Here is a 57,671-nt window from a genome sequence, read left to right on the forward strand (position 1 = left end):
CCGCGGCCGTTGATGATGTTGGCGCCGGCATTGCCCTGGATGGTCTGGGCGAACTCGTTGCCGGTGAGGTTGATTGCCGTGGTGCCGGACGCGTTGATGGTGGCGAGAAGCTCGATCTGCGAGCCGGCCGCAAGGGCATGGCTTACCGAGGCCAGTACTTTGTCGGTGCCGCCGCCCACTGCCTCGTTGACCTTGTCGCCGGCATTATCGACATAGTAGGTGTCGTTGCCGCCATAGCCGGTCATCGTGTCGGCGCCGCCGCGGCCGTTGATGATGTTGGCGCCGGCATTGCCCTGGATGGTCTGGGCGAACTCGTTGCCGGTGAGGTTGATTGCCGTGGTGCCGGACGCGTTGATGGTGGCGAGAAGCTCGATCTGCGAGCCGGCCGCAAGGGCATGGCTTACCGAGGCCAGTACTTTGTCGGTGCCACCGCCCACCGCCTCAATGACGACGTCGAATGCGTTATCGACGCGGTAGGTATCGTTGCCCAGACCGCCGGACATTCTGTCAGCACCACCTCTGCCGTCCAGAACGTCGTCAAAATTGCCGCCCTTCAGGATATCCGCCGCATCCGTCCCGGTCAGGTGCTGCTCCATCACGTTCGGCGCGGCATAGGCGCGGACGTAGTCGACGACCATCTTGTACGTGCCGGAAGCCTGCTCGACCCCGGAGGAATACATGCTTAGCGTGACCAGCATATAGAGCGGCGTGCGGAAAAAGTCGCTCATTGGAAAGCGGCTCAGCTCCTTGCCGTCATAGTACATGGTGATCCAGTCCGTCGTGATCCTCGCGCCGTAGGTGTGAAACGCCCCGTCGAACATCGAATCGGCCAGGCGCGTATAGTCGCTTTCCCAAGCGTGGCTTTCCTTATTGCTCAAGTGCACCGCCCGGTGATGACCATCGGGATCGCCCCCATACGCTTCAACGATGTCGACTTCCGGACGCGTTACAGAAGTATCCTGCGGCAGCATCCAGAAGGCCGGCCAGGCTCCCGCCCCGCCGTGAAAGGCGGCGCGCATCTCGAAGTACCCGTACTCTTGCGCGAAACCCTCGCCGGCGCTGTTAACCGTTTGCATCGTTCCCGACTGCCAGGCGCCGTCCACCTGCTTCATGGTTATCGTCAGAAGCCCGTCAGAGACGGAGAACGGGTTGGTTTCTCCGACCGGCGGCATGTACTTTGCGGCCCCAGCGGGGGCGTGAACAGGCGCGAACCACTTGCCGATGCCGTTGTTCGGCACGACATCAAGCGTGTTGAACTCGTCAGAAAAGGAAAGCTTGAACCCCGAGAGGTTCAGTTTCGATCCCTTGTACTGTCCGGTCCAATCGCCAGGAAGATCCGTCGCAGCCATTGATGGGCACCTCGTTCTCTCAACATTCTTGTGGTTACCCCACCAAGGCCTAATCGTGTAGTGGACACCCATTCGCAATGCGGCCAGTACGGTTATCCCCAACATTTCACGAGAAATTTGGGAGATGTCGCAAATCGGTTGACGTAGCCGGCACACGATACTGCGTATCCTCCGATACCGTAACGCCGGGCTCGAACGCGCCGCAACCAGCCGCTCCTTCACCGCCCGCGACCAGCGCCGCCGGCGCTGCACCGAGGTGATCACTTCCACGCGCGGAATCGTCATAGGATTATTCCCCGGACTTGCAATGTTCGTCCTAAGGCGACAAGGCGGCCTTCACCGTAGGCTTGTAGGCCGGCGGAGGCGGCCTTCAGTCGGGGTTTCAAGAGGCTCACGGGCGTCTCGCCAGCGGGGTGGCGCGACGGTCGGCGCAGATAGGATGGCCGAACGTCCGTTTTCTCAATCCGATTCGGACCTGCAATCTCGCCTCCGGAATGACCATTAGGGGTCAGTGAACGACCCGCTCGCGGGATGGCGCGGGCTTCGAGGCTTGCGCTTTATCGGCAGCATCGGTGAGGCTTTAATCGATCAGGGGTGACGGACGGCCATCGGCCTCCGAGCATGAAGTGTCAACCTTCAGCTTGAGAGGAGCATCCGATGACCGTCCCTACGCATCCATCCGGCAGCCCGCTTCGCGAGCGCATGATCGAAGACATGTCCATGCGCGGCTTCACCGAGGATACGCGCCGTGACTATATCCATTGCGTGAAGGCGTTTGCAGCCTTCATCGGGCGCTCGCCTGATACCGCGACGCTGAGGACCTGCGCCGTTTCCAACTGCACCAGACCGAGAGCGGCATGCGGCCGCCGGGGATCAACAGCGCGGTCTCGGCGCTGCGCTTCTTCTTCACCGTGACGCTCGACCGGCCCGATCTCGCGCGCCGTCTCACCGTCATCCGCCAGCCGCGCAAGCTGCCGCTGGTGCTGAGCGTCGAGGAGGTGGCGCGGCTGCTCGAAGCCGCACCAGGTCCGAAGTACAAGGCCGCCCTCGGCACGGCCTACGGGGCGGGGTTGCGGGTGTCGGAGATCGTGGCGCTCAAGGTGAGTGACATCGACTCGACGCGCATGCTGATCCGTGTCGAGCAGGGCAAGGGGCGCAAGGATCGTCACGCCATGCTGTCGCCGCAACTGCTCCATCTGTTGCGCGCCTGGTGGCGAGTGGGCAAGCGCCGCGGCGTGATGCTGCCGAGCTATTCCCGAGCCGCAACCCAAGGCCTGACCGAGCGCGCCATCGCGCGCACGCTCGGGGTGAGCAATGGGGTCGTGCATGGTTACCTGCGGCGTGCCCGTCTTGCCGGGCTGAGCTGGCCGCTGCCCGAGGGGATGGATGACGAAGGGCTTGAGCTGCTGCTCTTCCCGGCGCCGAAGGCGGCTTCGCAAAGCCCTCGGCGGCCGGTGCCCGATTGGAGCTATGTGGAGAAGGAGTTGCGCTGCCAACCCTGATGGCTTTGGCTATACGTGGTTTTGCACGACCTTCGAGGCCTGGAAAGGGCACGCGCGCCTGACGATGCGCCAGACGCATCTGGGCGGCGAGAAGGTGTTTGTCGATTTCGCTGGCGACACTATCGACATCTTCGACCCCGTCACCGGCGAAGCGCATTCCATGAAGCTGTTCGTCGCGGCGATGGGCGCCTCGAACTACACCTACGCCGAGGCGTGCCCGAGCGAGAGCCTGTCCGACTGGATCGGCGTGCACACGAACCTTTTTGCCTTTCTGGGCGGCGTGCCGAAGTTCGTGATCTGCGACAAATCTCAAGGCTGCCGTCACCAACCCCGATCGCTACGACCCCGGCCTCAACCGAACCTATGCCGAGATGGCAAGCCATTACGGCACCGCAGTGCTCGCGGCGAGGCCGAGACGCCCGAAGGATAAGGCAATTGTTTCAAAATGAGTCCTGTTCGGTTGACGGCACGGTAATTGAGGTACGGCGGGCGGGAACGGCGTTTCGGCCCGGGCGGCCTTTGACGATCTCGAGGTCATGAGGAATGTCCCACAGACCACGGTTGAGATTGTCGCTGTAGACTTTGGTGATGAGGCCCTGGCGCCCCCATTGATGCACGGTGGTCTCGGCGATAGCGAAGCGCTCGGCCACTTCCTGGGTGGTGAGCATACCACAATCCCGCAGGCGCTGGCGGCGGCTGGACAGGTTATAGGCTCCGCGGATGAAGCCGATCTTCTTGAGATTGAACGGCTTGCCTTCCCAGGTCCGCAGACCGCGTTCATTGAAGATATCGGCGATCTCGCGATCGCAATGACGGTCGAGCAAGCGGTCGACCTCGGCGACGAGCTCGGGCTTGAGCTTGCGGATCTGGGCGATCGGCAAAGGCCGGTCGAGCGTCAAGGTGCGGGTCGCCCCGCCGGAGAGTCGCACGTTTGCGGTAATCGTCTCGGCCTTGACCAAGGTGACGTCGGCGACCAGCAGACGGAAGATGCGCTTGCGCTCGCGCATGTCGACTCGAGGATCGCTCCAGATCCGGGGGAACTGCTCGGCAAGATCGCGGACGCGTTGCTGCGTCTCGGCATCGAGGGCGGCGGCTTCCTCGGGCGCGCGTCGTTCATAGTCCTCGAGGACGTCGGTGTGGAGCCGCAGCTTCTCGTTCCACTCGGCCTCGAGGGTGTCGGCAACGAGGCGATTGTCGGGATCGACCTTCATGTAGCGGCGCCGGGCGAGCTCGGCGTCATGACGCGTTCGCTCGATATGTTGTCGGCGCAAAGTGTCCGGCTCGGCGGCGCGTGCCTCAAGCTCGCGCTGCACCGCCAAGGTGACCTCAAGCGTCATCGGCGTCATCAGCTCGACAAGCAATGCACCCACTGCCGGGTCGACGACTTTGCCGGGCACGGACTGGCAGACCTTGCCGCCTCGGCGGGTGGCGGTCTCCTGGCAGATATAGGTCGGGACAGGCTGACCATGCTCTTGGCTGTAATGGACGCCCATGCGCCCGCCACACAGGCCGCAGAGAACTCTGCCCTGGAGCAAGGCAGATCCTTCGCGAACCGGTCCGGCGTGGCGCTGCATTCGGTAGGCTTGCGCATTGTCGGCGAGACGCTGCTGCTTGGCCTTGAAGCGCTCCCAGTCAATATAGCCCGGATGCATGTCGGGGATCACGAACCGCCACTCGGCCATACCAACCTTGATCTGCGAGACGCCGCCCGGCCGCGGCCGACCACGCGTTCGACCGTAGACGAAGGCGCCGGCATATCTCGGATTATGCAAGACCTGGAGGATGCGGGCATGCCGCGGCGGCGCCCACATCAGCTCGCCTTTGTGCGGTCCCTTGCGCCAATCGCCGCGGGAACAAAATACCTTCGTCGAGGAAAAACTTGACGGTTCTGGTTGCGCTGCCCAGGCGCTCGAAGGTCGTGAACACCATGCAGAGCGCGGCCTGCACCTCGGCGTCCGGGTCGAGCGCGATGATGCCGTCGGACAAGTAGACCAGGCCGACGGGCGGCCCTATCTTCAGATCGCCGCGGCTTGCCTTGTTGAGTTGGCCGCCGCGCATGCGCGCCTTGAGGAAGTGCAACTCTGCCTCAGACATCGTTCCTTTTAAGCCCAACAGCAGCCTGTCGTTGAAGCTGGCCGGATCGTAGATGCCGTCCTCGTCGAGGATGAGGGTGCTGGTCAGGGCGCACAGCTCAAGCAGCCGGTGCCAGTCGGCGGAGTTGCGGGCCAGGCGCGAGACCTCCAGCCCCATGACGACGCCGGCCTTGGCGAGGGCTACTTCGCTGACCAGTTCCTGGAAGCCGTCGCGGGCAACGGCGCTGGATCCCGATTTGCCCAGGTCGCAGTCGATAACGTGGATGCGTTCGGCCGGCCAACCGGCGGCAATGGCGCGGTCACGCAGCCCATACTGTCGCTGCGTGCTCTCGCCGTTCTCGGCGACCTGTCGAAGCGTAGACTGACGGATGTAGAGGTAAGCGTCGCGCCGCAGGTGATCGGCGGTGACTTTGAGGTCAGGCATGTGCTGGCTCCGCGGTTAGCGTGACAACAAGGCTGGCAAGGATGAGGGTGAGCTCGCTGGTGGCGATCGCGCCTGCCGACGGGGGGCGATGTACCGGGCAAGGCGGCGTAAAGTTGGGTGCTGTCGATGCGGCCTTGATCCAGGCGACCATGCCCTGACGGCGCAGCGTGAGCAGCCCTGATCCAGTAATCAGCTGGGCGCTGAGCACCGCGGTGCGCAGTTGTTCGTATGTGCCGACGAGGCTGGTCGCGCGGACGGTTAGGGCAGATCGAGTCGTTTTTTTTTGGGCGCCATGGCCCGCTCCAGACTTCGCCGGTGCACCCTGACGCCAAAGCGTGTGGCGATCGCGTCGATACATTGCGGCACGGTGAGGTCGGGCCGCGTCGCCCTGAGTTGGTCGATGTAGGTGAGGACCTCGGCAGAGATCTTGTGGCCGCCCTTTGGCCCCCGCTGCTGGGGCACCAGCCCGGCGAGGCCGTGCTCGGCCAGGGCGCTCTGCGCTTTGTAGAAGGTCGGCCGCGACACCCCGAAGGCGCTGGCGACGTCGCTGATCGGCACGCGATCGGCGTGATGGCGGCGCACCATCTCGTAGCGGACCTGCACAAGATCCTTGGCATCGAAGAAGGGATTGCCGGCGAACAGCGTGTCGCGCACGGCCTCGGGGTGGGGGTTGAGCGCGCCGTCGCGGGCCAAGGCCTCGGCCTTTGGGTCGCGTCGTCTTAGCTTTGGATTCGCCATGCCCATCGTCCAAACTGATTCGTAAATATAAATACGCCTTACTTGATGAGACGTCAAACAAGGAAGATCCGCTATGCCCGGGATAAGTCCTGCAATTGCGGGCATAGCTCCGGTGCGCAAGCAAGCGGTGCGGCGTAATTTGCCTTACACAAGCGGCGTATTTAACCTTACGCATCCTCCGCCTCCGCCGGCGCAGAGATCCGATCCAGAAGCGTCAGCAGATCCAATAGGTCGGATGTCCGGAAGGCCGCGCGCCCGGCGGCGACGCGCCGGAATGCGTCAGGCTGCTCCATGTCCGTCATTGCGGCGGCAATCGTGGGTAAGGTCCCGTCCGCCGCCCGGTAAATCACCCGGTCCTCGCCCCAATGCGGGCTGCGGCTGATCATCTCGAAGCTCTGGCCTTTAAGCGGGTGGAATGGGTGAGTAATGCGGACCGTGAGGCCGGTCGTCCCCACACGGGCTGCAGTTGACGGCTTTATCCAAGGCAAAGGTCGAGGTTGCCGTGCAAATTGCCCAGCGCTGGGTCCTGGCGCGGCTACGCAATCAGCGCTTCTTTTGTCTGGCGGAGCTGAACGCCGCCATCCGCCTGCTCGTCGCCGAACTCAACGCCCGCCAGATGCGCGGCTTCGGCTCCAGCCCGCCGAACTCTTCGCCGAGATCGACAGGCCGAAGCTGGGAGAACTGCCGGACCAGCCATACGTCTTTGCGCGCTGGAAGCGTTGCCGCGTCGCGCCCGACTATCACGTCGAGGTTGACGGGCATTGGTATTCCACGCCCTACCGCCTGATCCGCGAGCTCGTCGATGTGCGGGTCGCCGACAAGACCGTCGAAGTCTTCCACAAGGGGCAGCGGATCGCCAGCCACGCCCGTGCGCCCAACCGGCGCGGCCATACGACCGTTGCCGATCACATGCCGAGCGCGCATCGCCGCTACGGCAAGTGGACGCCGGGGGAACTGATCGCGGCCGGCGAGAGGATCGGGCTTTCCACCGCCGCCTTCTTCCAGACTGTCATCGCTGACCGGCCGCATCCCGAACAGGGCTTTCGCACCTGTCTCGGCATTCTTTCTCTGACCAAGAGCTACGGCAACGCGCGCGTCGACGCAGCCTGCCAACGCGGCATCCTCATCCAGGCACGCTCCGTCGCCTCGATCCGTTCGATCCTTAAGAACGGCCTTGATCGCGCTTTCCTCGACGAGACGCCCGACCATCAACCCCTACGCCACGGCAACATCCGCGGTCAGGGCTATTTCCACTGAACCATGGAGATCTCAATGCTCACCCATCCCACCCATGAACGGCTGATCGCACTCGGCTTGACCGGAATGGCCAAGCCTTCGAGGAGCAGCGACGATCACCGGATCTCGAGGCCCTGTCGTTCGAGGAGCGCATCGGACTTCTTGTCGATCGCGAAGCCGCCGAGCGCGACACCAAACGGCTCACGACGCGGCTCAAATTCGCCGCGCTGCGCCAGAGCGCCTGCCGGAAGATGTCGATTTGCGCACGCCGAGCGGCATCGACCGCGCCGTCTTCGCCAGGCTCGTCGGCGGCGACTGGATCGACCGCCATGAAAACCTGCTGGTCACAGGCGCAACCGGCCTGGGCAAGAGTTGGCTTGCCTGCGCGCTCGGCCACAAGGCTTGCCGCGACAATCGATCGGTGCTCTATCATCGCGTCCCGCGCCTGTTCGAGGCGCTCGCCCTGGCGCGCGGCGACGGGCGCTATGGACGGCTGCTCAAGACGCTGGGCGCGTTCAACTCGTCATCCTCGACGACTGGGGCCTGTCGGTTCTCAGTGCCGCCGAGCGCCGCGACCTGCTGGAGATCCCTCGACGATCGCCATGGCCGTGCATCCACAATCGTCACCAGCCAAATCCCCGTGCAGCACTGGCACGACGTCATCGGCGATCCCACCCTCGGCGACGCGATTCTGGATCGCCTCGTCCACAACGCTCACCGCCTTCAACTCACCGGAGAAAGCATGCGAAAACACAACGCCCGCGCCCACGCTCTTGACGCAGCCGCAAACACCTGAATCAATGAACAGGTCGGTCGAAGCGGCTGCTCATGATCGCGTGAAATACCTGCTCACGATCAAATGAAATGAGCGCTCACCATCGCGTGAAATGGCCGCTCACAATCAGCGAAATGCGCAAACAGGGGATGGCACCGCCGAAGATGGTACGCCAGCGACACCGAATAAGGCTCGCGTCACAGGAAGGCAGTCAGCATGGCAGAGAGCATCCTACCGCAGCACAAGTCACCGCGTCCGACCGTGACGAGACCGGCGACCTTCAGCCTGTCTATGGGCCAGCCGAGCAAAAGACCGAAGACCGGGCAATAAGGACTGCCAAAGCTCTGGCGACGAAACACGCGGGTGTCATTGCGTGGTCGCGTGATGCTCACCCAGCGCTGGGCGAATACGGCGAGCCGACGACACTCTTTGTTGGTGGCGACGTGCCGGACATAGAGTGACGGTCGGCCGGTCAGGAGACTTGGTCATGAGGAAAGGAACAACCCCTCCTCCTCGGCAGCGGCCAGGAATGCCTTCCGTGCCTCCTCAGGTTCCATCTCGTCGGCAATGCAGGCGATGCTTCGTGTAGTGCCGCTTTGATCGAGACGGTGTCGCGACGGTCCGCCCTGTTTAGGAGTGTGGAGATTGCTTGCATAAGAACCGGACTGACCCTTTGCGCGACGCTCATCCAACCCTCCCCAGGGACACGCCGAAGGGGACTCTACTCCCTCCCTGACCGACATCAATGCCATGTACGAATCGTACATTGGTACGGTGCTGGGCCGCAACAGTCGGGAATTTTGGATAGAATTTCTGTGGCGGGGATCGGATAACTGGCTCGCGCGAAGACCTCCCATGCCCCTCTCGACCCTATAGAGCGCGCCTCGATCCGCATTTCGTCCCACAACCTGGTTCGGTCGTCCGACGTACACCGGAGGGGAGAACCAATGGGTTGCCACGAGGCTATTCGCGAAGGTCGAACGCGACGAACAGGCCAAAGGCTGGGGCAGCATCGACAATAAGCTTCACCAGCTCACAGTCACTTACCACCAGATGTGGCCCGTCTCGGCGCACCGCTGCGATAGTCTCTTTGACGGAGATGATTTGGCCGCGACGGGATTGTAAGATCAGCTCTTCAACAAGCTCATGGGCAGTCATTTTGCTGGGTCGACAGTTCGTCCGAACGTTCATCCGAGGCCTCCACCTCAGCGATAACCCAAGGGAACATTGATGATCCTGTGTCGGGAAAAATCAAGGGGAAGGTTTGTAGGAAATTTTCTAAGAGGGGATCAGAGAAACCAGCACGGAGCGAGCCTCTGTTTAACGCTTAGCTAGCCCGCTAGGTACCTTCTTCGGTCGGCCCCTGTTTGGCCCGATCAATAGCCGCGAGTAATGACGCTAGGGTCGGCGGCAGTTCTGGTTCGACTTCTAGCCTTAACAGCTTGTGTATGTGACGACGATTGTCTTCCGAATGGATCAATTTCCGAACTGCTTTGGAGACAGACGCATGACCTTCATTGTTTCTCTTTGTCATGTTCGGGGCGTCCCTTCCCAGTCAGCCGCAACTCGCGTAGGCGCGGATGAGGGAACGATGTAGGCCCTCGCGGGTTTAGAGCTCGCAGCGGTCGATTCTTCGTGGATGTGCAGCCACTGTGGGGGGGCCATCGCCTCTCCCTCACCGGGCTCCTTTCGCGAGGCGGTGTTGGTCAGAGACACATAGAACCTCATACCGCAATCCAATTTAGCTAGTTGTCCTTGGGGGGAGTAACGTCCCTTCCTCTTTTGCAGCAGCCAGGAATGCCTTGCGGGCCTCCTCAGGTTCCATCTCGTCGAAAATTACTGCGATGCAAACGCGCACCGCGAGGTCCCAGCAAGTGCCACGCTTGGTCCACTTCATCAGCTCCTCGCCGGCTGCCTCGGCGTTGTTGACGTTGCGGATGATCCCGAGACGCTCGGTCTTGACGGGGACCGGAGGGTTGAACCAGTGGGGGGCCATGAAGGGACCTCAGGGCGGCTAGCGGGTTTCGTCTTTACTAACCGGCTCAGCGATGAGGACGGTTAACCGTTTGTTAGGCATGTCTGAGTCCGTGACGGGCTGTTTCCAAACGTTTATCGACGGTTGTCCGAGCGGTCGGTACGAAGCCGGTATACGCTTGCCGCGGCATGCCGAATCGACGGCTAACAGTGCTTGGGCCGAAGTCGGGCGCGGTTTTCCCTGACCCCAGTCGCGCCGCCATGCGCGGTATCTCTTTTCGCACATGGCGGACAGTTGGGTCAGCCGTAAACCTGCTTCGGAACGGCCTTGCTCATATCCAAAGCTGGTAGCGGGAATGGTTCGACTTGTCCTCCGGTGTTGTCCAGATACTGCATCAAGGCCGTCACGAGATGGTAGAAAATGCTCGCGGGGACCTCAGTCGCCAGTGACCTTCCGCGCTCGTCAATCCTGTCGACCCACAAGCCAAGCGGTGCGGGATCGATATGCCATTTGAAGAGGCGGGCGACACGAGCTTCGATCTCTGGTTTCAGATCGGGCCCGCCAATTCCGTCCAGGGCGATGGACGCCTTGATGGCTTCGCATTGCGGCCAGCTGCGGGAGAGCCGGTCAAAGGGCATTCCCTGCCGCGACACGGCTGCATAAGCCAGCCCCGTGGCCCGGTTCAATCCGCTGGCGATCGCCGACGAATAGAGCTTCCTTGCGTACGCTGCCAAGTCTCTCTGCCCGCTCGCCCGCGCGAAATCGACGAGGAGCGAGGCCCATTCGAAATGGTGCCCTGGTTCGGTCCACTGTCCCTCGTCTCCCGGCAACGGTAGCCACTCGACATCGAAATGTTCCCCAAGCGTCCAGCTCTCCTGGTCGAAGAAATGGCACCGAAAGAGATCGACGATGCGTGCCGCCCGACGGAGATATGCACGGTCGCCGGTGACCCCATGCCAAGCAAGGAAGGATTCCAGCATGTGCATATGCGGGTTCGAGAACCGCACCCCGTCCCGGCCGGAGGGTCCGAGAAAGCCGTTGAGGCTATCGTCCTCGAGATGGGTGTCGATGAAATGGAACGTCTCTTGTGCCAGCCGTAGGGCGTCCTGATGGCCGCATCGATGAGCATGGGCAAGCGCCAGGAGAACGCAGGAATGATCGTAGGCGTCCTCCGCCGGGTCAGCCACGCTACCGTCGGAATTAAGGGTGCGCACCCAGCCACCGCGATCGGTGCGGCCGTGTCTCGCGATGAAGTCGATGCCGTGGTCGATGAGCTTGTCGGCCGGACCGACCCAGCCGCGTTCTTTGGCCACCGCGAACGCGTAAATCTGGCGAGCCATCGTGCGCATGCGCTTGCGTTTCCCCAGCGGCCTTGCATCGAAACCGAGAGCCTCGTGGAAGCCGCCATACACATCGTCGACACCTGCAGTGGACCACAGCGGCAGGGTTTCGTTGAAGAGCCAGTGCTCGACGCGCTTGCGCCATGACCCGCTGATGATGACCCGGTCTTCCGACGCCGTGAACTTCGTCTCGAGTCGTCCGCTCTTCTCGAGTTGTTCGACGACTTTCTTGACATTCTGGCTGTGGCTGACAGGAGCGACGAAAACCGCGTCCGGTGTTGTCACCACCGCCACATTTTTCATTCCGATGACTGTCAGCAGTCTGCCCTGGCTCCGGAGATAGGAGTTGCCGCAATCCAGGGCGACAACGTCGCCGATTACGACATTGCCGTCGCGGTCCGTCGGGCTGGCTTCCAGCAGCGATTGCCACGATCCAAGGTCGTTCCAGCGGAAGGAAGCCGTGACCATCGCAATACCGCGTGCATGCTCCATGACTGCGTAGTCGATCGACGTCGATGGGACAGCCGAATAGAAGCCCTGGGGCAGGTAGATGCCCGAGACGTCGGTCCGTGCAGTTTTATAGGCCCGTTCCGCGGTGTCCCAGATGTCCGGCCGGAAGTCGAGAAATGCCTTCCGCATCGTGTCGGCACGAAACAGGAAGATGCCGGCGTTCCAGTAGAATCTTCCCGAAGACACATATTTGCGGGCCGTCTCGGCATTGGGCTTTTCGACAAAGTGCAAAACGGAAACGGCGGCCCCGCCGTCACTATTTGCCGTAACCTCGATGTAGCCGTACCCGGTTTCGGGATGCGTCGGCCTGATGCCGAAAATGACAATGCTTCCTGAATCGGCGGCGGGTATGCCCGCCTCGACGGTTTCCCAGAATTGCGTTTCGGTCGATATCTGATGGTCGGAGGGGACCACGAGCACAAGCGCGTCACCGCCATATCCGGAGATCGTGTGCAAAGTGGCTATGGCCACCGCCGCGGCGGTATTGCGGCCGACGGGTTCGAAAATCGGTCTGCCGCCATTTAGGCCAAGCGGACCGATGTCCGAGATAACACGGTCGGCATGCCGCTCGGAAGCTATCAGGTAGATCGGCGTCTCGCCGTCCCTCCGCGCCTTGAGGCGCCGGACAGTCTTCGCAAGCATGGAGCCGTCGCCCGAAAGGTTGTGGAATTGCTTGGGATTATCTTCGCGCGAGAGCGGCCACAGCCGTGAGCCGACGCCCCCGCTCATGACAAAACTTACGATCCGCTCCGGCATGGTCCAGTCCCTCTCAGAATGTCTGGTTGTAGGCTCCGACCTCTGGATTGCGGCGCCGCTCGGCATCGAGAGCCCCGAACATCTCGCGACGTCGCGCCGGAGACCAGCACCATCTTGCTCCGCCCTGGCGCGGAACAGCCCTAGCACGCTGCCGGGCGCAGGCCCCCTCATGAATTCGAGTAGTCCTAACACGCTGGTTCGCGCCCCCTCATCCAATGGGAGCATCCATGCCGATGGCCGAAATGATGACGCGTCCAGGCGTGGTAGTGTATTCCTGAAGCTGCACTCTGCTCGGGCGCCGACGACAAGGATGCGTTGCAAGATGCCGCGGCCCGCGGGTTCCTTGTCCGCGAGAATGTCGGCGAAAGGTGTTTCTGACGCTTGGCTCGCCTTCTCGAAGGCATTCAAGGAAATCCAACGGCATCCGCGGAACTCCGCCCCCCGTGCGAAGAAGGATGACGGACTGTGCGCCGTTCGCACTGGAGGCGATCGAAAACGGCGAGACCCCGAACGTATGTGCGCGAAGATCGATACCTCACGCGGAATGTAGCGATCAACCGCGGACGGCGGGTCTCGTTGGAACCGCAATATCATTTGTCGACAGATCGAGAACGAGGCCTGCCGCGCATTCTCCCCTCCCATAGGGCGTAGGCTATACGCCCATTGGCGGCGTTTACCTTTCCTGGCGCAGGGGTAGCCTTTTGCGGCACTCTGGGAACGCCGGGCCTTCGCTTTCATGAAAACATCGGCCGAATGCCATGGACCGCTTGCGTCGAGACGGCGTGCGCGCAGGATTTTTCCGCACGCGTGCTGGAGAACGTGATTGGATCGCATATCCCCCCACCAATGGGCCTCGACAACTGACTTGCAGCCTTCCGCTAGTCAGGAGTTTATCAGCCTCGCCGATATAGCCGGATTTCTGAGGCGCTATTTCGGAACGATCATTGCCTGTGTGGCCGCAGCTGTCTTGGTGGCCTGGTTTCACAATTTGACCACCGACCCAGCTTTCACTGCCAGCACACAAATCCTGATCGAGCCGAAACTGCCGCAACACCTGCAGGAGGGGGGCGAAGTCAATCTGTCATTGGACACTGCCCAAGTGGAAAGCCAGATCGCAGTCATGCAGTCGGAAAAGATTGCGGTCATGGTCCTCGATCGGTTGAAACTCGTTGACGATCCCAAGTTCAACCGTCCACAGGTTCCGATTTTGGTGGAGAGAATCAGGAAAATAAAAGCGATCCTGGTTGAAGCTTTCGAGCTCCAGAAAAGCGCTTGGCTCACCTCGCTTTGGGAGTTTTCTGGCTTGGACGTGCCTGAGACGCCTGTGATGCTGACCGATTACCAGAAGTCCCGGCGCACCATGTTGATTTTCCGCCAAGGCCTCGACATCCGCAGAGTCGGCGTTTCCTACGCCATCAACATATCCTTCACCTCACTTGATCCCGAAGGCGCAGCCAGGATTGCGAACGCCACTGCCGATGCTTTCGTGCGTGAGCAGATCGAAACAAAGGCCGAGGCAGCAAGGGAAGGCGGCGCATGGCTGGAGAAGCGCCTTCGCCAATTGCGCACCCAGATGAACAGGGCCATGGCGAAAGCGCAGGAGTTCCGTTCACGGCACGATTACAGCGTCGGCGAAGAAGGCGAACCGGAGGACGGGGCAAACACCGTCCCGACGCTTGAGGAGCTTGAGGTAACTGCCGAAACCTACCAGAAGATGTATGAAAGCTTCCTGCAGGCATACACCAACTCGGTGAGCCAGCAGTCATACCCGGTTGCAGACGCAAGGGTGATTACAGCTGCGACGGCGCCGCTCCAGCCGAGCGCTCCAAGGCCGAAGCTGATGCTGGCTTTCGCGGCGGTTTCCGGGTTCATTCTCGGTATCGGCGTTTCGTTAGCAAGGCATACGCTCGACTGGACCGTAAGGTCGCCCCGACGCATCCGGGAGAATCTAGGTGTGGAATGCGTCGGAGAACTACCGGCCATCAGCAGGAGGAGGGCATCAGGCCACGTCGACGAAGTGGCAAGATATCCGCACTCCCGATACAGCCAGAGCCTCAGGAAAGCGAGGACCGAAATCAGCCTTGCGGAAACCAACCACCCGATCAAATTCCTTGGGTTAACCGCTGTATCCAATGACAGTTCGAAGAGTTCCGTTGCCAGCAATCTTGCCACCCTTTACGCGATGTCCGGCCTGAAGACATTGGTGATCGACGCCGACGTCTGGCGGCCGGCTATGACCAAGCGGCTACTCGGCCCATCGGGCGCCCTGGACAAACCGTTCCAAGATCCTGTCCGGCTCAACATCGTCTGCGCTCCGGGGCGGTCGTTCGACCTGCTTCCAAGTTCGGTCGTCCAGGCCAAGAACCTGCTGGCACCACGTAATATGGAGGCGTTTCTCTCGGACCTTGCCGCCTGCGACATTACCCCCTACGACATTGTCATCTTCGACTTGCCGACACTTGCCTCGGGAGCCGACATGCTGATGGTCGGATCCGTCCTGGACGGCGTGGTCATCCTCGCCGAGTGGGGTAAGGTACACGTCGAAACGTTGCGGGGACTAGTCAGAACGCTGCAGGCCAGCAGGACGCCCGTCCTTGGCGTGCTTCTGACGAAGGCGCGCGCCAAGCACCGCAAAGCATGAACGGATGGCGAGGTATTCTCCTTCGAAAGTCGCAAAAAGCGTGTGGGGGATCATTCCTTGGGATTAGCGTGGGATTAGGGGGATAGTTCAGGACCGCCACGCTACCTCCTTTGCCTTTCTTGCCGACGAGCTCCGACCTTGGAAAAGTGTGGAGAACAATTCGAAACAGCGACCCTCCCATGACAACGAATGCCGTCGAGAAGCCGTCGCATCAGGGAACCCCGATCTGGGTTCAGTCACCTCGACTGTCGGCGACCGACAGCAGAACGATAGCACTGCCCGTTATTCCCGCGCCCGACCAGGACAGTGCCGGGACAGTGTTGACAGACCTGTCGCCCGCCACCAGTACACGAGCGACGGAGCCTCCCTTGGGAGGTCTCCTGAAGCGGATCATGGATCTGGTCGTAGCGGTCATGGCACTTGTGATCGCCGCGCCAGTGATGATCGTCGTCGCCCTGCTGATCAGGGTGACGGCGGGAGGCCCAGCAGTGTTTTCGCACAGCCGAGTTGGCTTCGGCGGGAAACCGTTCAATTGTTACAAGTTCCGCTCGATGGTTGCCAATTCGGAAGAAGTTCTAAAAGCATATCTCAAAGCCAATCCGGGAGTCGTCTTGGAATGGGAGGAAACCCACAAGATCCGGGACGATCCTCGCGTCACATTCCTTGGGTGGATGCTTCGCAAGTCAAGCCTGGACGAACTCCCCCAGCTCTTCAACATCATCCGAGGCGACATGAGCTGTGTGGGTCCAAGGCCCATCGTGAATGACGAACTCAAACGGTACGGCGACCACCTGGGGGAATACCTTCGGACGCGGCCGGGACTCACTGGCCTGTGGCAGGTGAGCGGAAGAAGCAGCATGGACTACGCCAACCGCGTGGCGCTGGACAGCCAGTACGTGCGGAACTGGTCGGTCTGGGTCGACGTCGTGATCCTGTTCAGGACCGTGTTCGCGGTCATTCGCATCGACAGAGCTTGCTGAAGTCCGCAAGGATCACCGTTCGTTCCGCCTCCGGTGCACGGAAAGGAACAGACCTACGATATAAGCGCAGGCCAATGCGAATGCCAGGATCAGGAATTTGGCGACGGTCACGTAGCCCGGCAGCCCTAGGGAATTCCAGACAAAACTCCCGATCAGTAGCAGGCCGGTGGCCGCGATAAGGGCGGGAGCCTTGAACCGCACTCCCAACATAACGCCGACCGCCGATACGGCCACTACACTTATGAGCACCGATGTCTCCACTGGTATCCGCGGACCAATTGGCTCTTTGCGCCAGGGAAGGTTCAGTCAGGGTGGTGATTTCTGTCACGTTTGGCGGCTCCCTGATAGGGTGCCTCAAAGTACATGGCAACTGCCCCGGTTCACGCCAACGCGTCAATTCTGTGGGTGACCGGTCAACGAGCGAACGAGGCGAAGGCCGCGCTGGACCATACAACTTGATCAGTTGGCGTCCAGAACGGGCATCGGCTCCGCCTGAGAGCTGCCGCCTGCAGGCAGCGCAGCCAAGCCTGACTGCGGCAGTGGGATCTCGATCTTCACGGTATCGCCGGGCTCGACCGGCGTCGTTTCCTCAACCGTGAGTTCTTCCGTGCCGCTGTCGGACGTCCTCACGATCTTGAAGATCGGCTTGGCCCTTTCGGAGCGTTCCCTGAGGGCGAGCAGAGCAGGGGCCGTGACCTCGGTTTCGTGCAGCAACTGTACTGCGGTGTCGACTTTACTGCCGACTTCATTGAGCTGTAGCTGCGTCTCCCTCAACGTCTCGGCGACCTCGCTGGTATGGCGATTGCTGAGGTCGAGGATCTCGATGTCAGTCTTGCTTATCTCCTGCCTGACCCGCAAGAGCGAGGTCTCGGCAGCCAACCTGTCGCTTTGCATCTGGGCGACCATTCCCGCCAGAGAGAATTCCCGCGGAGCAACCGCAAGCCCTTTCTCGACAAGGGTCGAAACGCCCGCAAGCTCCTTCTGGACGAGTTCGACCCGTTTGTCGTGGAAGGTCAGCTGCTTCTCGAGCGAGACCAGTTCGTTTTCCAGGAACTCCCTGAGTTCGTGAAGTGCACGGAGTTGCGTCGTCAGCGCGTCTTTGCGAACAGCGAAGATCTTGCGCTCCTGCTCCATCGTCAACCCGACCGTTCCATTCGAAGCCCTGTTCTTCAGTTCTGCAGGGAAAGAGATGTCGTTGCTGCCAGCCAGTTCGGATTCCAGTCGCGCCTTGCGGGCAAGCAAGCTGACGTTGGTCAGCGCCAGCAATCCCACGTCACCTTGGCCCGCGATCACTTCACGCTCGAGTCTCAAGACGTCTTCCTCGCGTGTCCGCAGGCCGCCCGCGATCCCCACCGCCTGCAGCACCGTCAGTCCGGGCCTATAGGGAAACTCGCCGGGCTGCGCGACGTGGCCGACTATGTAGAACGGTCTGTACTGGACGATTTCGACGGCGACATCCGGCTGGCGGCCGAGGCCCATATGCTGCGTCAGGCGGTCGCTGATCGCGCGGGCGAGGTCGCCGGGGGCGGTGCCTTGCGCGCGTATCTGGCCCGCAAATGGAAGGAAGAGCGTGCCGTCGGCGCCGACAACGAAATCGTCGTTGAGAGCCGTCCATTCGAAGATCACATCGCGTGATGCGCGCCACTCGTAAATTTTGAGCCTGACCTTATCCTGCGGTCCCAGGAGATACTCGGCAGCCACCGTCGGCAAGGGGCAGGCCGCGGCCACGTGTGAAGCCGCCACCACCCTGACCAGCCATTTTCGCATTGTCTTCCTCACATCAGATTTTCAGGATGTATTCGGGTTCGATCCGTCCTGTAGCCACGTGCAGGATCGCAAGCATGTTGCCCCTGAGCCTGCCCCTCCGATCGACAAACGGCTCGGGCCACAGGCTCTTTGCGAGGTTGGCCGCTATGTTCCTGAACATCAGGGGAAGCGCGAAAGAGGCCGGAACAGTGCCCTTCTTGATCAGGTAGATCGCATTCGCAACCTGGGAGTATCCGAACCGCTCTCCGCTGACACGCCCTGTCTTGATGCCGAGATGGACGCCCCTGATTGAAGTCACGCAGACCACTCGGCCTTTGGATCTCATCTGGCTGGTGAAGTCGATGTCTTCCTGCCAACCATAGAGGACGAGCCGTTCGTCGAAGCGCAAACCGCCCACCAAGGAGGAACGGAGGGACATGTTACATCCGTATGCACCGACATGATCTACCACCGATGGTCCGTCTTGTTTTTTACCCTCGGCCTCCCGCAGGGCGGCTTCGGCGTCTTCCCAGGTGAGCCCCGCGTTGTTGGCCCCGTCCCTGACGACCGCGCCCGTCACCACCGCCCAGCCGCTATTTTCAACGAAAGCCTTCTCGACCTGCTCCAGGTATTCGGCGGACGGAACGAAATCGTCGTCGAAGAATGTGATGATATCGAAGCGCTCCAGGGAGGGTACAAGAGCCGTGTTCCGCTGGGCAGACGATCCTATCGGCCCGAAAACGAGCGACAAAAGGAAAGGACAGCTTTCCGGCAGCTCGACATGCGCGGCGTCGGGCGCCGACACTATGACCTCGTCGGGAAGTCTCGTCTGGCCACCCAAATATCTGAGCAGGCGCGCGACCTGTCCGCTGCGGCCAAGAGTCGGGATGATTACGGCGAGTCTCATGCTGGATCCCGTTTCGGTTCCCGCGGACCGTAAGCCGACGAGAGGACCGAGACAGCCTGCATAAAAGGGGACGGCAGGAGCTTGGCCTACCTCGGGACACAGGCTTTGTGAGTACTGCGGGTGAATGCCCCACAGCCATATGTACTAGGCAGGCATGCACCCGGATCAACCTGTAACCGATCGGACAACTTGCCGGAGCCATAACACGGAATGGAAACTGCTGGCCTGCTGAGGCTAGGCGAACCATGCTCCACGAACGCTCTTCCGATTTGGCCATCGCGGCCAAGGTCAACGTGCCCATCGAGGAGTTGCCCGCCGCGCCGGGGCCCGGCGTCGACAGGTACGCGAAGATCGCGGTCGTTCATGACTGGTGCCCGAATTTCCGGGGAGGTGAACGGGTTCTGGCGCAAATTTGCAAGCAGTTTCCTAATGCCGAAGTCTTCACGCTTTTCGATTTCTTGCCAGCCGATGTAAAGGAGAAATATTTCCGCGACGTAGAATTCCATACGTCCGCAGCCAACCGCATACCAATGGTGCACAAATTCTATAGATATCTCTTCTTCTTTTGCCCCTTCCTGATCGAACAGTTCGATGTGACAGGTTACGACGCGGTGATCTCGTCGTCAGCCGCATTTTCGCGCGGCGTGATCACCAGGCCGGACCAACCGCACCTTTGTTATGTGCACAGCCCCGTCCGCTACGCCTGGGACGAACAGTTTTCTTATCTTCAGCAAGCGCGGCTTGGTTTCGGTCCCAAGGGAATGCTCTATCGGTACATGCTCCATCGGCTGAGGACATGGGACACGAGAACCGCGCACGGCCCGGATATGATGCTCGCGAATTCGAACTACGTCCGCTCCCGAATCCAGCACATTTATGGGCGCCAGGCACGCGTCGTTTTCCCGCCGGTCTCTCTGGGAGAACTGCCCTGCGTGGAGGACAAGGACGACTACTACGTTTCGGCGTCCTTCCTCGCCCCTTACAAGCGCACCGACCTCGTCATCCGGGCCTTCAACGAAATGCCGTCGCGGCGGCTAATCATCGTTGGCGAAGGGCAGCAATCATCCAGTCTGCGAGCGCTTGCCGGCTCGAACGTCACCTTCTCGGGTTATCTGCCTCGGAAAGACTATGTGGACACCTTGGCGCGGGCAAAGGCCATGGTCTTTGCGGGCTGCGAGGATTTCGGCATAGCGCTGGCCGAGGCGCAGGCCTGCGGAACGCCACTGATTGCCTTCGGCCGCGGTGGGGCGGCAGACATCGTGCAGCGCCTTGGATCATCCCTCGAACCGACAGGAGTGCTGTTCAAGGCTCAAACTGTCGATCACCTCAAGGAGGCAGTCGAATGGTTCGAAGAGAACAGCTATGCGATCACGCCCCGCGCCTGCGCCAGGAATGCAGGACGCTTCTCCGAAGAGAACTTCGACCGCGCGATCCTGGAATCGCTCGGAGCTGTCCAGGCACTTCACGAGATCACGTAAGTTCGCGCGCTCTGACGACCTTCGTTTCCGTATCGATACCGTCGGCGGCAGCCATTACCCCGAGATAGCGTAAGGCCGTAGCCCTCCAACTGTATGCCGAGGCTCTCGCCCTGCCCTTGCCTATCAACTGGAGTCGCAAGGCCTGAGAACCGTGAAGCTGCACGAAGCTTTCGAACCATGCTTCCGGGTCGTCGGGAGGTGCAAACAGGGCTGCGCTCCCGCAGACTTCCGGCAGGCTGGCGCGGTCGGAAACCACCACAGGGCAGCCGACCGCCATCGCCTCGAGGACCGGGAGGCCGAAGCCCTCTGAAAGGGAGGGGAAAGCTAGACACAGTGAGTCCCTAAGGAGGGCCGCCAACTCGCCATCGGAAATGCGCCCTAGCCAGTGAATGTTTCGGGCTTCGGCCCGGGCTGATGGTGATCTAAAAACACGGGAATCCGACATCCCGACAATCGCGATCCTGAGTCCGGCCTCGCCAAGATGGTCAGCCATGTTCAGGATGAGCTCCACATTCTTGTGGGGTGCGGCACTGCCGATCATAACGATGGTTTCCCGCGAGGCCGCCAGGCGTGTCTCTGCCGAGTGTTCAGGCTTCCACCGCAAAGCATGCTCGTGGCCGTTTGGCGCCACGAAAGCCTGTTGCTCCCGGATGATGCGGCGGCGGACCAGTTCGCCCAACGAGTAATCGGAAACCGTCGAAATACCCCACGCCGTCTTGCCGAGGCATGGCAACAGATTCCTGTACACTATTCTAAAGGCGATGGAATAGCTCTGCGGAGCGTTCCAGACGTTTGCGTCATGAATGCAGACGATGTGCTTGTGGGAAAGCAGCGGTCCGGTGTTACAGAGGCTGAGCAGTCCGCTGCCGTCTAGCGATGACGGGAGCTGCACCTGCTCCCAGACATGCCCCCTCCTGCTGCCGATCTCGCGGCGTTCGATGGAAACGAGGGGGATGTCGCCCGACCCCGGTGGACAATGTAGTCCGACTTCGAGACCGCGCGCGAGAGGCTCCTGTTCCGCGATCAAAGCGTCGAGCGAACGGACGACCTCGCGCGCATAGCGCTGGACGCCTGTCGTCGGTTGGGAAAGAAAACGCCCATTTATCGTCCAACGCCGTGCCATGCGTTCCCCTTTTTAACCCTCAGTGTGCAGCCGCGAAGACGGGCGGTCATCACGGCCATTGGGTCATCGGGGCTGACCGGGAATCATCCAGATAGGCGAGGGGGATAGTGTGCCTACCTCAAACGTCTGAGGACCCTTGCACCCCCGAGAATGCTAGTCTGGCTCGCGACGCCGAAAGGGCGGGGGAGCGACATGGGCAATCTCGAAACCGATACGACAAAGTGGCCACCAAGACGGCCCAAACAGGTGAACAGAAACAGCGCCGACACAGTGCTGGCGAGATCGCTTGCCGAACATTCCGAATATCTGGTCGCGCATCCCGGCAGGACGTGGGCGGACAGCGAAACTGCGAGGCGGCGTTGGACGATAAACGGCGACTTCACCACGCTCAGGCCGACCGGAATAGCTCGCTACGCCAGCGAGGTGACCATGGCTCTCGACGCCCTCATTTCGGAAGGGCACCCGCTTGGTCGCGATCTGGAGATCGATCTCGTGGTGCCGCGTCCGCTTTCCGAACCTTTCCGCCTCAACGCCATCTCCACCCGAGTCGTTCCCGAATTCAACTTGCCGCGACTTCCCCAATTGTGGGTGCAGGCGCAGTTGCCCTGGCACGTGCCCGGAGGATTGCTAAGCTTTTGCAACCTCGCTCCCATCGTGCTGAAGCGCCAGATCGCGTGCATCCATGATATGCACACTAGGCTCATGCCGTCGAGCTACGGGCGGGGTTTCAGGTGGGCGCACCGACTGATCTTGCCGGCACTTGGCAGGCGAGCCGCCCGCATTACGACGGTCTCGCAACTCTCGCGCAGCCATCTTGTCAAATTCGGGATCGCGCCAGCGGAAAACATCGTCGTCACTTACAACGGCAGCGACCATGCCAAGAGATGGAATGCAGCAAGATCGTCACTGACCGTGGACCGCGGCAGGCCGTACGTCCTCTGTCTTGGAAGGCGGGACCAAGAATACAAGAACATGGGGCTTCTCGCCAAGCTGGCCCCGCTCCTCGATGGGATGGGTCTCGATCTCTGGATGCCCGGCGATGTCAATGAGAACACGGTCCTGCGGTACGTCCCGGAAATGCCCGGGAACATCGTCCTCCTTGGCCGCATAGGGGACGACGACTTTAAGAAGGCGCTCGAAGGCGCCCTGTGCTTCCTGTTCCCGTCACGGATCGAGGGTTTCGGGCTACCCGCCGTCGAAGCGATGGCGTCGGGCTGCCCGGTCGTGGCCTCGACCTCGCCGTGTCTTCCCGAAATCTGTGAGGATTCGGCTCTCTATGCCGATCCCGACGACGTCCATTTGTGGGCCGAAACCGTCCGCCTGCTGATGCTCGACCCAGCGTTGCGGGAGCGGTTCATCACCAAGGGATACGCCAGGGCGAGCAGTTATTCCTGGCGATGGATTGCGTGGAAATACCTCGAACTCATGATACAGGTCGACGCTGATTTTGGGGAGTTCCGCAATTGACCGGCTGGCAATCTGCGGCAAGCAGAGCCAGGAAGCCGAAAACAGTGAAGGGCTAGCGGGAGAGCCAATTGGCAAGCCTCGACGTCGTTATACCGTGCTACAACTACGAGCATTTTCTGTCCGAGTGTGTCGGCAGCGTGCTGTCCCAGGATGTCGAACGCCTCAGGGAGATCATCATCGACAACGCTTCGACGGACGATAGCATCGGGGTGGCAAGGTCTTGCGGCACAGGACCCGAGGGTTGAAGTCGTTTGCCACGAGAAAAACCTTGGGCGCAACGTCTCCTTCAACGAACCCATCGACAGGGCCGAGGCCGACTACTTCATGAACCTTTGCGCCGACGACATTCTCGCAGCAGACACGCTCGGCCACGGAGCGAAGGCGCTCAAACGCGCAACAGCGGCCCTTCCGGAAAAAGTCGGAATTAAAGGGATCCGGCAGATAAGAGTCGCAGGATTTTTGCCTTCCTCGTGATCTTGCGCCATGGGTAGATCCAGTTGAGCCTGTTTTTTGTCCGCCGCCTATGCGAAATTCCCGCGCGCATCTGAGCCTCAGGCGGCTTCGGCGTTTTCACATCGCAGTCTACGAGCAGCAGCTCTGCCATCCGGTGGAATCTGTTAAAATACTCGTCCCAAGGCCATCCCGGCCTATCCCAAGGGTTTGGCCCGCCGGTGAAGTGCCAAATTGCCGGCGCGAACCCGTTCCTACGCGGGTCGAGGACCATCATGTGCTCGCTCTGGTAGTTGTATGTGAGCGGCAGCATATCAACGCGGCCGTAGGCGGCGTGATTCAGCGCGCTCTGATCTGACGAGCGGCAGCCTTCAGGGTGCTCGAATAGGAATTCCAGCGCCTCCGGAACGATGCTGTTCCAAGCCTCGCGCGACGTGTAGATCACACCCGAATTGAAGTAGCTGTCTGCATCGCAGTCCAAGCCGTTCAGGTAGGCGAGCTCGTGCTTCTTGCCCCGGCTTTTCTCGTCCATGAACATGCGCATTACATCCGGGGCCGCCATGATCCTTCCGGGGGAAGGCCGCACAGCCAAGAGGCTGTCCAACTCTCCGTCGACCATCGTGTCTCCGTCGATGTAGAAGAATCTGTCTATTTCCTGGTCGAGCAACCCGTCGAACCAGAGCCGAGCCAGTGCGATCGCGGGCAGATATCTGTCGCGGTGGAACCGGGTTGCTTCCTCGAGCTGAGATAGATGAGCCGCCTCTATCCTGATCTTGGTGCCCGCCACCGCATGGTCGAACTGGCTGGCCCATCCGGGATCGGAATTGACCACGAATATATAGACCGGCACATCAGCCGCTGTGTGGTGATCAGCCGAAAGAGCCGCCGAGAAGGTCGGCAGCAAATAGTTCTCGTTACAAATAAGGACTATCGCAGAGCCTTTTGTTTCCGAAGGAGTTGCTGACAGAACATTCTCCTATGCGCAAGCCTCATTCACCCGGGCGGAGCTTGGCTCGCCGGAATACCGGGATGGTCTTCATTATCTCGTCAAAGAGCGGATGTCGGGTAAGAATCAATGCTGTTGCCCATCCGCTCAACGCAAACAATCCCGCCCCGAATGCCTGCCCGAACAAAAGGGCGAAGCCGGAGCCTGACAAAGCGATCACGGACAGCGGAGCAGCCGCGCTCGCCATGGCCACGACAGCGCTTCTCCATAGCGCTGCAGCGATGTCCCTGCGTCTCAGTCCCAGCCTGCGCCGAACGAAGCTCAAGGCAACGTATGCCTGGAAAGGAAGGTCACCAGCATGCACCAGGCGGCCGCCTGCAGTCCGCCGAAGATCACGGCTATGGACAGGAGAATGCCGGAAAGCGGGAAGACGATCAGTGCGCGATAAACAAGTCGCATCCACCGCAACCATCACCGGGTAATTGAGTTCGAAACTGAAGGAGAAGAGGAGCGCGACTGCGACGACTTGCACGAGCGGAGCGACCTCGATCCATTGATGACTGAGCACGACCACGACGGGGTAAGCCAGAACCGAAAGCACGAGGAGAGCGGGCCAGCGGAGTGCGGTGACAAGAGAAAGGGCGGCGAGATACGGGCCCTTCAAATCCCTGCCTTGCCTAACCTCGGCGGAGAAGGCGGGCAGCACGACCGTCATGGCACCTCCGAGGACCAGTTTGTCGGGTATGTGGCCGATCAAGAGGGTTCTGCTGAACAAGGCTGCCGTATGCGGTGACACGAGGCGCCCCAACAGGAGTAGGGGCAGGGCGTCAAAGATGCCGTAAAGTATGGCGACAACGCCGTTGTATCCACCGAACGAGGTCATTCCGCGCCAGTTGACCAGGGACGGCTTGAACATCCAGAAATGGGGTCGCAAGGCGAGGGCGACGCCTGCGGCAAGACCGCTGCCGATCAACCAGCCCCAGGCGAAGCTCATGTAGGTGAAGCCCGCCAACGCCAGCGCGATTGTTGCCGCGGAACCCGTCGTGGTCCCTGTTATGTTGATGGCCGCTACCTTGCCGAAGGATTTCCCGCCGCAGGAGAGCGTTGATCAGGATGAATGAGGCGTCGAGGAAAAGGCAGATCGAGATGACCCGTAAGTAGGAAACAAGATTCGGCTCCCCGTAAAGCGACGCCACGCCAGGGGAACGGCGACAAGAACGGCGGCGATGATTCCCGTAAGGATGAATATCACCATGAAGGCCCCCGATATCCTCGCGGCTCAGTTCGTCGCGCTGGATGAGGAAGTTCGAACTGGAGAACTCCCTAAATGGACATGACAATCGCCAGGATGGCCATGCCGATCACCGAGACCTGATCTCCTCGGGCGTCAATATTCGCGAGACTACGGCTGCAGTGACAAAATTCGTAACGAGCAGGACGTAGCGTTCACCTGTGCTCATAAGGAGTCGCGTTTTACAGAAAGCATGCGTGCCCTTCTTCCCCAACAGGCCGGGCGCGGCCGCCTGGATGCGGCACGGATAGTCCGACACACCGGTTGGAAGGTCATGCCGTCTAAAAGGCTAGGGAAGGCCCCCGTCTAAAGGAGTAGCGGTGCAAAACGCAGCCCCCTATCTGCAGTCGTCGAGTGGACGGCCGATTTCCCCCGGAGGCCGCGATGCCCCCAACACGCGGACCTGCTTTTCCCGATCCGACGACAAGTGCGTAGCCGACGACACCGATCGCGAGATGGCCAGAAAGGGGATTGAGTGAGGAAAGGCAGGGAAGCCGAGTAGCGGACCAACATTATGATTGAGTTTTGCACCAGCCCGCCACCCTCCGGCAACATAGCGGTTGCGTGCTTGAGAGCTGGCCAAGGCAGACGCTGTCGAAAAGCCATGCCTCGGAAAGCATGCTTGCGCTTCTTCACTCCAAGGCGATTTCGGGGAGTTCGACAGTTAAGCGGCTGCCAGTCCGCGGATTGATCTCCAGGAGAGCACGATGAACGAATGGACCGACCCGCACGGACCAGACGCCGCGGGCCTGCCGGCCACCCTATCAGTCGTGTGTTCTTTGCCTGCCCGCTCCGAGTCACATCGCTCCGTCAATCCAACTAAGGCTCGAGAAGGCCCTGCCTCCCTACGCCATCTATGAAGGCGGCTTGTTTTCAGCCACCTGGCCTACCTTGCCGAGCCAGGACAGGAACGGGCCATAGCACGCATCGTAAGAAAAGAGATTGGCGAAGACACGGGCAGTACCTTCGGATTTCTGACGCCGGAGTTCCGTATTGCTCAACAGCGCGATGACCGCCTGCGCGAAGTCTGCAGCGCCGTTAGCGACGATCGCTCCCTCATCGAGTTGATGGGCGTCACCGGCGTCCACCCCTATTGAGGTCGTCACGAGGGGGCGGCCGTAAGACATGGCTTCGGCCACCTTGATCTTGACGCCGGCAGTACCGGATACGAGCGGAGCCACGACAAGCTGGGCGCGTCGATATTCGGGACCAAGGTCCGGGAGCGGCCCCACACGCTCGAGGCCGTCCGCCTCCGGCGTAGCCTCACGCGTGGAGGCAATAGTTCCGACGATCCGAAACCTTGCCGTGGGGCAGAAGATTCGAACCGCTGGCCAGATCTCCGACAGGAACCACGAGAGCGCGGCACGATTCGGGTCTGTGGCATTCCCAACAAAGAGGACGACGGGCTCATTGCTTTCCGGCGGCTTTTCGTGATTGCTGAAGCCCATGCCGAGAGGGATCACGTGTCTTACCCCGAGTCGGTCGCGGGCGTAGGAAGCGTCATCATTGCTGTTGAAACCGACGCACTCCGCCGCGTTCAGCGAGTGGGACAGTCTCTGCTCCTCAGCCAAGATTTTGCCCGCGCCATGGTTTCCTCCAGCCTCCCAGTGCGACGCCCCACTGCGGTGCTGAAGATGGCCAACGAGCGAGAAAATCCTGTGACCGTTGCGAGAGAGAGAGGGAGCGAAATGTACCGCCTCATGGAACAGTATGACTGCGTCCGGTCTCAGTGCATCGATACGTTCCAGCACCCACTGAATTTCTCCCTCGGGACATTCCGTCCCTGGGGGAACCGGTGCGGCTCTCCGTCCGAGGAACGATCCGGCCAGATTTCTGAGGCCAAGCAGTTCTGTGGATAGAAATGTCCTCCGGCCCAACCTGATGCTTTTACGAACCTGCCACGAAAAATATTCTTCTATTTCATATGCACTCCTGCAGATTGGGCTCCTTCGTCCGCGCGCTATGTCGGATACATACCCGTGTACCTCGTGCCCGGACTTCAAAAGATATTGGCCGAAGGCCTGAATATAGGCACCGTCCCCGCCGAAGAAAGCGTCGTACGGATAGCTATGGACGATTGCTATAGCAGCCATGTCCTACCCCTAGGGGCTTCTCTCGGGCAGTAAGAGTTTCGCCGCCCGGCGCCAATCTATCCAAAACGTCAGGCGATCCGAAGGCGTGTTTCCACAGCCAAGACATTCATCCTGCGCGCCAGGCCTCGCCATTGCCAACTGCCTCAAGCGCCGGCCCGCGCCTCGCCTCGGAAGCTCAGCAGCACATCCTGGAACAGCTTGATCTGCCCCAACACGAACAGCAAGACGAATCCGTAGATACTGGTCAGGACCACCCCTCCCGCCACGAGCCGCAGAAGCGAAGGAACCTCGGGGCCGAGATAGCGCTGGACTGCCAGCGCACCCGCCGAGGCCACGATGCCGGACATCCACGGCCTCATGATCGTCCGCAACAGATCCCCGACTGAAACCGGCGTACGATGCAGGCTCCACGCCAGGTGGGGATAGAGCCAGAGCAGCAGCGCCGTCGAGTAGCTCAGAGCCACTCCCTCGGGGCCGAAGGAAATCCCGACGCAGTAGGAAACGATGACGAGAGGGGCGATGGCAAAGGCCAGATACAGGCTGCGCTTCTGCCTGCCGGTCGAGATGAGCAGCCAATATGTGGGGTTGATGATCCCGAACACCAAGATGGTAGGGGTGAGCAGCCGGAAGATAGTCGCCGCCTCCGTCCACTGCGAGCCTAGCACCACGGTGATGATTTCGTGTGCGAACAGGAACGAGAACATTGTGATGGGAACCGTTACCGCGATGACGATCGAGTATCCCTTGAGGTAGAAGTTCCGTAACCGCGCGGGATCATGCTGCATCCGCGATAACGCCGAGAACAGTACCGCACCGACGGCGCTGTTGATGGTCGCCGTGGGAATGCCGATCAACTGGAAGGCCCGGGCATATAATCCAAGTGATCCGGCGCCCCAGAACCGCCCGAGAAGGACTTTCTCGGCATTGTAGCCAATATAGACGACAAGGCCGTTCAGCGTGACAATTCCACCGAAATGCAAGAGCGAGCCGATATTGGCGCCGCGCCGAGGGAGTCCAGGAATCCACCCAGTGGCGATCCAGTAGCCCAGGCTGCTGACCGCCGGTGAGATAAGGGTCGGGGCGATCAGTGCCCAGTACCCATCGCCACGGAACGCCAGCAGCACACCGGCCATGATGCCCAGGCACAGGGCGCCTGTATCGATTCCGCTCAGGGTGACATAACGCAGATTGCGCTCCAGCAGAGCGGCATGCTGCACACCGGCCGCGTTAAGCAGGAAACCTGGAGCGATCGCGATGGTGATCCAGAGCAGGCGCGGCTCATGGTAGAAGGTGGAGATGAGGTAGGCACTTGCGGCGCAGACCAGTGTGAGGAGGATCCCTACCAGTACATTGATCCAGAACAGGGCCGAGACCTGCTCGAACGAAATCTCATGCCTTTGGATTGTCGCGGAGGAAAGCCCGGCGGTGGTGAAGACATCCAAAATGCCTGTGAGTGCCACCACCATCGCGACCAGACCAAAATCGTTAGGGCTGAGCAGGCGTGCCAATGTGGCAATGTAGCCCACCCTGAGCATCAGGTTCGCGCCCTGGCTCACCATCCTGGCAACGCCACTTTGAATGGCTTCGCTCTTAAGGTTACGGCGCTCGCCTTTCGCGGTCGGGGTCTTGTCGGTCATGTATCACTGGCTGCATGTGCGCTTGGCTCCGTTTGAGCGGTCTGCGCGTGCCTTCTCTGATCAGTCATGTCGCCAGAGGCCCTCTCGAGCCATATCTCTCGCCACCAAGGATAGATGGCTCTTGGGCACTGCATCCGGCAATCGCTATACCGCGAGTTGCACCAGACTTTCTCCAAGATAACGGCCGGCCCTCTGAGATTGGTAAGAAGTCCGGTCTTTTCATTAACGAACGTTGTCACGCGTGATCTGACTTTGAAGATATGACCGCAATAGGGAACCATCTCCGCATCGAAAGTAAGACCCTGGCTCTTGTTGTCGGCATCCAAGGTCGCGAGGATTTCTTCATAGGATCTAACCCTGATCAACTCGCCGGGTTGGAGATCAAGCTTGACAGTCGGAACCGGCTGGCCGGTAGGGATTGATCCCCGATATCGCGGGAAAGGAACGCCACCATAGAGGTGCTGCACCTTGTCATAAACCCAGCTGACACCCAAGGACAACCTGGTGAGGCCTAAACGGCGCGTGTAATGATAGCAACTGAATATCGTTGCATAGACGAACCCGGCGAAGAGGCGCCATGCGCCGGCATTTCCCGATGCATAGTCTTCCGCATATTGCCGAACATCCCACCAAGGAAGAGGGGTAGTCGCCTCCAGAAGTTCTGTGGCTTGGCATGAGTATCTCGGACCACCCGACAAAGGCTGATTCTTGGCGCGCGCACCAGCCAGCACATCGCTTTCTGTGCAACCCGTTCCGTCCGCCATCTTAGTCGGAAGCGAGACAGCCCCATTCGAGGACGGCGAGTCCACAGGCTTAAGCCATGCCTCCTTCCAGAAAACCAGGCACGCCGCCTGACAGCCTCCAAACGCGTTGCCGTCGCACCTCAGTTTTTCAAGATGGATGACGCCGGATAACTTACGTCCGCCAGCAAAGTTGATCGTGTCACACGTCTTGTGCGCGCGCTTGTAAACACGAAAGCGGAGGCCACAATATCGAAACATTTGTGGCATAAAAGGGAGCTTCTCAAGCCGACCATTTTTGTCGAGTGTACGAAGGATTTCTTCCTTAGACCGCACCTCGACCCAGTCTCCGACCCTCAGTGACATGCAGCACCCCCGTTCACAGCGCGCTCCGGAACAATGTCATTTGCCTAGTGTCAAAACCATACCATCTCTAGACTCTGACAGCCGGCCCCGAATTAGCGGTAGCTACCCTCCACTTTTGATTGAGTGGACCAGTAGCTATCCTATTGTTACGATGCAAACGTGGGCCCACGCAGAAGTTTCCTGACCACCGAAAGCGGCTCGGTGCGAAGATGTCGGATCGCTAGTGCGGAGCGGTTTCCCGACGCTGTGCAATAATCTTCTGGAGTGTGCTCATGCCCAGCGTCGACGTAGTCATTCCGAACTATCAGTTCGGGCGCTTCCTGCCCGGCTGTATCAAAAGTGTGCTGTCGCAGGATGTAGAGAATTTGCGCGTGCTCGTCATAGACAACGCGTCGACTGATAACAGCCTCGAGGTAGCCCGTGCTTTAGCGGCCGCCGATCCGCGGATCCAAGTTATCGCCCATCCGGTCAATGTCGGGCTTATGGCCTCCATGAACGAAGGCATCGACCAGGCGAGAGCGGATTACTTTATGATACTTTGTTCCGACGATATTCTTGTGCCCGACAGTCTGTCACGTGCCATCTCTATAATGGAGAAACATCCTACACTAACCGTCGCGCAAGGGGGGGCACAAATCCTTAATGTCGAGGGTGCTCTGCCGACCGAGTTGACCGCTGCAGAGCCGCCGGCTTGGACAATTATTTCTGGATCAGAATATATAGAGGATGTCTGCCGCCGCCCCTTGCAACGGCCGGTCGGGTTCATATTGGTACGAACGGTCGCGCAGAAACGTGCAGGCTATTACATCAGGGAATTGCCGTTCACCAATGACCTTGAGATGCTGATGCGGCTGGCCAGTATCGGGGATGTTGCTGAGACAAATACTATTCAGGGAATCCGAAGGGAGCACAGGAGCAATATTTCGAGCGCTTACTGGCAGGACTTCAAGCTTAGACTGGATTCCGTGTATATGGCCATCGAGACCTTCTTATCGTCCTACAGCATGGTCAAAAACCAATCAGGCAAGTTGCTTATGCTCGCGCGAGTGAGTTTGGCCTGTGATGCCTACTGGTCGGCCGTATCACATCTGATCCGGGGTAGGTATCGTGAGGCCTTTGGTCTGTTCAAGTTCGCCTTCAGCCTGTCGCCGCATTTGGCAGTCCTCCCTCCCGTTGCTCATCTTTTCAGGAGAAAGGATGTTCTCTCTCGGATCCGAGTGGTATTCTCCGAGGTATTTGAACGGGCTGATAAGAGAGGTCGTGCCGCCTCGTATGGACCAAGTATTAGTGCAGCGGACCAGAGTGCCAACCGCAAGCATTGCACAAAAACAGAGACTTGAAGTACCCCGCGTGAATCTTGCCAGGCGCAACGCGCTTTTAAAGAGATCCGGCAGACAGAAATCGGAGAATCTTTCACTTCCTCTGCGTCCCGCTCGGATAGTCTGACAAACCGGGTGAAGGTCATGCCGTCCAATAGGCTAGGGATTGAACACCGTCTAAAGGTCATGCCGTCCAAATAGGCTAGAGAATGAACACCGTCTAAAGCGGTAACGAGAGCTTCCACTCAACCGTATGAGCAAATTGCGCCCAGCGTACGCAATCCCCACTATCCCGAATTTCGAAGTGGGGTAGGGAGGCCCGTGTGCCGTGTCGTTTCGTCTTGCAATCGCTGCGGCCTGCCTGCTCGCAACAGCTGCGCCTGCATCCGCCGATTTCCTCTGGGGCATCAATGGCCATCCAATAGTTTCCTATCCGGGCATCCCGGTCGAAAGGCAACTCGATTTCATCAAGGATCTCGGCCTCAAATCGTACCGGGTCAACGTCACGGCAGAGGACCAGGTAGATAGCCTTGCCCACCTTGTCGAAGCGGGAAAGACGAGAGGGATCGAGATCCTGCCCCTCATCACGCCCGGAGTCGACCTGGACAAGGACAACCCGGACGAGCTCTACGGGAATGCCCGGAGACTGGCGGTCACCCTCGGCACCAGGTTCAAGAACGACATTCGGGTTTGGGAACTCGGTAACGAGATGGAGAACTATGCCATCATCAAGCCCTGTGAGAAACGCGACGACGGCTCGCAATATCCATGTGGATGGGGGCCGGCAGGAGGAATGGGAACGCTCGACTACTTCGGCCCGCGCTGGGTGAAGGTGAGCGCCGTCCTCAAAGGCCTGTCCGACGGCATGACAGAGGTCGACCCGGGGATCAGGAAGGCTTTGGGCACCGCCGGATGGGGCCACACCGGCGCGTTCGCGCGGATGAAGCACGACGGGATCGCCTGGGATATCTCGGTCTGGCACATGTACGGCGAAGATCCAGAATGGGCTTTCCGCGAAATTTCTGGTTATGGCAAGCCGATCTGGGTCACCGAATTCAACAATCCTTCCGGAAGTCAGCGCAGCGAGCGGCAGCAGGCCGACGGTATCAAGCAGGCAATGACGCGGCTTCGCGAACTCAAGGAGAAGTACAAGGTCGAGGCCGCACACATCTACGAACTGCTCGATGAGACCTACTGGGCCCCGAGCTTCGAAGCCAATATGGGGTTGGTGAGGCTCGTGGGTCCCTCCGATGGCAAATGGGTGACCGGTGAACCGAAGCCTGCCTACAAGACGGTACGGGACTTCACCCGCGGTCCTTTGCCGCTGACCAAGCCGCATCGGGACTGCGACACCGAGACCATGGCTGCAGACCAGTCCACGCAGGTGCGGCAGGCAAGTTTCGTCTACTGCCTCATCCTTGGCCACAAGGGCGACACGGCCAGCGTGAATCAATGGTCGGCGGCACTTGAAAGCGGAGACACCAAACTCGCCGACATGATCATGGAAATGATGCGCTCGGACGAATACGAAACCAGATATGCCACGATCGGCCTAACGGACCGCGACTATGTCGGTTTTTTGTATTTGCTGCTTCTGAACCATCCCGCGGACGGTTACGGACTGGAAAGCTACACCCGCCAGTTGCGTGCGGGTTCCATGACGCGTGAGGCCGTGGCCTTCGGAATCATCACTTCGGCGGAGTTCAAATCCAGGCACGCCGCCATCCGCGAAACCTCCACGGTGCCGAACCCTGAGTGAGCAGAGCCAATGGGCGCCATACGTGAGCCACGGGAGGTCGCGGCCTTGCCACGACCGCAAGGCGAGGCAGCGGCAACCGCCGGCGGCAGGGAACCGGGCATCGCCATCTTGGGCCTGTTCGGCTGCGGCAACCTTGGCAATGACGGCTCGCCCGAATCCATGCTCTGTTCCTCAAGGAGAAGCAACCCAACGCGCGGATCGCGAGAGGAGAGGGGATCGCCGGCCTTCTCGACTGCATTTTCCTGAAAATCCCCCGCAAGGTGATGGATTTCCTCCGTGCAGTCCGGCACATCCGCAAGGCGAAAGTCATAGTCGTGCCTGGAACGGGAATCCTTGACTATTTCGGCGACCGCCCGTTGGGCATGCCCTTCGACGTCTTCAAATGGTGCCTTGCAGCGCATCTCGCGGAACGCGCATTGCTTTTGTCAGTGTAGGTGCCGGGCCGGTGGGACATCGCGTCAGCCGATGGCTGATAACAAGCGCGGCCCGCATGCCGGACTACCGGAGCTACAGGGACACTGCCTCGAGGGAATTCATGGCAAGCGTCGGCGTCGACACCAGCCGGGAGTCGATGGATCCCGATCTCGCTTTCACGCTGCCCGTTCCGCAATCTGCCAATGCCGACCCTTCACACCCGCTCACGGTCGGTGTCGGCGTAATGAACTACCGCGGCTGGTGCGGTTTCGAGGAGCGCGGGCTGGGCATCTCTGAATCTTATTTGCCAAAGTAGCGATATTCGTCACCTACCTCCTGGCCAGCGGCTACAATGTCCGCCCTCGCACAGGCGACGAAGGTGATACTCCCGCGGTCGAGGCGGTCCTGGCGGCCCTGGGCGAAACTGATACCCAAGGGCTTTCGTGCCCACCCGTCCATTCCCTTCGCGACGTCTTCGGCCAACTCGCCCTGACCGATCTCGTGGTGGCGATCCGCTTCCAGTATTGTGGCCGCCCTGATGGCGGGAAAGCCCCTGATATCACTGGGCTATGCGCTGAAGAACGACCAATTGCCCGGTCAGAGCGGTTCCGTCAGAATCTTGCCAGCGCGTCGAAAGCTTCGATGTCGAAATCTTGATCAGGCAGTGGCTTGTGGCGCATCGGGAAAGAACATGCGCGCAGGGTCCGTAACAGCGTCGAAAAATTCAGGGAGAGCCTCGAAGTCCAGCACGAATTCCTGCTCTCGACCATCCTTTGACGGAAAAGCCGTCGAAAGGACTAGGGGCTCACCGCCCGAAAGAGGTAGCCGACGGTAAGGCTTCGTCCAACGGGGCATCCTGATCGCCCATTGGCGTTCTCCCCCACTCCTCTCAGCCCACGTAGCCTCTGCGTGATCATATCCGCCCGAGAAGAGGTGTGCGATGAAAGTCATAGTAACCGGTCATCAAGGCTATATCGGCTCGGTGATGGTGACGATGCTGCTCCGTGCTGGGCATTCGGTAACAGGCTACGATAGCGACCTGTACCGGCGCTGCACCTTTGCTTGGGGAGGAGAGCAGGCTTCCGTCCCGTCCATCCAAAAGGACGTCAGGGACGTGCAAGCGCGCGACCTCGAAGGATTCGACGCCGTCATTCACCTGGCGGCTCTTTCCAACGACCCGCTGTCCGACTTCGATCCAGACATCACCTACGAGATCAATCACAAGGGTAGCGTCCGCTTCGCGAAGGCGGCCAAGGAGGCGGGCGTGTCGCGCTTCCTCTTCGCGTCATCGTGCAGCAATTACGGACAGGCGGGCGACGGAATGGTCGACGAAACGGGCGAGCTCAAGCCGGTTACGCCCTACGGCTGGTCCAAGGTGCTTTCCGAACGGGATATTTCCGAACTGGCCGACAGCAGCTTCTCTCCGACCTATTTCCGGCCCGCCACGGCCTACGGGCTGTCGCCCCGGCTCCGCTTCGACATTGTGCTGAACAATCTTGTCGCCTGGGCCGTTACCAGAGGGGTGATCCTCCTGAAATCCGACGGGACACCGTGGCGGCCGATCGTCCACATCGAGGACATTTCCAGGGCGTTTATTGCCGGACTGGAAGCACCGCGCGAGATCATTCACAACGAAGCCTTCAATGTGGGTCGGACGGATCACAATTACAGGATCCGCGATATAGCCAAGATCGTCGCCGAGGTCGTGCCGGGCTGCCGACTCGAATTCGCGTCCGATGCTGGACCCGACAAACGATCCTATCGCGTCAGCTTCGACAAAATTGCGCGTACCCTGCCTGCCTTCAAACCGCAATGGGATGCGCGTAAGGGTGCCGAGCAGCTTTACCAAGCTTACCGCAAGTCGAATGTTACTCTCGAGGAATTCGAGGGGCCCCGCTTCCAGCGCATCGGCCATATCCGGTACCTTTTGGCCAACGGACTTTTAGTCGGGCGCATGCGGGTCGCTGAACGTTCGACAACGCTGGATGTCGCAGCCGAGTAATGGGAATGGAACACCTGAACCCCTACGGACTCGGGCCGCCGCCGTCTTCTTTCGGCGTTGGCCAGGAAATCTATGCCTTGGTCGAACGTCTCTTTCCGATCTGCAGGAGCATCACCGGAGATGGGGTGCGACAAACGTTGGATATCCTATCGGGACACGTTGATTTGGAAAGGCACGAAGTGCCCACCGGGACGCAGGTGCTCGACTGGACTGTTCCGAGGGAGTGGAACATCCGCTCGGCGAGCATCACAGGCCCGGACGGGAAAACGGTCGTGGATTTCGCCGACTCCAACTTGCACGTCGTCAACTACAGCGTACCCTTCAAGGGAGTCCTGCCGCTCGACGAACTGCGGCCGCACATCCATACGCTGCCTGAACAGCCAGAGGTGATCCCATACCGCACCTGCTATTACGCCCCGGCATGGGGCTTCTGCGTGGCCTACGAATGTGTCGCCAAGATGCCCGACGGCCTCTATCGGGTGGAGATCGATGCTGAACTCAAGGACGGCAGTCTCACTTACGGCGAATACCTGCACTGCGGGCAGACGGAGCGGGAATTCTTTCTTTCGGCACACATCTGCCACCCGTCACTGGCCAACGACAACTGTTCAGGCCTGGCCCTGCTGGCAACCCTTGCTAGAAGCCTGAAGGCAAGGAAAACAAGATACAGCTACCGCTTCCTGTTCGCTCCGGGTACGATCGGCTCCATTGCATGGCTGTCGCTCAACGAGGACCGGACACATCTGATCGACCACGGTTTGGTGCTGTCATGCGTTGGCGATGCCGCTAGCCCGGCATACAAGCGCAGTCGTCAAGGCGACGCCTTCATCGACCGTGCCATGGCCCATGTGCTCGGGCAGGAAGCAGGGGCAAAGTTGATGGATTTCTCCCCTTACGGCTATGACGAGAGGCAATATTGTTCGCCGGGCTTCAATCTTCCAGTCGGCATGTTTCAGCGAAGCGTCCACGGCACCTTCCCCGAATACCACACGTCGGCCGACAATCTCGACTTCATCGGCCCGGAGCACCTGGAAGACTCCTTCCGGATTCTGACGGATGTGATCGACATCGTCGAAGGGGACTGGACGCCTTCGAACCTTTTTCCCAAGGGCGAACCACAGCTCGGCAGACGCGGCCTCTACGCAGCCCTGGGAGGGCAGAAGTCTTCGGGAGCAACCTCGATGTCCCTGCTTTGGGTGCTCAATCTCGCCGACGGACAGCATTCGCTTCTTTCGATGGCGGAGTGCTCGGGTCTGCCATTCAGGGAATTGGCCGCCGCCGCGAGATTACTGTCAGATCACGGTCTCCTGGCCGAGGGGCCCGCATGAGCGCTGTTGAACCTTTCGCTTCCAGTCTTTCGGTTCATTAGGGGACCGGCTTCTTGACCAGCGGCCACGTCCTGTCCTTCTCCGACATCGCGGTCGGCATCAAAGGCCAGTTTATCGAAATGGCGGGGTCGCTGTAGCGGACGCCTTTCGATGCGTGGGGTGTATAGAACTGCGATATGAGATACGAGACCTCGGCGTCCTTCGTCAGGGTCTGGAGCCCGTGGGCGAACCCGGCAGGGATGTAGACCTGTTTCATGTTTTCGGGCGTCAACTCGAAGCTCAGCCAGCTGTGCCGCGTCGGCGAGTTCAGGCGCAAGTCCACGACGACATCAAAAATCGCGCCGCGGACACAGGAGACAAGCTTTACCTCGGCATACGGATCCTCTTGATAATGCAGCCCCCGGAGGGTTCCCTTTTCGACCGAATGAGCGCGGCTGTGCTGGACAAAGCGCGTCACCAGCCCGCAATCAGCCATTTCTTTTTCGCAGAACAGGCGGGTGAAGGAACCGCGGTCGTCAATCACCGGCGTCGGCTCGATCAGCCAGACACCCTTCAGCTCCGTTTCGGTAAACTGCATGTCAACCTTAGCCCCAGTTGCCGGGTAAGGGCCGGCAGTCCAATTGTTGGCATCGCCCGCTCGGGCTGGAAGAGCTACCTAAGTCTTAGGTGGCTTCTCCGATAGCGGTATGCCGGGCCGGTCGCTTACCCGATCGAGGGTCTTGGCGGCTTCACTGCCCCTACGGTTTGCCTATTAGGATTAAGGCAACCCAACGGATTGGCAAATCGAACCCGCGCGCGCACCGTCCTAAGCTGCCGCTGCCATAAAAGAAGCACCTCCTGCGGAGTGCGGCGGCAAAGGTTCTTGGTCAGGCCAATGCGTCTCCGTCTTTTCAAACCGGCGGGACAGGAGCACGGAATGAACATTCAGGCTGTCGAAATCGTTCGCGACCATAACGGGGCACGCCGGACTGCCAGCTGCAGACTTTGCGGATCGCGCCTGTGCCACACAGTAGTTGATCTAGGCATGTCGCCTCCTTGCGAGGGCTTCCTGCGGCCGGACCAGCTCGACCAGATGGAACTCTATTACCCGCTCAAAGTACTGGTCTGCGACAGCTGCTACCTGGTGCAACTCAAGGAGTACATGAGCCCCGAGACCATCTTCAGCGAATATGCCTACTTCTCTTCTTTCTCGACAAGTTGGGTAGCCCACTCGAAAGCCTATTGCGAGGCGATCACGAAGCGGCTTGGGCTTGGAACTCACAGCTTTGCGGTGGAACTGGCAAGCAACGACGGTTACCTGCTGCAGCACTTCCTGCCGCTCGGCGTTCCCGTGCTTGGCGTCGAGCCGGCGGCCAACGTTGCGCGCGCTGCGGTCGAGAAGGGCGTGCCTACCCGAGTCGACTTTTTTGGAGCGCGGCTGGCAAATGAAATGGCGGCCGAAGGGCTTCACGCCGATCTCATCATTGGCAACAACGTCCTGGCGCAGGTGCCGAACCTCAACGACTTCGTCGCGGGAATGAAAATCCTTCTCAAACCAGAGGGCGTAATCACTCTCGAGTTCCCGCACATCGAGCGGCTGATGGCCGAGAACCAGTTCGATACCATCTACCACGAGCATTTTTCATATTTCTCGCTGCTGACGATCGATCTGATGGCGGCCCGCCACCGGTTGCGGCTCATTGATGTCGAGGAACTGCCCACCCATGGCGGCTCGCTGCGTGTTTATCTCGCCAACGAGGGCAGCAGCTGGGCCGTGGATCACAATGTCGGCGAACTCCTCGACCGTGAAAAGAGGCACGGGCTGACTGTAATGACGACCTACACCTCCTTCGGCTACAAGGCGCAGCGCGCGAAGCGAGATCTCCTAGCGTTCCTGATTTCGGCTAAAAACGAAGGCAAGAGGATCTGCGGGTACGGCGCGCCTGGCAAGGGCAACACGCTGCTCAACTACTGCGCTATCGGCACCGACTTCCTCGATTTCACGGTGGACCGCAATCCATATAAGCACGGCCGCTTCACGCCGGGCATGCACATCCCAATCAAGCCCATCGACGCGATCGACCAGGCCAAGCCAGATTACATCCTAATCCTTCCGTGGAACCTGAAGGACGAGATCGTCCAGCAGATGCACCATGTCGCCGCTTGGGGCGCGAAATTCGTGGTGCCAATTCCTTTCGTGACAGTGATCGATTCATCGGAGTTACCAAGATGAAAGTCATCCTTTTCTGCGGAGGCCGCGGGACCCGGATCCGGGACTATTCCGAAAGCATACCGAAGCCGATGATTCCGCTCGGCCAGCAGCCGATCCTGCGCCACGTCATGCAGTGGTACAGCGATTACGGACACGACGAATTCGTCTTGTGCCTGGGCTACAAGGCAACCGTCATTAAGGATTTCTTTCTGAACACCCGGCCACAGACCTTTTCCGATTGCGTGGTCACCCATGGTGGCCAAGACGTGAAGCTGCTTGGCGACATCGTCAAGGACTGGAGCATTACCCTGCTCGACACGGGCATCTGGCGCAACATCGGAGAGCGCCTCTGGGCCGCGCGGGATCACGTCAGGAACGAGAGGATGTTCCTGGCCAACTACTCCGACGGCCTGACCGATGTCGACCTCGACGATATGATCGCGAAGTTCGAGGCCAGCGGCAAGATCGGCTGCTTCCTTGCCGTGCACGCGCCGCTGACATACCACTTGGCCGACATCGCGGAAGACGGCCGCGTGCGCGAGTTCCGCACGACGGAAACGTCGGAGATCTGGATCAATGGCGGCTACTTCGTATTCCGCCCCGAAATCTTCGACTACATACGCGACGGCGAGGAACTCGTTCTCGAACCCTTCGGACGACTCATCGCTGACAACAAGCTGATGGCGTACAAGCACGAAGGGTTCTGGCGTTCGATGGACACGCTGCGCGATTGGCAATCACTTGAAGACATGGTCGAAAAGGGCGACATGCCCTGGAATATGAAGGTCACCGCCGAGAAAAACAGGCGCAATGTGCTGCTGGCCGTATCATGAGGGGGCTTGGCCTCGCACGTCGCGGGGAGGAACTCTCGATCCTCTGCCTTGGTGCCCATTCCGACGACATCGAAATCGGTGCGGGAGGCACGATACTCGGCCTGATCGCGTCGGGCGTCAAACTAGACGTCCGCTGGTGCGTGCTGAGCGCAGGCGGTCGACGGGTCGCGGAAGCCAGGGCTTCGGCCGAAGCGTTCCTCGAAGGATCGAGCTCGTCCACGGTCGACGTTGCGGATTTCGAAGACAGCTACTTCCCTGCCCATAGCCGATCGATCAAGCAGTGGCTGACGGATGTAAGATCACGGGTTGATCCCGACGTGGTGTTAACCCACGCTAGGTTCGACGCCCATCAGGACCACCGGGAGGTTAACCAACTGACCTGGAACGTCTTCCGCGATCATCTAGTGCTCGAGTACGAGATCCCGAAATGGGATGGCGACCTTTGCCAGCCCAATGCCTACGTGCCGCTCACGGCCGACGTGCTGAAGCGCAAGATCGAGCTCCTCTACGAACATTTCGGGACGCAGCGCTCCAAGGACTGGTTCGACCGCGAGACATTCGCCGGGCTTGCGAGGTTGCGCGGAATGGAATGCCGAGCACCAGAGCATTTCGCCGAGGCCTTCACGCTCCGGAAGATCAAAATTCTTTAGCAGTTGGCCCATATTCTCCTGTGAATAAGGGTGGATCAACGAATTGATCGAGTGAAACAGCTTGTATTCACCGCCTGAGTTGAAGAAAAAGAATACATACATTAAATATAACGAATTTTTACTACCATTTTGAATTTGAGGGGTTCACATCAAAATGGGCAAAGCAAAAATAGCTTCTGGATTGTCGTTCAGCGAAGTCCGGATCGGAACGGTCGAGGGCGGAGAAGCCGGAGTTCTGGTGTGGAAACGCGACCAACTGGTGGCGGTCCTTACCCAGATCGACGAGGAAGTCTACTCCACGAAAGGCAAATGGTTTCTCGAGACGGGGTTCGGGCTGCTGAGCGGGCAGCACAAGAATTTCGACACGATCGAGGAGGCCATACGATGGGTTGGCAGACACACCTATCCCGAGCCTGCTTAGACTGCAGATTGAGCGGCCGATTCCGCGGCAGCAATTAACCCGACTTACGCTCAACTGGGCAAACTGACGATCGTGCCGAAGACCCATGACGGAGGCCCTTCGACTTCCGGGACCCAAGGCAGGCAGCATTATGCCTGGGTCACTCTTGAGCCAGAGTTCCTTCCGCGAGGAGATCGTTGACCTTGTAGGCGACTTCCGTGCGGTTGGTCGCCTTCAGCTTCTTCATGATATTTCGGATGTGGACCTTCACGGTGCTTTCGCGCAGATTCAGTTCGTAGGCGATGATCTTGTTCGCCTTGCCGCGCCGAAGCGCCTGGGCAACCTCGGCCTGCCTGAGCGTGAACATGCCTGTCAAAGGCTGCGTGTCGCGACTGCCCGAATCTATCAGGTGCCGCATGGAAAGGACACTGCTCGCTGGCACGAAGATGCCGCCCGCTGCCGCAAGGTTGATAGCCTCGACACAGACGTCGATACCGACTGAGGTCGGAATGTAGCCGCGTGCGCCGCATTCGAGAGCGGTCAGTATCTGTGCAAGCTCTTCGGTGTCGGCCAGGATGACCACAGGAACTGATTTGAACTCGGACGAAATATGACTGATCTCGTCTGCGATGCCATGATCGGTGACCTTCCGGCCGCCAAGGTTGAAGAGTATGGCTGCAAGGGGAAGGGCCGAACCCTTCTTCACGCGCCATTCGCCGATCGAACCCATGGCGACGACCTGCATGCCGAGATCGTGGTCCACGAGAGCCGATGCGAGACACTCGCGGTCTAAGGCTCTTCCGTCCAGGATGAGGAGACATTCCCTGCCTGCTTGCCCGCGGACGCTTTCCGTTCCGTCGGAAGGAACTCCTGACCGATTGGCCGAAGTGTAGTTATGCAGTTCTGCTGTGGAATCCATATCAATACCCACTCTTTCCCGAACAAGCCGCCTTGCGGCGGCCGATATAGTATCCTCATTCCCTAGCATTGAAGGTTTGATACCACGCCTTGTGAAAGGTCGAGGCTCGATTACCCCACTAAACCCTTTTGCAGTTCTCCGCCCTCAGCGAGACCAGCTTGGGAAGTGTAAGGTTTATTATTAAGCAGTCTCTAACATAGGTTGTCTTTTCATAATTTTCAGACAATCCCATGCCGAGCTGGACTGCAATCTGGCTGAAGACGCAGGCATGGACCGCCGCAGGCACTAGCGATCGACGTTCGACTGCCTGCTGGCGATGGCCAAGCGGCCCAACGCTTTAGCTCGAGAACGCTTGGTCTACCCGTACTATGTGGGCACTTGCAGATATTTCGGCAGCGCGCCGGTCCTCGCGACAGACCGTGTTGCCGTCGCGGCTGCCGCCGTCGAGACATACGCTCCCTGCCAGGTATGCGGCGCACGACCAGTTGTCCGCAAACGTCGTGTCTCCCAGCGGAAAATTTACTGATGGCCGATGCGCTGCCGCTCGAACAGAGATACCCGTTACCTGAGATACTCTTTATCGAATCCGGCTGTTTCAACCAGCTTCTTGCGGTTGATCACCTCTACATGGCCTGACTTGAAAGAGACGAGATCGGCCTTGCGAAGTTCCCTTAATGTTCGGTTGACGTGAACGGTGGTCATTCCAAGAATGTCGGCCAGTTCATTTTGGGTAAGGGGACAATCATATCTTCCATGGGCCGACAGCCCAACCATGGAGAGCCTCTCCTCCAACTCGAGCAGGAAATGGGCCGTGCGCCTCATCGCGTTCCGCCGCCCGGTATTCATAAGATGTTCGGCAAGGATGGCGTTCAGGCGGGCCAGGGAGTAGGCGATCTTCTTGCCGAGGCGGCCGTCCGACAAGATCGCCTCTACCAGTTCCTTACTGGAAATTTCATAAACGGCTAGTTCGGTTATGGCCGCCAGTGACGCTAGACGGGGTCCGTCCGCACCACGGAAACCGACAATGTCCCCCCTAAGAGGAGTGTCGATGATCTGCCGTTCTCCGTCCAGTAATCCCTGGTAAAGGATGGCCCAACCCGATTTTACGATGAATATCTCGCTGTTGTCGTCATCCTGGCGGCATATCACCGAATGGGGTTTGTAGATTTTTGCGGTAACACCGAGAAAATCGTCGTTCCCCCACTCGTTCTTTGACAATGTCCCCCCTATGGGATGAGAGCTTATGAACTGCAATAATGTTTGCATGGAGTATCACGAGGTTGCTTCTATTTCCCATCACCTTCCATGTAATCTCCATTATCTCCCGGATAATTTCGACAGAACGACCTCTTACCCTAGGGGCAGGCTGGCCCACTGTCCTCGTCTGTTTGAATGAGGTAAACTGTTGCAAGGGCGGTTAAGCCTCCGAGTATCCACCGTAAGGAGGAGTGCCTGCCGCGTCCTGCAGTTGCGGGATCTTAGGCTACGCCCTTTGGCTCTCTTGCCCGGAATACCCACCTGCCGAAAGATGAGCCGTCGGACAGCGTCCTGCGTGCGCACACCAGGGCCAAACCAAGCGGGAGGGCCGATCAACAATGCAGGTCTCTTTACCGGGCTTGCTGGTGTGCGCGGCTATTTTGGTCGTTGCCTACTATTCCAGGGGAATGCTGATCATAGGCCTGATAGCTTCCCAGGCGTTCGGCGCGACGGCCCTCATGACCCTGACCTTTTTAGGTGGATCATCTCCACTGATCTACACCATGTTTGCGGCCCTGCTCGTCATGGCGGTTACTGCAAGGCGTCGCATCTGGTTCGACCTTGGCAGCGTATTCGGAAGCATCCGCCCTGTTTGGGTTCTCACGAGCCTCATAGCGTACGCAATCATCGGAGCATGGCTGTTTCCAAGATTCTTCGCAGGACAGACCGCCGTCTTCGTACAGTCGAAAACCCGCGGCGCCGTCGTCGAAGCTTCTCTCGCGCCGGTTTCGGGCAACGTTTCCCAGACGGGCTACTTCATTCTTGGCGGGCTCACCGCCATCGCGCTTTGTGCGCTGCTGCTGCACTCCAACAGGATCGATCAGGTCCGCCGCGGCTTCTTTCTGTGGTGCGGTCTGCACACAGGCATGGGGCTGGTCGATTTCATTGGCAAGAACGCTGGGGCGGGAGATTTGCTCTCCCCGATCAGAACCGCGAACTACGCCCTTATAACGGAGGCGGTCGAGGCAGGATTCGTTCGGATCACGGGACCTTTTTCGGAGGCCTCTTCCTTCGCTGGCGTTTCCCTCGCCTGCTTGGCATTCTGCTACACGTACTGGAGAAAGACTAAATCACGCCTTGCCCAGTGGCTGGCAGGCGTCCTGCTCTTCCTGACCATTCTGTCGACATCATCGACCGCCTACGCTGGTCTGATTCTCCTGTGCATTCCGGTCGCCTTCTCGACGTTGCTTTCGGTCCTCAGGGGGAAGGTTCAGCGCGAGGAGATACTGATAACCGCGCTAATGGCCACAGGCGTGGTGGCCATAATAGGCATCAGCCTCTACAATGCCGAGCTCCTAGAACCGTTCGTCAAGCTAATAAACGCCACCATTATCAACAAGGCGGATTCTGCCTCCGGCGAGGAGCGCACCTACTGGAACATCAAGAGCCTGCAATCCTTCCTGGACACCAGTGGCCTTGGCGTCGGTTTCGGCAGTTCGAGGGCATCGAGCTGGCCGATCGCAGTTCTGTCCCAGCTTGGCGTCTTCGGATCGCTCCTGATGACCATCATGCTCGGTGTCGTCGTCCGCGGAATGGGCCGGGTACGCAAATGGGTGGACCCGGAGACCGATGCAGTCGTGACGAGCGTCAGAAACGCTTCCCTCGCCAGCATAGTTGCCGGCTCAGTGTCAGGTGGCGGCGCCGATCCAGGCATTCTCTTCTTCACCGCATTTGCCGTCGTTGCCGCCACGAGGACGCATGCTCGGCGCACCATGGCAGCAAAACGATCAAACTGGCTACTGATCAAGCATAGCGATCAACAAGCTCGCGACGGTGATGGCGAAGCGGTCTTGGCGGAGGCCTCCGGCCGAACTGTCGCGACGATCGGCGCCGGAAAGCGTGCAGGCACAAAACCTTTTGCGATGAGCGGCTTCGCAGCAGGCAGTGGCGGCGTCGTGTGGGACAGTAACCCGGGCGCCCCCAGGGACAAGCGTGCTACCAAAAAAGCAAAGCCGTCCCAGCCCCACCGGAAAGCTGCCTCGCGCACTGCCGAGGCAAGAATGCCGGAGTTCATCGCCCCTCAAATGTGCGAGACCCTGTCCCGACCCCCTGGTGGGCGCGATTGGGTCCACGAGATTAAGCTCGACGGCTATCGAATCCAGCTGCGTGTTCAAGCCGGCGCCGTCACGCTGAAGACGCGCAAAGGCCTGGATTGGACCTATAAGTTTGCGGCAATTGCAAAAGAGGCGTCAAGCCTTCCCGATGTCATCATCGATGGCGAGATCGTGGCGCATGGCGAAAACGGAGCGCCGGATTTTTCCGCCCTACAGGCCGCTTTGTCGCTGAGGAGAACCAATGACCTTGTCTTCTTTGCCTTTGACATGTTGTTCGATGACGCTGGCGAGTTGCGGCAAATGCCGCTCTCCGCCCGGAAGGAGCGCCTGAAACAGATGCTAAGCAATGTTCATCATGGGGAGGGCAGTCAGCTCGTCCGTTATGTGGAACACTTCGCAAATAGCGGTCATGCGGCCCTGCGAGTTGCGGGCATCATCTCGAAGAAGATCGATGCGGTGTACGTGTCGGGCAGAAGCGATGGCTGGGCGAAATCAAAATGTCGGTCTGGCCATGAAGTGATTATCGGGGGGTGGTCATCCACCAACGGCAAGTTTCGGTCGTTGTTGGTTGGCGTCAATCGCGGTGACCATTTCGCCTACATTGGCCGGGTAGGAACGGGCTACAGTAAGACGAAGGTCAAGCAGCTTCTCCCACGTCTAAAGGCTGCCAAGGATAAGACGTCGCCCTTCACCGGCAATGGAGCCCCAAAAGAAGATCCGGCCGTATTTTGGACCAGACCGGAACTTGTAGCAGAAATCGAAATGGCGGGCTGGACACGCGATGGCAATGTTAGGCAGGCTGCGTTCAAAGGTTTGCGCGACGACAAGTCAGCAAAAGACCTGGGAGCCGAGCGCCCCGCCTACGCCGGAACATCGAGGCGCCGAACCCTTAAAAAAGGCAAGTAGTTAAGCCGGCTGGCCGGCACAGGGCTCATGCATAGGAGACGTGCCTCATGGAAGATACCTGATTTGTTGGTTTGGATATTCACAAACAGCGGATTTCGATTGCGGTGGCGGAGAGTGGACGCTCCGGATCTCATGCGATCCGGGTTCTGATGAACGGCTTTTCCGTGGCTCTGTTTGGGCGCTCCAACTTGAGAGCGTAGTCATTGCCTCTATACTAAGGCCGCTACCAACACTTAGGCCTGCCTCAATCCGACGCCGGGAGTCCCCTGCGAGTTGAGGGAAGCGACTATTCAATTGCGAAGCATCGGGTGGCCGCAGGCGGACCGCGCCGGCAAGGGATGATCCAGGAGCTCTTGCCTTCTGTTGTCAGATCGGCTTCCTATTAGTTTGGCGGGACGTCACCTTTCGGCTCGGACAACTTTACGAGTCGGGCAGACATCGTTTGATGCTGTAAGTCACCGAGTTCGCCACCGCATCCGAGTAGCTGCGAAGCCGGCTGGGCTGACCACCACTTGCCTTTGTCGTGGTTGCAAAGGCAGCCAATTGGGCATTCGTTCCCTAGCGATCGTGCACGAGACGATCTCGCTGGTCAAAGTGGTAGGCGGAAAAAGGTTCCGAAACGCTAATCACTTGCGGTTGCAGTAGTATGGCCTGCTCGTGGAACGCAAAGCCTGCCCCGATTTCGTCCCGCGATGCGGATGCGACAATTAGAGATCAAGCCAAACGTCGCCTTGTGGGCAGCTGCAGCACGCCAGGACGTAGCCTGCCGATTTGTCCTCCAAGGTCAGCCCGCCTAGGTCATCCATGACGACTTCGCCGGACAGCTTGGCGATCCGGCACGTACCGCAAACTCCCTGCTGGCAGGCGGTCGGGACGTAGACGCCACATTGGCGCGCCGCTTCGAGCAAGGTCTCTCCAGGCGCGCAGTGATGCGCAATGCCGGAGCGGGCGAAGCGGACCGAAGACGAAATCTCTGAAGCCAGTACCGAACGCGAATTGTTGCCGCCTCCGAAGCTCTCCTCATGATACTGTGAAGGGGCGAGGCCGATCCCATCCAGGCAGCCGCGTGCCGCCTTCATGTAGGATTCCGGCCCACAGGCAAAGACGGTGCGGCTGTGGAGATCGGGAACCAGATTGAGAAGCATCTGACTGTTAATGCGTCCAGTTGGACCCGTCCAGGCTGGGTCTTCCCGACTGCAAATGCAAGTCACTTGAACATTGGGAAAGCGAGCGGCAAGTGCGTCCAGTTCTAGCCGAAAGATGATGTCGTCCGGCGTTCTCGCACTATGAATGAAGCGGATATCCTGGTCGGCTGCGCGGTCGGTAAGTGCCCGCAGCATAGACATGACGGGCGTTATCCCGCTGCCACCCGAAAGGAAAAGGGACTTTCCGTGCGGCAGATCGTCGAGATTGAACGAGCCGAGCGGCCCTTCGATCTCGATCCCATCGCCCGGCTTCAAATTGTCATGCAGCCAATTCGAAACGAGCCCGCCCGGCGTCCGTTTCACGGTGATCTGAAGGTCGAGCGGTCGCGTCGGCGGTGACGAAACGGAGTAGGAGCGCGTCACTGCGGCACCGTCGATCGTAAGGTGCACCAGAACATACTGGCCAGCGCTGAAGCAGAACATCCGATCTGAAACGGGTGTGAGAACGAATGTTTTCACATCGTGCGTTTCGTCGATCACGCGCCGGCAGAGCACAAGTTGCGGCGTGCTCTGGGCCCACTGCCGATGACGCTTCGTCGGGACGAAGCCGGAGGGCCCAAAGGCGGCGTATGCATTCATCATTCAACTCGGGTTTGAAGTCGAGCCAAGATGCCATTTCAAAACCCGCTTAACAGCCGCGCAATCCTACCTTTATGATCGGCAATTTCGATTAAACTTCCAGTGACATGACCGCCACCTGGAGAGCTCGGATGCCTTTACGAATAATGGGTTCGTGTTTGCGGCGCGCAAGTATCGCGGTATGGACTGGCTGGTGCAGCGTCGGCGCGCCCTCGACGAGGAACGATGGAAGTTCAGCTGTGAACCTGCGCGCATCATCGCTGCGCATGTAGCAGGTGCCGCCCGTTCGCCGCAGCATGATCTCCGCCAGAGTTTCCGATCCTGTCGAAAGCCGGCAGATCGCCAGTTGGGCCAGCAGTTCTGCGTGCGTCTTTTCCAGCACGGCGGTGTAGCCCGGGCGAATGTAGGTTTCAGGGTCGACGTCGGACAGCGTTCTGGCAGCCGTCGAAACCATCACATATTCCTCCACCATCAGATGTTCGTAGGCGATCTCAGGCAGGTAGCGAGGCGCATAAAGGACGGCGATATCCAGATTTCCCATGCTTAGGTCGCTGACCATCTGGTTCGAATAATCCGACTCGACATGGATCGAGGATCTTGGAAGCGCCTGGCACAATGTCTCGACCCATCCGGGCAGGACCGAGCGGGTCATGCCCACCTGTGCGGCGATGCGCAAGGTGCCCTCGAAACGGTTGAATGCTCGCACATCGTGTCGAGCTTGCGACCAGGTCGACAGCAGGGATCTGGCGTAGGCTTCGAACCGCCGTCCGGCGGCTGTCGGCTCAGCACCGGCGCGCCCGCGCTGGAAGAGCTCGGACCCGATCGCGCTCTCCAGATTCTTGATCCGGGTGCTGATCGTCGACTGGGTCAACCCCAGCCGATCGGCGGTACGATTGAAATTTCGCGACTCGATGATGTCGAGAAAGGTTTCGATGTGATCTAGCTGCACGCGACCTCCGATCGAAAAAGTCGATCATATTGCGCAGGATCATAAGCTTGATCAAACAATACTCAAGGCCGAAGCTGCACTCGGTGAAATCGGCCGGCAGATCGACCAGGCTGAAGCTACGGAGCTGAGCAACGTGTTCATAGTCGACTGCGATTGTCACAATTACTGGTCAAGCGCGACCGTGTTGGAGCCTTACCTTTCCGGCCTATGGAAGGACATGTTCGTCGAAGGCGAGAAGACAGGTCCCGTTGGCGCCTTCCCGCATGGCCATCGTCCCTGGTTTCATCCGCAGGACTTCTCCCGCAAGGACGTCCGTCCGAAGACGGAAGCCGACAACTATCTCATCATGAAGGAGAAGCACCTCGACAAGTACAACGTCGATGTGGCGATCCTGACTGGCGATGAGCCGATCGAGGCTTCCACTCTCGCCAATCCCTATTATGCCAGCGCCCTCGTCAGCGCCTATAATGACTACCAGATCGACCAATGGCTGCCGAAGGACGACCGCTTCATGGGCTCGATCATCATCGCGCCACAGGATCCGAAGCTCGCGGCCGCCGAGATACGCCGCCTGGGCAATCATCCGCGCATGGTTCAGGTTCTTGCCTCGCAAGGCTCCGTCAAGCCCTATGGCGATCCGTTTTACCATCCGATCTACGAAGCATGCGCCGAGGTGGGGCTGCCCTTTGCCATACATCTGGGCGGCCATGGCGGCGTGAATTCGACTGCGATCGCTCCTGCGCCGACGACATTCTTCTGGGAGACCCATGCTATCCTGCACATGTCGGCAATTTCGCATGTCGCAAGCATGATTGCGCATGGCGTCTTCGAAAAATGGCCGGACCTCTACTTCGTGGTCATCGAATGCGGCGTCGCCTGGGTGCCGTCGGTGCTGTGGCGCCTGGACGCAGATTACAAAGCCCTACGAAAAGAGACGCCATGGCTGAAGATGCTGCCTTCCGAATATTGCCGGCGCAACATCCGCTTTTCCACGCAGCCGCTGGAGCAGCCCGCAAATATTCAGCATCTCTGGTCCACTTTGGAAGCGATGGACGGGGAAAATACGCTGATGTTTGCCTCCGACTATCCGCATTGGGACTATGACGATGCCAACACGCTGCAACTCCCTCCCGCCTGGAAGAGCAAGATCATGGGCCTGAATGCGCTGGAGGTTTACAAGCGCATCCCCCGCGCGCAAGCGGCGAATGCCGCCTGAGGAAGCAGACAATGCCCGAGAAGACATATATCTGTCGCGTTGACGAGATCGAAACCGGATCTCCCTTTATTGCCAAAATCCGCAGCCTTTCGGTCGGCGTTTTCCGCATCGGAGATTCATTCCACGCGCTGCTGAACGTTTGTCCCCACCGTGGAGCTCCGCTTTGCGAGGGGCCGCAATGCGGAACAACTGCACCGGTCGAAGAGGCGCAATTCATCTATCACCGCGAAAACGAGATCGTGCGCTGCGCCTGGCATGGCTGGGAATTCGACATCAAATCAGGCGCGGCTTTGGTCGATCCGTCCGTTCGCGCGCGCACATTTCCAGTCACTGTCGAGGCGGGCAGCATCTATGTGACGGCCTGATTGAGGTGCGGATTTGAGCAGTCAGAAGAAAGGGTGATCGCAGCTAACAAGCAGATTTCTACACAGGGTGCGTGACGAACAATAACGCGGAAAATCCGCAATGGGAGAGTCAAATGTCAGAATCTGAATACAAGCTTGGTATCGCTCAAAGCCTGATTGGTCGCGGCAAGATTTCCCGTCGCGACTTCATTCATCTTGGGCTGGCCGCTGGGCTGACGCTCACCGCTGCGGACAAGCTCTTCGTCAGCACGGCACGAGCCGAACCGCTGCAGGGCGGCTTCGCCAAGCTCGGCATGGCACATGGCGCAACAACCGATTCGATCGATCCGGCCGGCTACCTGGATACGTTCACACAGACCGCGTTCTCGGGCTCGATGTCCAACAGCCTCACCGAGGTCGACGCGAAAGGCAACGTCCAACCGGACCTTGCCGAGAGCTTTGAATCGTCGGGCGGGGCCAAAACCTGGGTCTTCAAGCTACGCAAGGGCGCAACCTTCCACAATGGCAAGAATGTCACGGCGGACGACGTCGTGGCTTCGCTGCGCTATCATATGGGCGACGAAACCAAATCGGCGGCGAAGCCGCTGCTTGAGCCCGTCGCAAGCATCAAGGCGGATGGCCCGGAGACGGTTGTCTTCACGTTGAAGAGCGGCAACGCCGATTTCCCCTACATCATGAGTGACTACCATCTGGTCATCATGCCGTCCAAGGACGGCAAGGCGGATTGGGGATCGGGCGTTCGCACCGGAGCTTTCGTGCTCGAGAATTTCCAGCCCGGCGTTTCGGCCAAACTCAAGCGCAATCCGAACTATTTCAAGAACGGCAAACCCTATCTCGACGAGGTGGAGTTCATCGCCATCACCGATCTCGCCGCCCGCATGGCCGCGCTGTCGACAGGGGAGGTGGACTATATTGGCCGCGCCGACCTCAAGACCCTCGGCATGTTGAAACGCAATCCCAAGGTGGAGATCGTCGAGGTCACCGGCTATGGCCACTATACCTTACCGATGAATGTCACGATGGCGCCGTTCGACAATCCAGACGTCCGAATGGCTTTGAAATGGGCGATCAACCGTCAGGAGATCGTCGACAAAATCTTTCTCGGTCACGCCACCGTGGCCAACGACAACCCGATCGCGCCGGCGATCAAATTCGCCACCAATCCGCAGCCGCAGCACAGTTTCGATCCGGAAAAAGCCAAGCATTACCTGAAAAAGGCAGGAATGGAAAAACTGAAGGTGGACCTCTCGGTCGCCGATGCCGCTTTTGCAGGCGCGGTGGATGCGGCTGCGCTCATCCGCGAGACGGCAGCCCAGTGCGGCATCGACGTAAACGTCGTGCGTGAGGCCGAGGACGCCTACTGGGACAATGTCTGGCTCAAGAAACCTTGGTGCGCTTCGTATTGGAGCGGTCGCGCGACAGCCGACTGGATGTTCACGCAAGCCTTTGCCGCAGACTCCAGCTGGAACGAGTCGTTCTGGAAGAATCCCCGCTTCAACGAATTGCTTGTCCAGGCGCGCGCCGAAACGGACGAGGCCAAGCGGGCGGCAATGTATGCCGAGATGCAGCAACTGACCCATGATGATGGCGGCAGCATCGTGCTGGTCTTCAACAATTTCGTCAGCGCCAAATCCAGCAAGCTCGCACATGGCGAGGTGGCGCCGAACTGGGAGAACGATGGACTGAAGATGGCCGAACGCTGGTGGATTGCCACTGCGTGAAAGTGCGGGCCGGACCCGCGATGGCTATTAGGCTCCGGCTTGCAACCGCGTGCCCTGACTGGTGTGGCAGGGCGGCGGCAGCAACGGGAAACGCGTACCCATGAACCCCGTCGCAAGAACGGTTCTGCAGCGGCTTGGCCTCGGCCTGGTCACGCTGTTCATCGTGTCCATCATTATCTTCTCTGCGATTGCAATGCTGCCGGGCGACTTCGCCAAGGCGATGCTCGGGCAATCCGCGACACCCGAAACGGTCGCCGCCTTCCAGCGAGAAATCGGCATCGACCGTCCGCCTGTCGAGCGCTACTTCGTCTGGGTCGGGCAGATGCTCCACGGTGATTTCGGCTCTTCATTCGCCAGTCGCACCGGGTACCGGCGTACCGTCGCCGACATCATCGCGCCACGCCTCTACAATACGATGTTCCTTGCATCGATGACCGCGCTGATTGCAGTTCCGCTAGCCCTGGGACTGGGCATCCTCGCTGCGCTCTACCGCAATGGCTGGTTCGACCGGCTGGTGAACGCAGTGACGCTGACAACGATTTCGTTCCCGGAGTTTTTCGTCGCCTATATGCTTGCCTATCTCGTCATCTCGCGCGACACGTTCATCGGATCCGAGTTCGCACAATCACTGCCACACTGGCTTGCGGTCTCATTGAACTGGATACTCAATGCAGTTCCCAAGTTCCCGACATTGTCGAATGTGAACGACCAGACGCCGTTCTGGGAGCATGTTTGGAGAGTAGCCTTGCCGGCGATCACGCTTACGCTCGTCATCGTCGCCCATATGATGCGCATGACACGAGCGGCGATCATCAACATGCTGGCAAGCCCCTATATCGACATGGCGCGTCTCAAGGGAATGTCGCCCATGACAATCGTACTCAGGCATGCGTTGCCCAACGCATGGGCTCCGATCGTCACTGTGGTGGCGTTCAATCTGGCTTATCTCGTCGTCGGAGTGGTCGTGGTCGAAGTGGTGTTCGTCTATCCCGGCATTGGTCAGCTGATGGTTGATGCGGTCAAATCCAGGGATGTTCCGGTTGTCCAGGCCTGCGCCCTGATTTTCGCGGCGACCTATATCCTCCTCAATCTAACAGCCGACATCATTTCCATCGCCACCAATCCCAGGCTCCTGCATCCACGATGACCAGCTACGAACCCGTCGCTCAGGTTCACAGGCTGAGGCGCTCGCGCGGCACCCGGGCCAAAACGGCACTGAAGAAGGCACCCTTCAGTGCCTGGTTCGGCATCCTCGTGATCATCGGCTATGTCATCGTTGCGGTCTTCGCGCACTGGATCGCCCCATATGGCGAAACGCAGGTCTTCAGCGAAGCCTTCGCACCGTGGAGCCAGCAGTTCAAATTGGGAACCGACCAGCTCGGCCGCGATATGCTCACACGCTTGATTTATGGTGCGCGCAACACCATCGGTATCGCCGTCGCGACCACGCTGCTGTCCTTCGCAGTCGGCGTCTCGCTAGGCCTTCTAGTCGCATTGTACCGAGGATGGCTCGACCAGATACTGTCGCGTGCGGTGGACGTGTTGATGTCGATCCCAAGCCTGATCTTTGCCCTGGTGCTGCTTTCGATCTTCGGCTCGTCGATCACCAGCCTGATAATCATCATTGCGCTGCTCGATTCTACCCGTGTCTTTCGCCTCGCACGCGCTGTCGGGCTTAACGTGGCAGTGATGGAATACGTCGAAGTGGCGCGATTGCGCGGTGAAGGCCCGAAATGGATCATCGCCAAGGAAATCCTTCCCAACGTGATGCCCCCGCTGGTCGCGGAATTCGGCTTGCGATTTTGCTTCGTATTCCTCACGATCGCGGCACTGTCCTTCCTGGGCGTCGGTATTCAGCCACCGACCGCCGATTGGGGATCGATGGTGCGCGAGAATGCGACCCTGATCACCTACGGCGACGTCACCCCGCTGCTGCCGGCCGGCGCGATTGCCCTCCTCACGGTCTCCGTGAATTTCGTCTTCGACTGGTTCCTCCACGCAACAAGTGGGTTGCGGGATGAAAAATAGCGCCCCCGGATTGCGCGAAAAAGGCAAGCATCTGCTTCAGATCCGCAATTTGCATGTGGAGGGTTTCTCGGACGAGCGGTGGCATCCCATTGTCCGCGGGGTCGATCTGGCGCTGAAGCGGGGGGAGGTTCTTGGCCTGATCGGCGAGTCAGGCGCCGGAAAATCCACCATCGGCCTCGCCGCGATGGGTTACGCCAAGCCGGGCTGCCGGATCACAAAGGGCTCGATCCTGTTCGACGGTATCGATCTTCTGGCAATCAGCGAAACAGGACGTCGCCGCCTCCGAGGCTCGCGCATCGCCTATGTCGCGCAAAGCGCCGCGGCCTCTTTCAATCCAGCCCACCGACTCCTCGATCAGACCGTCGAAACTGTGGTGGCTCATGGGATTGCCAGCCGAGAAAAAGCGAACCGGAGTGCGGTCGATCTCTATCGCCGTCTTCAGCTTCCAGATCCGGAGACCATCGGCTTTCGCTATCCTCATCAGGTTTCCGGCGGACAGTTGCAGCGGGCTATGACCGCGATGGCGATGGCTTGCCGTCCGGACCTCATCGTCTTCGACGAGCCAACGACGGCGCTCGATGTGACGACACAGGTCGAAGTTCTCGCCTCCATTCGCAACATCGTGGAGGAATTCAACACCGCTGCAATCTATGTGACGCATGACCTGGCGGTGGTGGCGCAAATGGCGGATCGCATCATGGTTTTGCGCCATGGACTTACCGTGGAGGAGGCAGAAACGCGCCAGATGCTCGCCTCGCCCAGCCAGGAATATACCAGAACGCTCTGGGCCGTGCGCAAGCTCGCAAAGCCCGAAGTTCCGGCCGATGACTATCTGCTTACGATAGACAACGTCACGGCGGCCTACGGTCGGGCGATCAAGGTGCTCCAGGATGTGTCCATCAAAGTTCCACGTGGAAGAACAGTGGCCGTGGTCGGCGAATCCGGTTCCGGGAAATCGACGCTCGCCCGCGTCGTTACCGGCCTGCTGCCACCGCTTTCGGGGTCGATTTCCTTTGCCGGCCAGACCCTTTCCAAGACCCTGAAGACGCGCCCAAAAGAGATCCTGCGCCGCATACAGATGATTTATCAAATGCCCGACAACGCACTTAATCCGCGCCAGACGGTCGAAGAAGTCATAGCTCGGCCGCTTGAGTTCTACCTTGGCCTGCAGGGTGCGCAGAGGGACCGGCGGATCGACGAACTCATGCACATGGTCGAGATGAGCGAAACTTACCTTGACCGTCTGCCGGCCGAACTATCGGGGGGTCAGAAGCAGCGCGTTTGCATCGCTCGGGCCTTGGCCGCCGACCCGGAACTCGTTATCTGCGACGAAATCACGTCCGCGCTCGACCAGATTGTGCAAGAGGAAATCCTGAAGCTGTTAATGCGGCTTCAGCGCGACCTCGGCATGAGCTACATTTTCATCACCCATGACATTGCCACCGTGCGGGCCATCGCCGACGAAATTGTGGTCATGCACCAGGGTAAAGTCGTTGAGCAGGGATTAAAGAGCGAAATTCTCACGCCGCCGCATGCCCCCTATACCGAACGGCTGTTGTCCTCCGTGCCGGAAATGGATCCGGACTGGCTCACAAGGCTGCTCGCCAGCCGGAGGATGTGATCGTCGGGCAGAGTGTTCTTCCATATCGCCACGATTTATAGCTTCGCGGTGGGCGCTGGGCGAAGCAGCGCTCGATCGCACAGCGCGCAGCACCCGTCCATACGAGGACGGCGAGCCTTTGCCGCCGTTCGGCTTTCTGAAACGATGATTGAATACGCGCAATTCGGGAGCCAATAGTCCATGCCAACACAAAGCGATGCTAGTGAAGCGCGCCGGTGGTTTGCCGAAGACCTGCGTGTCTCGTCACCAGTCTTACACAACCCTGCTGTCATCGAGGCCTTCGCAAAGGTTCCGCGCGAATACTACCTTGGCAACGGGCCATGGCGTATCCATTCGAGATTGCAGATCGGGGCGGTCCATACCAGCCCTTCAGCCGCACTTCATGAGATTTACCACGACGTTCTGGTCTCACTTGACGAAAAACGCGGATTAAACAGCGGTTTGCCGTCGCTTTGGGCCTTGGTTTTCGACCATGTGAACATCGCTCCCGGCCAGACCGTCCTTCAGGTAGGCGCCGGTGTCGGCTATTTCACCGCCATCCTCGCTGAACTGACGGGTTCTGAAGGACGCGTGATTGCCTATGAGATCGACGAAGAACTCGCCCGGCGCGCGCAAAGCAATCTTGCTCATTATGCCCATGTCGAAGTGGTATCCGGTGATGCAACGCAGGCAGTTGATCTGCCGGACCTCGATGTCGTTGTCGCCTTTGCCGGAGTGACGCACGTGCCGGAACGGTGGCTTTCAAATTTGTCCGACGCTGGCCGGATGGCGCTGCCGTTCACGGGCGAAGACCAACGATGCTTCATGATGCTTCTGGAAAGGGCTGGCGATACCTTTCCCGTACGATCACTTGTGCCATGCGGGTTTTACCCCTGCAGCGGAGCCAGGCGCAGTGACGAAGAAAAGGCCTTGATGGCCGCCCTCAAGGCTGCGCGAGGCAAGGTTACCCGTCTCGCGCAATATCACCGAGGGCGACAAAAAAATGGCAGCGAGAACGCTTGGTTGGTGACCGACACATACTGGATTTCGAAAGCCTAGAGATCGATGTCGAACTTGCGTGTCACCGTCGTAGCGTGCGGCACGGCATTCCACGAACGATCTATACCATCGGGAGCGGTCCGAAACATCATTGCGTCCTGAGTTTCCCCGATCCGCGCGTGCGGATTGCAGGCGCGGTCCTGGCCGGCTGCAGCACAGGCTTTCTCTTGTCCGACGACTGACCAGACCCACGCGGGGTTGAAAGCGGCGGTGCTGTCTTGGTCAGGCCGGACGGCTTTGTCGCGTGGCGGTCATCGCACGGCGTGCCTGATCCCGTACAGGTGCTGATCGAAACACTTGACGGGTTTGGTTTCCGCACGCAGGCACACGAACACCATCGGTGAGCGCGCGGAT

The 57,671-nt window shown here is 59.5% G+C and carries 43 protein-coding genes and 7 pseudogenes; 28 read left to right on the forward strand and 22 right to left on the reverse strand.

Annotation, left to right across the window (positions count from 1 at the left end; genetic code table 11):
* Positions 1-1,634: family 16 glycosylhydrolase (locus NKH42_RS26480; protein WP_352974647.1), on the reverse strand; the 1,634-nt coding region annotated here is incomplete at its 3' end.
* A gap of 572 nt (positions 1,635-2,206) precedes the next feature.
* On the opposite strand from NKH42_RS26480, the pseudogene NKH42_RS26485 reads away from it, so the two are divergent.
* Together NKH42_RS26485 and istA are read left to right on the forward strand one after the other, a co-directional pair.
* A pseudogene (locus NKH42_RS26485) lies at positions 2,207-2,521 on the forward strand (tyrosine-type recombinase/integrase); the annotation flags it as partial.
* Positions 2,522-2,587: 66 nt separating this feature from the next.
* A pseudogene (gene istA / locus NKH42_RS26490) lies at positions 2,588-3,291 on the forward strand (IS21 family transposase); the annotation flags it as partial.
* On the opposite strand, the gene NKH42_RS26495 reads toward istA, so the two are convergent.
* From NKH42_RS26495 to NKH42_RS26510, 4 genes are all read right to left on the reverse strand, one after another.
* On the reverse strand, positions 3,292-4,662 hold the full coding sequence (locus tag NKH42_RS26495) for a recombinase family protein (protein WP_352974650.1): 1,371 nt from the start codon (positions 4,660-4,662) through the stop codon (positions 3,292-3,294).
* The gene (locus NKH42_RS26500) at positions 4,616-5,368 is read right to left on the reverse strand and encodes a recombinase family protein (protein WP_352507531.1); all 753 of its coding nucleotides are present in this window, start codon (positions 5,366-5,368) and stop codon (positions 4,616-4,618) included. The genes NKH42_RS26495 and NKH42_RS26500 overlap by 47 nt, the downstream gene beginning before the upstream one ends.
* Before the next feature lie 258 nt (positions 5,369-5,626).
* Positions 5,627-6,106: a helix-turn-helix domain-containing protein gene (locus tag NKH42_RS26505; protein WP_352691180.1), complete on the reverse strand. Its 480-nt coding sequence runs from the start codon at positions 6,104-6,106 to the stop codon at positions 5,627-5,629.
* Positions 6,107-6,273: 167 nt separating this feature from the next.
* A complete protein-coding gene (locus NKH42_RS26510) occupies positions 6,274-6,561 on the reverse strand; it encodes a DUF5372 family protein (RefSeq protein WP_352507533.1) in 288 nt (95 codons plus the stop codon).
* Positions 6,562-6,587: 26 nt separating this feature from the next.
* Between NKH42_RS26510 and NKH42_RS26515 the strand changes: the two are divergent.
* The 3 genes and pseudogenes from NKH42_RS26515 to NKH42_RS26525 form a co-directional block, all read left to right on the forward strand.
* A pseudogene (locus tag NKH42_RS26515) lies at positions 6,588-7,363 on the forward strand (Mu transposase domain-containing protein); the annotation flags it as partial.
* Between the two features lie 107 nt (positions 7,364-7,470).
* A pseudogene (locus NKH42_RS26520) lies at positions 7,471-8,138 on the forward strand (ATP-binding protein); the annotation flags it as partial.
* 164 nt (positions 8,139-8,302) lie between these two features.
* Positions 8,303-8,578: a hypothetical protein gene (locus NKH42_RS26525; protein WP_502896123.1), complete on the forward strand. Its 276-nt coding sequence runs from the start codon at positions 8,303-8,305 to the stop codon at positions 8,576-8,578.
* 502 nt (positions 8,579-9,080) lie between these two features.
* Here the strand turns inward: NKH42_RS26525 and NKH42_RS26530 are convergent.
* The 3 genes from NKH42_RS26530 to NKH42_RS26540 all read right to left on the reverse strand — a co-directional run bounded on the left by NKH42_RS26530 (position 9,081) and on the right by NKH42_RS26540 (position 12,698).
* Positions 9,081-9,308, reverse strand: a complete 228-nt coding sequence (locus NKH42_RS26530) for a hypothetical protein (RefSeq protein WP_352507535.1) — start codon at positions 9,306-9,308, stop codon at positions 9,081-9,083.
* A gap of 550 nt (positions 9,309-9,858) precedes the next feature.
* On the reverse strand, positions 9,859-10,113 hold the full coding sequence (locus NKH42_RS26535) for a DUF982 domain-containing protein (RefSeq protein WP_352507536.1): 255 nt from the start codon (positions 10,111-10,113) through the stop codon (positions 9,859-9,861).
* A 278-nt stretch (positions 10,114-10,391) separates the two neighbouring features.
* Positions 10,392-12,698 (reverse strand): AGE family epimerase/isomerase, encoded by a 2,307-nt coding sequence (locus tag NKH42_RS26540; RefSeq protein WP_352507588.1) that lies wholly within the window; start codon positions 12,696-12,698, stop codon positions 10,392-10,394.
* An 823-nt stretch (positions 12,699-13,521) separates the two neighbouring features.
* Here NKH42_RS26540 and NKH42_RS26545 point away from each other — a divergent pair.
* On the forward strand, positions 13,522-15,339 hold the full coding sequence (locus NKH42_RS26545; RefSeq protein WP_352753235.1) for a GumC family protein: 1,818 nt from the start codon (positions 13,522-13,524) through the stop codon (positions 15,337-15,339).
* 317 nt (positions 15,340-15,656) lie between these two features.
* On the forward strand, positions 15,657-16,319 hold the full coding sequence (locus NKH42_RS26550) for a sugar transferase (protein ID WP_502896122.1): 663 nt from the start codon (positions 15,657-15,659) through the stop codon (positions 16,317-16,319).
* Positions 16,320-16,778: 459 nt separating this feature from the next.
* On the opposite strand, the gene NKH42_RS26555 is transcribed toward NKH42_RS26550, so the two are convergent.
* From NKH42_RS26555 to NKH42_RS26565, 3 genes and pseudogenes are all read right to left on the reverse strand, one after another.
* Positions 16,779-17,684 (reverse strand): HlyD family secretion protein, encoded by a 906-nt coding sequence (locus tag NKH42_RS26555; protein ID WP_352753246.1) that lies wholly within the window; start codon positions 17,682-17,684, stop codon positions 16,779-16,781.
* 3 nt (positions 17,685-17,687) lie between these two features.
* Positions 17,688-18,086, reverse strand: a pseudogene (locus tag NKH42_RS26560) (polysaccharide biosynthesis/export family protein); the annotation flags it as partial.
* Between the two features lie 13 nt (positions 18,087-18,099).
* Positions 18,100-18,972, reverse strand: coding sequence for a glycosyltransferase family 2 protein (locus NKH42_RS26565; protein WP_352507539.1), 873 nt, complete (start codon positions 18,970-18,972; stop codon positions 18,100-18,102).
* A 245-nt stretch (positions 18,973-19,217) separates the two neighbouring features.
* Here NKH42_RS26565 and NKH42_RS26570 point away from each other — a divergent pair, with 245 nt between their 5' ends.
* Positions 19,218-20,450: a glycosyltransferase gene (locus tag NKH42_RS26570; protein ID WP_352754405.1), complete on the forward strand. Its 1,233-nt coding sequence runs from the start codon at positions 19,218-19,220 to the stop codon at positions 20,448-20,450.
* On the opposite strand, the gene NKH42_RS26575 is transcribed toward NKH42_RS26570, so the two are convergent.
* The gene (locus NKH42_RS26575; RefSeq protein WP_352507541.1) at positions 20,443-21,573 is read right to left on the reverse strand and encodes a glycosyltransferase family 4 protein; all 1,131 of its coding nucleotides are present in this window, start codon (positions 21,571-21,573) and stop codon (positions 20,443-20,445) included. The two genes, NKH42_RS26570 and NKH42_RS26575, sit on opposite strands and share 8 nt — an antisense overlap.
* Positions 21,574-21,765: 192 nt before the next feature.
* Here NKH42_RS26575 and NKH42_RS26580 point away from each other — a divergent pair, with 192 nt between their 5' ends.
* Positions 21,766-23,040, forward strand: a complete 1,275-nt coding sequence (locus tag NKH42_RS26580; RefSeq protein WP_352738784.1) for a glycosyltransferase family 4 protein — start codon at positions 21,766-21,768, stop codon at positions 23,038-23,040.
* Between the two features lie 68 nt (positions 23,041-23,108).
* A pseudogene (locus tag NKH42_RS26585) lies at positions 23,109-23,514 on the forward strand (glycosyltransferase family 2 protein).
* Here NKH42_RS26585 and NKH42_RS26590 read toward each other — a convergent pair.
* From NKH42_RS26590 to NKH42_RS26610, 5 genes are all read right to left on the reverse strand, one after another.
* The gene (locus NKH42_RS26590; protein ID WP_352507589.1) at positions 23,465-24,457 is read right to left on the reverse strand and encodes a glycosyltransferase family 8 protein; all 993 of its coding nucleotides are present in this window, start codon (positions 24,455-24,457) and stop codon (positions 23,465-23,467) included. The pseudogene NKH42_RS26585 and the gene NKH42_RS26590 sit on opposite strands and share 50 nt — an antisense overlap.
* Positions 24,458-24,479: 22 nt before the next feature.
* Positions 24,480-25,499, reverse strand: a complete 1,020-nt coding sequence (locus NKH42_RS26595) for an oligosaccharide flippase family protein (RefSeq protein ID WP_502899871.1) — start codon at positions 25,497-25,499, stop codon at positions 24,480-24,482.
* Between the two features lie 1,082 nt (positions 25,500-26,581).
* A complete protein-coding gene (locus NKH42_RS26600) occupies positions 26,582-27,478 on the reverse strand; it encodes a glycosyltransferase (protein WP_352507543.1) in 897 nt (298 codons plus the stop codon).
* A 485-nt stretch (positions 27,479-27,963) separates the two neighbouring features.
* Positions 27,964-29,457 carry a lipopolysaccharide biosynthesis protein gene (locus tag NKH42_RS26605; RefSeq protein WP_352507544.1) on the reverse strand — a complete coding sequence of 498 codons (1,494 nt, stop codon included), beginning with the start codon at positions 29,455-29,457 and terminating at the stop codon, positions 27,964-27,966.
* Positions 29,454-30,563, reverse strand: a complete 1,110-nt coding sequence (locus NKH42_RS26610) for a hypothetical protein (protein WP_352507545.1) — start codon at positions 30,561-30,563, stop codon at positions 29,454-29,456. The genes NKH42_RS26605 and NKH42_RS26610 overlap by 4 nt, the downstream gene beginning before the upstream one ends.
* A gap of 272 nt (positions 30,564-30,835) precedes the next feature.
* Between NKH42_RS26610 and NKH42_RS26615 the strand changes: the two genes are divergently transcribed.
* The 5 genes from NKH42_RS26615 to NKH42_RS26635 all read left to right on the forward strand — a co-directional run bounded on the left by NKH42_RS26615 (position 30,836) and on the right by NKH42_RS26635 (position 37,385).
* Positions 30,836-31,903 carry a glycosyltransferase family 2 protein gene (locus NKH42_RS26615; RefSeq protein ID WP_352507546.1) on the forward strand — a complete coding sequence of 356 codons (1,068 nt, stop codon included), beginning with the start codon at positions 30,836-30,838 and terminating at the stop codon, positions 31,901-31,903.
* 307 nt (positions 31,904-32,210) lie between these two features.
* Positions 32,211-33,641, forward strand: coding sequence for a DUF4214 domain-containing protein (locus NKH42_RS26620; RefSeq protein WP_352507547.1), 1,431 nt, complete (start codon positions 32,211-32,213; stop codon positions 33,639-33,641).
* Positions 33,642-34,023: 382 nt separating this feature from the next.
* Positions 34,024-34,371, forward strand: a complete 348-nt coding sequence (locus NKH42_RS26625) for a polysaccharide pyruvyl transferase family protein (RefSeq protein WP_352507548.1) — start codon at positions 34,024-34,026, stop codon at positions 34,369-34,371.
* Between the two features lie 624 nt (positions 34,372-34,995).
* Positions 34,996-36,057, forward strand: coding sequence for an NAD-dependent epimerase/dehydratase family protein (locus NKH42_RS26630; protein ID WP_352507549.1), 1,062 nt, complete (start codon positions 34,996-34,998; stop codon positions 36,055-36,057).
* Positions 36,058-36,062: 5 nt separating this feature from the next.
* Positions 36,063-37,385, forward strand: coding sequence for a DUF4910 domain-containing protein (locus tag NKH42_RS26635; RefSeq protein WP_352507551.1), 1,323 nt, complete (start codon positions 36,063-36,065; stop codon positions 37,383-37,385).
* 37 nt (positions 37,386-37,422) lie between these two features.
* On the opposite strand, the gene rfbC is transcribed toward NKH42_RS26635, so the two are convergent.
* Positions 37,423-37,962 (reverse strand): dTDP-4-dehydrorhamnose 3,5-epimerase, encoded by a 540-nt coding sequence (rfbC, locus tag NKH42_RS26640; RefSeq protein ID WP_352507552.1) that lies wholly within the window; start codon positions 37,960-37,962, stop codon positions 37,423-37,425.
* 339 nt (positions 37,963-38,301) lie between these two features.
* On the opposite strand from rfbC, the gene NKH42_RS26645 reads away from it, so the two are divergent.
* From NKH42_RS26645 to NKH42_RS26660, 4 genes are all read left to right on the forward strand, one after another.
* Complete coding sequence (locus tag NKH42_RS26645) at positions 38,302-39,597, forward strand: methyltransferase domain-containing protein (RefSeq protein WP_352753239.1); 1,296 nt, start codon at positions 38,302-38,304, stop codon at positions 39,595-39,597.
* The gene (locus NKH42_RS26650; RefSeq protein ID WP_352507553.1) at positions 39,594-40,409 is read left to right on the forward strand and encodes a sugar phosphate nucleotidyltransferase; all 816 of its coding nucleotides are present in this window, start codon (positions 39,594-39,596) and stop codon (positions 40,407-40,409) included. Before NKH42_RS26645 ends, NKH42_RS26650 begins: the two co-directional genes overlap by 4 nt.
* Positions 40,406-41,059, forward strand: coding sequence for a PIG-L deacetylase family protein (locus NKH42_RS26655; protein WP_352507554.1), 654 nt, complete (start codon positions 40,406-40,408; stop codon positions 41,057-41,059). Before NKH42_RS26650 ends, NKH42_RS26655 begins: the two co-directional genes overlap by 4 nt.
* A 154-nt stretch (positions 41,060-41,213) precedes the next feature.
* On the forward strand, positions 41,214-41,480 hold the full coding sequence (locus NKH42_RS26660) for a hypothetical protein (protein ID WP_352507555.1): 267 nt from the start codon (positions 41,214-41,216) through the stop codon (positions 41,478-41,480).
* Positions 41,481-41,619: 139 nt separating this feature from the next.
* Here NKH42_RS26660 and NKH42_RS26665 read toward each other — a convergent pair whose 3' ends face one another.
* Together NKH42_RS26665 and NKH42_RS26670 are read right to left on the reverse strand one after the other, a co-directional pair.
* Positions 41,620-42,378 (reverse strand): LuxR C-terminal-related transcriptional regulator, encoded by a 759-nt coding sequence (locus NKH42_RS26665; RefSeq protein ID WP_352507591.1) that lies wholly within the window; start codon positions 42,376-42,378, stop codon positions 41,620-41,622.
* A 561-nt stretch (positions 42,379-42,939) separates the two neighbouring features.
* Positions 42,940-43,596 (reverse strand): Crp/Fnr family transcriptional regulator, encoded by a 657-nt coding sequence (locus NKH42_RS26670; protein ID WP_352507556.1) that lies wholly within the window; start codon positions 43,594-43,596, stop codon positions 42,940-42,942.
* Between the two features lie 377 nt (positions 43,597-43,973).
* Here NKH42_RS26670 and ligD point away from each other — a divergent pair, with 377 nt between their 5' ends.
* Positions 43,974-46,595, forward strand: coding sequence for a non-homologous end-joining DNA ligase (gene ligD, locus NKH42_RS26675; protein ID WP_352754404.1), 2,622 nt, complete (start codon positions 43,974-43,976; stop codon positions 46,593-46,595).
* A gap of 707 nt (positions 46,596-47,302) precedes the next feature.
* Here the strand turns inward: ligD and NKH42_RS26680 are convergent.
* Together NKH42_RS26680 and NKH42_RS26685 are read right to left on the reverse strand one after the other, a co-directional pair.
* Entirely contained in the window at positions 47,303-48,259 is a 957-nt protein-coding gene (locus NKH42_RS26680) for an FAD-binding oxidoreductase (RefSeq protein WP_352752403.1), read from the reverse strand.
* 211 nt (positions 48,260-48,470) lie between these two features.
* Positions 48,471-49,328, reverse strand: a complete 858-nt coding sequence (locus NKH42_RS26685) for a LysR family transcriptional regulator (protein WP_352705746.1) — start codon at positions 49,326-49,328, stop codon at positions 48,471-48,473.
* 133 nt (positions 49,329-49,461) lie between these two features.
* Between NKH42_RS26685 and NKH42_RS26690 the strand changes: the two genes are divergently transcribed.
* The 8 genes and pseudogenes from NKH42_RS26690 to NKH42_RS26725 all read left to right on the forward strand — a co-directional run.
* Positions 49,462-50,544 carry an amidohydrolase family protein gene (locus tag NKH42_RS26690; RefSeq protein WP_352752401.1) on the forward strand — a complete coding sequence of 361 codons (1,083 nt, stop codon included), beginning with the start codon at positions 49,462-49,464 and terminating at the stop codon, positions 50,542-50,544.
* Between the two features lie 11 nt (positions 50,545-50,555).
* Positions 50,556-50,909: a Rieske (2Fe-2S) protein gene (locus tag NKH42_RS26695; RefSeq protein ID WP_292653661.1), complete on the forward strand. Its 354-nt coding sequence runs from the start codon at positions 50,556-50,558 to the stop codon at positions 50,907-50,909.
* A 113-nt stretch (positions 50,910-51,022) separates the two neighbouring features.
* Positions 51,023-52,630 (forward strand): ABC transporter substrate-binding protein, encoded by a 1,608-nt coding sequence (locus NKH42_RS26700; RefSeq protein ID WP_352752400.1) that lies wholly within the window; start codon positions 51,023-51,025, stop codon positions 52,628-52,630.
* Between the two features lie 100 nt (positions 52,631-52,730).
* Complete coding sequence (locus NKH42_RS26705; RefSeq protein ID WP_352752398.1) at positions 52,731-53,777, forward strand: ABC transporter permease; 1,047 nt, start codon at positions 52,731-52,733, stop codon at positions 53,775-53,777.
* Positions 53,774-54,658: an ABC transporter permease gene (locus NKH42_RS26710; protein WP_352974652.1), complete on the forward strand. Its 885-nt coding sequence runs from the start codon at positions 53,774-53,776 to the stop codon at positions 54,656-54,658. The genes NKH42_RS26705 and NKH42_RS26710 overlap by 4 nt, the downstream gene beginning before the upstream one ends.
* Positions 54,648-56,279, forward strand: a complete 1,632-nt coding sequence (locus tag NKH42_RS26715; protein WP_352752394.1) for an ABC transporter ATP-binding protein — start codon at positions 54,648-54,650, stop codon at positions 56,277-56,279. The genes NKH42_RS26710 and NKH42_RS26715 overlap by 11 nt, the downstream gene beginning before the upstream one ends.
* Before the next feature lie 180 nt (positions 56,280-56,459).
* Complete coding sequence (locus NKH42_RS26720; protein WP_352752392.1) at positions 56,460-57,317, forward strand: protein-L-isoaspartate O-methyltransferase family protein; 858 nt, start codon at positions 56,460-56,462, stop codon at positions 57,315-57,317.
* Positions 57,318-57,520: 203 nt separating this feature from the next.
* Positions 57,521-57,661 (forward strand): annotated as a pseudogene (locus tag NKH42_RS26725) (aromatic-ring hydroxylase C-terminal domain-containing protein); the annotation flags it as partial.
* Between the last annotated feature and the right edge of the window lie 10 nt (positions 57,662-57,671).

Origin of the sequence: Mesorhizobium sp. M1142, from assembly GCF_040318565.1 — a bacterium.
Lineage (GTDB): Bacteria > Pseudomonadota > Alphaproteobacteria > Rhizobiales > Rhizobiaceae > Mesorhizobium.

What these genes read in the sequence shown, in the direction of transcription:
- NKH42_RS26625 (WP_352507548.1), top strand. Translation starts at nt 34,024, where the DNA reads ATGGTGCCTTGCAGCGCATCTCGCGGAACGCGCATTGCTTTTGTCAGT.
- NKH42_RS26665 (WP_352507591.1), bottom strand. Translation starts at nt 42,378, where the DNA reads ATGGATTCCACAGCAGAACTGCATAACTACACTTCGGCCAATCGGTCA.
- NKH42_RS26695 (WP_292653661.1), top strand. Translation starts at nt 50,556, where the DNA reads ATGCCCGAGAAGACATATATCTGTCGCGTTGACGAGATCGAAACCGGA.
- NKH42_RS26575 (WP_352507541.1), bottom strand. Translation starts at nt 21,573, where the DNA reads ATGGCACGGCGTTGGACGATAAATGGGCGTTTTCTTTCCCAACCGACG.
- NKH42_RS26610 (WP_352507545.1), bottom strand. Translation starts at nt 30,563, where the DNA reads ATGTCACTGAGGGTCGGAGACTGGGTCGAGGTGCGGTCTAAGGAAGAA.
- ligD (WP_352754404.1), top strand. Translation starts at nt 43,974, where the DNA reads ATGCAGGTCTCTTTACCGGGCTTGCTGGTGTGCGCGGCTATTTTGGTC.
- NKH42_RS26565 (WP_352507539.1), bottom strand. Translation starts at nt 18,972, where the DNA reads ATGAGACTCGCCGTAATCATCCCGACTCTTGGCCGCAGCGGACAGGTC.
- NKH42_RS26500 (WP_352507531.1), bottom strand. Translation starts at nt 5,368, where the DNA reads ATGCCTGACCTCAAAGTCACCGCCGATCACCTGCGGCGCGACGCTTAC.
- NKH42_RS26645 (WP_352753239.1), top strand. Translation starts at nt 38,302, where the DNA reads ATGAACATTCAGGCTGTCGAAATCGTTCGCGACCATAACGGGGCACGC.
- NKH42_RS26615 (WP_352507546.1), top strand. Translation starts at nt 30,836, where the DNA reads ATGCCCAGCGTCGACGTAGTCATTCCGAACTATCAGTTCGGGCGCTTC.
- NKH42_RS26605 (WP_352507544.1), bottom strand. Translation starts at nt 29,457, where the DNA reads ATGACCGACAAGACCCCGACCGCGAAAGGCGAGCGCCGTAACCTTAAG.
- NKH42_RS26710 (WP_352974652.1), top strand. Translation starts at nt 53,774, where the DNA reads ATGACCAGCTACGAACCCGTCGCTCAGGTTCACAGGCTGAGGCGCTCG.
- NKH42_RS26505 (WP_352691180.1), bottom strand. Translation starts at nt 6,106, where the DNA reads ATGGCGAATCCAAAGCTAAGACGACGCGACCCAAAGGCCGAGGCCTTG.
- NKH42_RS26720 (WP_352752392.1), top strand. Translation starts at nt 56,460, where the DNA reads ATGCCAACACAAAGCGATGCTAGTGAAGCGCGCCGGTGGTTTGCCGAA.
- NKH42_RS26580 (WP_352738784.1), top strand. Translation starts at nt 21,766, where the DNA reads ATGGGCAATCTCGAAACCGATACGACAAAGTGGCCACCAAGACGGCCC.
- NKH42_RS26635 (WP_352507551.1), top strand. Translation starts at nt 36,063, where the DNA reads ATGGAACACCTGAACCCCTACGGACTCGGGCCGCCGCCGTCTTCTTTC.
- NKH42_RS26540 (WP_352507588.1), bottom strand. Translation starts at nt 12,698, where the DNA reads ATGCCGGAGCGGATCGTAAGTTTTGTCATGAGCGGGGGCGTCGGCTCA.
- NKH42_RS26700 (WP_352752400.1), top strand. Translation starts at nt 51,023, where the DNA reads ATGTCAGAATCTGAATACAAGCTTGGTATCGCTCAAAGCCTGATTGGT.
- NKH42_RS26715 (WP_352752394.1), top strand. Translation starts at nt 54,648, where the DNA reads ATGAAAAATAGCGCCCCCGGATTGCGCGAAAAAGGCAAGCATCTGCTT.
- NKH42_RS26495 (WP_352974650.1), bottom strand. Translation starts at nt 4,662, where the DNA reads ATGTGGGCGCCGCCGCGGCATGCCCGCATCCTCCAGGTCTTGCATAAT.
- NKH42_RS26530 (WP_352507535.1), bottom strand. Translation starts at nt 9,308, where the DNA reads ATGAACGTTCGGACGAACTGTCGACCCAGCAAAATGACTGCCCATGAG.
- rfbC (WP_352507552.1), bottom strand. Translation starts at nt 37,962, where the DNA reads ATGCAGTTTACCGAAACGGAGCTGAAGGGTGTCTGGCTGATCGAGCCG.
- NKH42_RS26660 (WP_352507555.1), top strand. Translation starts at nt 41,214, where the DNA reads ATGGGCAAAGCAAAAATAGCTTCTGGATTGTCGTTCAGCGAAGTCCGG.
- NKH42_RS26705 (WP_352752398.1), top strand. Translation starts at nt 52,731, where the DNA reads ATGAACCCCGTCGCAAGAACGGTTCTGCAGCGGCTTGGCCTCGGCCTG.
- NKH42_RS26630 (WP_352507549.1), top strand. Translation starts at nt 34,996, where the DNA reads ATGAAAGTCATAGTAACCGGTCATCAAGGCTATATCGGCTCGGTGATG.
- NKH42_RS26655 (WP_352507554.1), top strand. Translation starts at nt 40,406, where the DNA reads ATGAGGGGGCTTGGCCTCGCACGTCGCGGGGAGGAACTCTCGATCCTC.
- NKH42_RS26535 (WP_352507536.1), bottom strand. Translation starts at nt 10,113, where the DNA reads ATGGCCCCCCACTGGTTCAACCCTCCGGTCCCCGTCAAGACCGAGCGT.
- NKH42_RS26570 (WP_352754405.1), top strand. Translation starts at nt 19,218, where the DNA reads ATGCTCCACGAACGCTCTTCCGATTTGGCCATCGCGGCCAAGGTCAAC.
- NKH42_RS26650 (WP_352507553.1), top strand. Translation starts at nt 39,594, where the DNA reads ATGAAAGTCATCCTTTTCTGCGGAGGCCGCGGGACCCGGATCCGGGAC.